This window comes from Streptococcus sp. Z556 (assembly GCF_053010225.1).
The window spans coordinates 57,672-114,509 of the sequence record NZ_JBRKNU010000001.1 but is presented as its reverse complement, the minus strand read 5'-3'; the positions used below and the strand labels follow the sequence as shown (position 1 = coordinate 114,509).

The 56,838-nt window shown below is 42.8% G+C and carries 61 protein-coding genes and 1 riboswitch (2 of these 62 running past the window's edge); of the genes, 16 read left to right on the top strand and 45 right to left on the bottom strand.

Annotated features, from left to right (window positions below; all coding sequences use genetic code 11):
• The 12 genes from ACVC7S_RS00495 to ACVC7S_RS00440 form a co-directional block, all read right to left on the bottom strand.
• A protein-coding gene (locus ACVC7S_RS00495) for a ribonuclease Y (protein ID WP_033606008.1) crosses the window boundary here: on the bottom strand, positions 1-500 show its beginning. It extends 1,114 nt beyond the left edge of the window; the window shows 500 of its 1,614 coding nt (coding positions 1-500); its start codon is at positions 498-500; the stop codon falls past the left edge of the window.
• Between the two features lie 203 nt (positions 501-703).
• Positions 704-1,801: a nucleotidyltransferase gene (locus ACVC7S_RS00490; RefSeq protein ID WP_447265793.1), complete on the bottom strand. Its 1,098-nt coding sequence runs from the start codon at positions 1,799-1,801 to the stop codon at positions 704-706.
• A 14-nt stretch (positions 1,802-1,815) separates the two neighbouring features.
• On the bottom strand, positions 1,816-2,208 hold the full coding sequence (locus ACVC7S_RS00485; RefSeq protein ID WP_447265792.1) for a hypothetical protein: 393 nt from the start codon (positions 2,206-2,208) through the stop codon (positions 1,816-1,818).
• A gap of 9 nt (positions 2,209-2,217) precedes the next feature.
• Positions 2,218-2,958: a class I SAM-dependent DNA methyltransferase gene (locus tag ACVC7S_RS00480; RefSeq protein ID WP_447265791.1), complete on the bottom strand. Its 741-nt coding sequence runs from the start codon at positions 2,956-2,958 to the stop codon at positions 2,218-2,220.
• A gap of 205 nt (positions 2,959-3,163) precedes the next feature.
• On the bottom strand, positions 3,164-3,517 hold the full coding sequence (gene rsfS, locus ACVC7S_RS00475; RefSeq protein ID WP_001003009.1) for a ribosome silencing factor: 354 nt from the start codon (positions 3,515-3,517) through the stop codon (positions 3,164-3,166).
• Positions 3,518-4,111, bottom strand: a complete 594-nt coding sequence (yqeK, locus tag ACVC7S_RS00470; protein WP_447265790.1) for a bis(5'-nucleosyl)-tetraphosphatase (symmetrical) YqeK — start codon at positions 4,109-4,111, stop codon at positions 3,518-3,520.
• Entirely contained in the window at positions 4,111-4,740 is a 630-nt protein-coding gene (locus ACVC7S_RS00465; RefSeq protein ID WP_000963696.1) for a nicotinate-nucleotide adenylyltransferase, read from the bottom strand. Before ACVC7S_RS00465 ends, yqeK begins: the two co-directional genes overlap by 1 nt.
• A 51-nt stretch (positions 4,741-4,791) precedes the next feature.
• Positions 4,792-5,103, bottom strand: a complete 312-nt coding sequence (gene yhbY / locus ACVC7S_RS00460; protein ID WP_447265789.1) for a ribosome assembly RNA-binding protein YhbY — start codon at positions 5,101-5,103, stop codon at positions 4,792-4,794.
• A 214-nt stretch (positions 5,104-5,317) separates the two neighbouring features.
• A complete protein-coding gene (yqeH, locus tag ACVC7S_RS00455) occupies positions 5,318-6,424 on the bottom strand; it encodes a ribosome biogenesis GTPase YqeH (RefSeq protein WP_447265788.1) in 1,107 nt (368 codons plus the stop codon).
• Positions 6,425-6,426: 2 nt separating this feature from the next.
• Positions 6,427-6,954 (bottom strand): YqeG family HAD IIIA-type phosphatase, encoded by a 528-nt coding sequence (locus ACVC7S_RS00450; protein WP_006153778.1) that lies wholly within the window; start codon positions 6,952-6,954, stop codon positions 6,427-6,429.
• Positions 6,955-6,968: 14 nt separating this feature from the next.
• Entirely contained in the window at positions 6,969-7,877 is a 909-nt protein-coding gene (locus ACVC7S_RS00445; RefSeq protein ID WP_447265787.1) for a magnesium transporter CorA family protein, read from the bottom strand.
• 57 nt (positions 7,878-7,934) lie between these two features.
• On the bottom strand, positions 7,935-8,495 hold the full coding sequence (locus tag ACVC7S_RS00440; RefSeq protein WP_049536686.1) for a mechanosensitive ion channel family protein: 561 nt from the start codon (positions 8,493-8,495) through the stop codon (positions 7,935-7,937).
• Positions 8,496-8,674: 179 nt separating this feature from the next.
• On the opposite strand from ACVC7S_RS00440, the gene ACVC7S_RS00435 reads away from it, so the two are divergent.
• The gene (locus tag ACVC7S_RS00435; RefSeq protein WP_447265786.1) at positions 8,675-9,628 is read left to right on the top strand and encodes an aromatic acid exporter family protein; all 954 of its coding nucleotides are present in this window, start codon (positions 8,675-8,677) and stop codon (positions 9,626-9,628) included.
• Between the two features lie 299 nt (positions 9,629-9,927).
• Here the strand turns inward: ACVC7S_RS00435 and ACVC7S_RS00430 are convergent, their stop codons facing one another.
• Both ACVC7S_RS00430 and ACVC7S_RS00425 read right to left on the bottom strand, forming a co-directional pair.
• Positions 9,928-11,472 carry a peptide chain release factor 3 gene (locus ACVC7S_RS00430; protein ID WP_447265785.1) on the bottom strand — a complete coding sequence of 515 codons (1,545 nt, stop codon included), beginning with the start codon at positions 11,470-11,472 and terminating at the stop codon, positions 9,928-9,930.
• Between the two features lie 145 nt (positions 11,473-11,617).
• A complete protein-coding gene (locus ACVC7S_RS00425; RefSeq protein ID WP_447265784.1) occupies positions 11,618-12,310 on the bottom strand; it encodes a YwaF family protein in 693 nt (230 codons plus the stop codon).
• Positions 12,311-12,475: 165 nt separating this feature from the next.
• Here ACVC7S_RS00425 and gatC point away from each other — a divergent pair, with 165 nt between their 5' ends.
• From gatC to nusB, 9 genes are all read left to right on the top strand, one after another.
• Positions 12,476-12,778, top strand: coding sequence for an Asp-tRNA(Asn)/Glu-tRNA(Gln) amidotransferase subunit GatC (gene gatC / locus ACVC7S_RS00420; protein WP_447265783.1), 303 nt, complete (start codon positions 12,476-12,478; stop codon positions 12,776-12,778).
• Positions 12,778-14,244, top strand: a complete 1,467-nt coding sequence (gatA, locus tag ACVC7S_RS00415; RefSeq protein WP_447265782.1) for an Asp-tRNA(Asn)/Glu-tRNA(Gln) amidotransferase subunit GatA — start codon at positions 12,778-12,780, stop codon at positions 14,242-14,244. The genes gatC and gatA overlap by 1 nt, the downstream gene beginning before the upstream one ends.
• Positions 14,244-15,689, top strand: coding sequence for an Asp-tRNA(Asn)/Glu-tRNA(Gln) amidotransferase subunit GatB (gene gatB / locus ACVC7S_RS00410; RefSeq protein WP_001008649.1), 1,446 nt, complete (start codon positions 14,244-14,246; stop codon positions 15,687-15,689). The genes gatA and gatB overlap by 1 nt, the downstream gene beginning before the upstream one ends.
• Positions 15,690-15,745: 56 nt before the next feature.
• Positions 15,746-16,141 (top strand): hypothetical protein, encoded by a 396-nt coding sequence (locus ACVC7S_RS00405; RefSeq protein WP_001031998.1) that lies wholly within the window; start codon positions 15,746-15,748, stop codon positions 16,139-16,141.
• A gap of 99 nt (positions 16,142-16,240) precedes the next feature.
• Complete coding sequence (locus ACVC7S_RS00400; protein WP_447265781.1) at positions 16,241-17,197, top strand: zinc-ribbon domain-containing transport protein; 957 nt, start codon at positions 16,241-16,243, stop codon at positions 17,195-17,197.
• A gap of 8 nt (positions 17,198-17,205) precedes the next feature.
• Positions 17,206-18,333 carry an SPFH domain-containing protein gene (locus tag ACVC7S_RS00395; RefSeq protein ID WP_447265780.1) on the top strand — a complete coding sequence of 376 codons (1,128 nt, stop codon included), beginning with the start codon at positions 17,206-17,208 and terminating at the stop codon, positions 18,331-18,333.
• Between the two features lie 81 nt (positions 18,334-18,414).
• The gene (gene efp / locus ACVC7S_RS00390; protein WP_000568640.1) at positions 18,415-18,975 is read left to right on the top strand and encodes an elongation factor P; all 561 of its coding nucleotides are present in this window, start codon (positions 18,415-18,417) and stop codon (positions 18,973-18,975) included.
• Positions 18,976-18,996: 21 nt separating this feature from the next.
• Positions 18,997-19,386, top strand: coding sequence for an Asp23/Gls24 family envelope stress response protein (locus ACVC7S_RS00385; protein ID WP_000510587.1), 390 nt, complete (start codon positions 18,997-18,999; stop codon positions 19,384-19,386).
• A complete protein-coding gene (gene nusB, locus ACVC7S_RS00380; RefSeq protein ID WP_000203659.1) occupies positions 19,379-19,801 on the top strand; it encodes a transcription antitermination factor NusB in 423 nt (140 codons plus the stop codon). The genes ACVC7S_RS00385 and nusB overlap by 8 nt, the downstream gene beginning before the upstream one ends.
• A 49-nt stretch (positions 19,802-19,850) precedes the next feature.
• On the opposite strand, the gene ACVC7S_RS00375 is transcribed toward nusB, so the two are convergent.
• The 15 genes from ACVC7S_RS00375 to ACVC7S_RS00305 all read right to left on the bottom strand — a co-directional run bounded on the left by ACVC7S_RS00375 (position 19,851) and on the right by ACVC7S_RS00305 (position 32,289).
• Positions 19,851-20,576 (bottom strand): CPBP family intramembrane glutamic endopeptidase, encoded by a 726-nt coding sequence (locus ACVC7S_RS00375; protein WP_447266038.1) that lies wholly within the window; start codon positions 20,574-20,576, stop codon positions 19,851-19,853.
• Positions 20,577-20,774: 198 nt separating this feature from the next.
• Positions 20,775-21,500, bottom strand: a complete 726-nt coding sequence (locus ACVC7S_RS00370) for a CPBP family intramembrane glutamic endopeptidase (protein WP_447265779.1) — start codon at positions 21,498-21,500, stop codon at positions 20,775-20,777.
• A gap of 226 nt (positions 21,501-21,726) precedes the next feature.
• Entirely contained in the window at positions 21,727-22,494 is a 768-nt protein-coding gene (locus tag ACVC7S_RS00365; protein ID WP_084946969.1) for an acetyl-CoA carboxylase carboxyl transferase subunit alpha, read from the bottom strand.
• The gene (gene accD, locus ACVC7S_RS00360) at positions 22,491-23,357 is read right to left on the bottom strand and encodes an acetyl-CoA carboxylase, carboxyltransferase subunit beta (RefSeq protein ID WP_096408198.1); all 867 of its coding nucleotides are present in this window, start codon (positions 23,355-23,357) and stop codon (positions 22,491-22,493) included. The genes ACVC7S_RS00365 and accD overlap by 4 nt, the downstream gene beginning before the upstream one ends.
• A 35-nt stretch (positions 23,358-23,392) precedes the next feature.
• Positions 23,393-24,760 (bottom strand): acetyl-CoA carboxylase biotin carboxylase subunit, encoded by a 1,368-nt coding sequence (gene accC / locus ACVC7S_RS00355; RefSeq protein ID WP_268704498.1) that lies wholly within the window; start codon positions 24,758-24,760, stop codon positions 23,393-23,395.
• 11 nt (positions 24,761-24,771) lie between these two features.
• A complete protein-coding gene (gene fabZ / locus ACVC7S_RS00350) occupies positions 24,772-25,194 on the bottom strand; it encodes a 3-hydroxyacyl-ACP dehydratase FabZ (protein WP_000565515.1) in 423 nt (140 codons plus the stop codon).
• Positions 25,191-25,679: an acetyl-CoA carboxylase biotin carboxyl carrier protein gene (gene accB / locus ACVC7S_RS00345; protein ID WP_447265778.1), complete on the bottom strand. Its 489-nt coding sequence runs from the start codon at positions 25,677-25,679 to the stop codon at positions 25,191-25,193. Before accB ends, fabZ begins: the two co-directional genes overlap by 4 nt.
• Before the next feature lie 2 nt (positions 25,680-25,681).
• On the bottom strand, positions 25,682-26,917 hold the full coding sequence (gene fabF, locus ACVC7S_RS00340) for a beta-ketoacyl-ACP synthase II (RefSeq protein ID WP_447265777.1): 1,236 nt from the start codon (positions 26,915-26,917) through the stop codon (positions 25,682-25,684).
• 25 nt (positions 26,918-26,942) lie between these two features.
• On the bottom strand, positions 26,943-27,674 hold the full coding sequence (gene fabG, locus ACVC7S_RS00335; protein WP_096408208.1) for a 3-oxoacyl-[acyl-carrier-protein] reductase: 732 nt from the start codon (positions 27,672-27,674) through the stop codon (positions 26,943-26,945).
• Between the two features lie 43 nt (positions 27,675-27,717).
• The gene (fabD, locus tag ACVC7S_RS00330; protein WP_447265776.1) at positions 27,718-28,638 is read right to left on the bottom strand and encodes an ACP S-malonyltransferase; all 921 of its coding nucleotides are present in this window, start codon (positions 28,636-28,638) and stop codon (positions 27,718-27,720) included.
• On the bottom strand, positions 28,631-29,605 hold the full coding sequence (gene fabK, locus ACVC7S_RS00325; protein ID WP_061408195.1) for an enoyl-[acyl-carrier-protein] reductase FabK: 975 nt from the start codon (positions 29,603-29,605) through the stop codon (positions 28,631-28,633). The genes fabD and fabK overlap by 8 nt, the downstream gene beginning before the upstream one ends.
• Positions 29,606-29,724: 119 nt before the next feature.
• Positions 29,725-29,949, bottom strand: a complete 225-nt coding sequence (locus tag ACVC7S_RS00320) for an acyl carrier protein (RefSeq protein WP_000257839.1) — start codon at positions 29,947-29,949, stop codon at positions 29,725-29,727.
• A gap of 56 nt (positions 29,950-30,005) precedes the next feature.
• Entirely contained in the window at positions 30,006-30,980 is a 975-nt protein-coding gene (locus tag ACVC7S_RS00315) for a beta-ketoacyl-ACP synthase III (RefSeq protein WP_447265775.1), read from the bottom strand.
• Positions 30,980-31,414, bottom strand: coding sequence for a fatty acid biosynthesis transcriptional regulator FabT (gene fabT, locus ACVC7S_RS00310; protein WP_096408218.1), 435 nt, complete (start codon positions 31,412-31,414; stop codon positions 30,980-30,982). The genes ACVC7S_RS00315 and fabT overlap by 1 nt, the downstream gene beginning before the upstream one ends.
• An 89-nt stretch (positions 31,415-31,503) precedes the next feature.
• Positions 31,504-32,289 carry an enoyl-CoA hydratase gene (locus ACVC7S_RS00305; RefSeq protein WP_447265774.1) on the bottom strand — a complete coding sequence of 262 codons (786 nt, stop codon included), beginning with the start codon at positions 32,287-32,289 and terminating at the stop codon, positions 31,504-31,506.
• A gap of 277 nt (positions 32,290-32,566) precedes the next feature.
• On the opposite strand from ACVC7S_RS00305, the gene ACVC7S_RS00300 reads away from it, so the two are divergent.
• The 3 genes from ACVC7S_RS00300 (at position 32,567) to serS (ending at position 35,795) form a co-directional block, all read left to right on the top strand.
• Positions 32,567-33,931, top strand: coding sequence for an aspartate kinase (locus ACVC7S_RS00300; RefSeq protein WP_447265773.1), 1,365 nt, complete (start codon positions 32,567-32,569; stop codon positions 33,929-33,931).
• Between the two features lie 2 nt (positions 33,932-33,933).
• Positions 33,934-34,305 (top strand): DUF956 family protein, encoded by a 372-nt coding sequence (locus ACVC7S_RS00295; RefSeq protein WP_000079374.1) that lies wholly within the window; start codon positions 33,934-33,936, stop codon positions 34,303-34,305.
• Between the two features lie 215 nt (positions 34,306-34,520).
• A complete protein-coding gene (gene serS / locus ACVC7S_RS00290) occupies positions 34,521-35,795 on the top strand; it encodes a serine--tRNA ligase (RefSeq protein WP_447265772.1) in 1,275 nt (424 codons plus the stop codon).
• A 25-nt stretch (positions 35,796-35,820) separates the two neighbouring features.
• On the opposite strand, the gene ACVC7S_RS00285 is transcribed toward serS, so the two are convergent.
• The 6 genes from ACVC7S_RS00285 to zapA form a co-directional block, all read right to left on the bottom strand.
• Complete coding sequence (locus ACVC7S_RS00285; RefSeq protein WP_447265771.1) at positions 35,821-36,720, bottom strand: TDT family transporter; 900 nt, start codon at positions 36,718-36,720, stop codon at positions 35,821-35,823.
• A 109-nt stretch (positions 36,721-36,829) separates the two neighbouring features.
• Positions 36,830-37,378 (bottom strand): carboxymuconolactone decarboxylase family protein, encoded by a 549-nt coding sequence (locus ACVC7S_RS00280; protein WP_000196657.1) that lies wholly within the window; start codon positions 37,376-37,378, stop codon positions 36,830-36,832.
• Between the two features lie 130 nt (positions 37,379-37,508).
• Positions 37,509-38,831 carry an alanine/glycine:cation symporter family protein gene (locus ACVC7S_RS00275; RefSeq protein ID WP_447265770.1) on the bottom strand — a complete coding sequence of 441 codons (1,323 nt, stop codon included), beginning with the start codon at positions 38,829-38,831 and terminating at the stop codon, positions 37,509-37,511.
• A gap of 90 nt (positions 38,832-38,921) precedes the next feature.
• A riboswitch (glycine riboswitch) is annotated at positions 38,922-39,010 on the bottom strand.
• 166 nt (positions 39,011-39,176) lie between these two features.
• Positions 39,177-41,513, bottom strand: a complete 2,337-nt coding sequence (locus ACVC7S_RS00270) for an endonuclease MutS2 (RefSeq protein ID WP_447265769.1) — start codon at positions 41,511-41,513, stop codon at positions 39,177-39,179.
• Between the two features lie 100 nt (positions 41,514-41,613).
• The gene (locus ACVC7S_RS00265) at positions 41,614-42,162 is read right to left on the bottom strand and encodes a CvpA family protein (protein ID WP_447265768.1); all 549 of its coding nucleotides are present in this window, start codon (positions 42,160-42,162) and stop codon (positions 41,614-41,616) included.
• The gene (gene zapA, locus ACVC7S_RS00260) at positions 42,159-42,461 is read right to left on the bottom strand and encodes a cell division protein ZapA (RefSeq protein ID WP_000002028.1); all 303 of its coding nucleotides are present in this window, start codon (positions 42,459-42,461) and stop codon (positions 42,159-42,161) included. The genes ACVC7S_RS00265 and zapA overlap by 4 nt, the downstream gene beginning before the upstream one ends.
• Before the next feature lie 86 nt (positions 42,462-42,547).
• Here zapA and rnhC point away from each other — a divergent pair, with 86 nt between their 5' ends.
• The 3 genes from rnhC to recD2 all read left to right on the top strand — a co-directional run bounded on the left by rnhC (position 42,548) and on the right by recD2 (position 46,543).
• The gene (gene rnhC / locus ACVC7S_RS00255) at positions 42,548-43,429 is read left to right on the top strand and encodes a ribonuclease HIII (protein WP_447265767.1); all 882 of its coding nucleotides are present in this window, start codon (positions 42,548-42,550) and stop codon (positions 43,427-43,429) included.
• A 3-nt stretch (positions 43,430-43,432) separates the two neighbouring features.
• A complete protein-coding gene (gene lepB, locus ACVC7S_RS00250; RefSeq protein WP_447265766.1) occupies positions 43,433-44,047 on the top strand; it encodes a signal peptidase I in 615 nt (204 codons plus the stop codon).
• A 126-nt stretch (positions 44,048-44,173) separates the two neighbouring features.
• Positions 44,174-46,543: an SF1B family DNA helicase RecD2 gene (gene recD2, locus ACVC7S_RS00245; RefSeq protein ID WP_447265765.1), complete on the top strand. Its 2,370-nt coding sequence runs from the start codon at positions 44,174-44,176 to the stop codon at positions 46,541-46,543.
• Positions 46,544-46,590: 47 nt separating this feature from the next.
• On the opposite strand, the gene tig is transcribed toward recD2, so the two are convergent.
• From tig to mvaD, 10 genes are all read right to left on the bottom strand, one after another.
• Complete coding sequence (gene tig, locus ACVC7S_RS00240) at positions 46,591-47,874, bottom strand: trigger factor (protein WP_447265764.1); 1,284 nt, start codon at positions 47,872-47,874, stop codon at positions 46,591-46,593.
• Positions 47,875-47,966: 92 nt separating this feature from the next.
• Positions 47,967-48,623, bottom strand: a complete 657-nt coding sequence (locus ACVC7S_RS00235) for a DNA alkylation repair protein (RefSeq protein ID WP_096408243.1) — start codon at positions 48,621-48,623, stop codon at positions 47,967-47,969.
• Entirely contained in the window at positions 48,624-49,256 is a 633-nt protein-coding gene (locus tag ACVC7S_RS00230; protein ID WP_447265763.1) for a response regulator, read from the bottom strand. It lies immediately after the preceding gene.
• A 13-nt stretch (positions 49,257-49,269) separates the two neighbouring features.
• On the bottom strand, positions 49,270-50,265 hold the full coding sequence (locus tag ACVC7S_RS00225; RefSeq protein WP_447265762.1) for a sensor histidine kinase: 996 nt from the start codon (positions 50,263-50,265) through the stop codon (positions 49,270-49,272).
• Positions 50,262-50,960: a cell wall-active antibiotics response protein LiaF gene (gene liaF / locus ACVC7S_RS00220; RefSeq protein ID WP_447265761.1), complete on the bottom strand. Its 699-nt coding sequence runs from the start codon at positions 50,958-50,960 to the stop codon at positions 50,262-50,264. Before liaF ends, ACVC7S_RS00225 begins: the two co-directional genes overlap by 4 nt.
• A 362-nt stretch (positions 50,961-51,322) precedes the next feature.
• Positions 51,323-53,323, bottom strand: coding sequence for an SEC10/PgrA surface exclusion domain-containing protein (locus ACVC7S_RS00215; RefSeq protein WP_447265760.1), 2,001 nt, complete (start codon positions 53,321-53,323; stop codon positions 51,323-51,325).
• A 134-nt stretch (positions 53,324-53,457) separates the two neighbouring features.
• Positions 53,458-53,982: a hypothetical protein gene (locus ACVC7S_RS00210; protein ID WP_447265759.1), complete on the bottom strand. Its 525-nt coding sequence runs from the start codon at positions 53,980-53,982 to the stop codon at positions 53,458-53,460.
• A 38-nt stretch (positions 53,983-54,020) separates the two neighbouring features.
• Complete coding sequence (gene fni / locus ACVC7S_RS00205) at positions 54,021-55,022, bottom strand: type 2 isopentenyl-diphosphate Delta-isomerase (protein WP_447265758.1); 1,002 nt, start codon at positions 55,020-55,022, stop codon at positions 54,021-54,023.
• Positions 55,006-56,013 (bottom strand): phosphomevalonate kinase, encoded by a 1,008-nt coding sequence (locus ACVC7S_RS00200; protein ID WP_447265757.1) that lies wholly within the window; start codon positions 56,011-56,013, stop codon positions 55,006-55,008. The genes fni and ACVC7S_RS00200 overlap by 17 nt, the downstream gene beginning before the upstream one ends.
• Positions 56,000-56,838, bottom strand: the 3' portion of a protein-coding gene (gene mvaD, locus ACVC7S_RS00195; protein WP_447265756.1) for a diphosphomevalonate decarboxylase. The gene runs 115 nt beyond the window's last position; only the last 839 of its 954 coding nucleotides appear in the window; its start codon lies beyond the right edge, outside the window; its stop codon occupies positions 56,000-56,002. Before mvaD ends, ACVC7S_RS00200 begins: the two co-directional genes overlap by 14 nt.

Sequence of the window (56,838 nt, the reverse complement as noted above, 5' to 3'; positions counted from 1 at the left end):
AGGGAACCGATACGTTCAAGTTCAGCTTCTTTTTGTCTTTCGACTTCCTCTAATTGCTCTTCACGTGCATCAAGGTTTTTTGCTCTATCAGAAATACTTTGTTCTTTTTGTTCAAGTGTTTTTTCTTTGTTCGTCAAATTGTCGTCTTTGCGGTCAAGGCTCGTAGCTCTCTCCGTCAAACGACTTTCAATTTGCTTGAGCTCCTGACGTTCTGACTTAAATTCAGCGTCCACTTCTTCACGGTATTTTCTGGCTTCCTCTTTGGCCTCCAATAGTGCTTCTTTTTTAAGAGACTTGCTTTCGCTCTTGGCTTCATTTAGTAATAAATCCGCTTCGCGCTCAGCTTGTCCTCGTAAATTAGTTGCTTCTTGTTCAGCATTTAGAAGCATCAACTCTGCAGCCTCTTGAGATGATTTCATCTTAGCTGAGATGCTGACATATCCAATGACTAAACCAATGATGACGGCAAAAACAGCAATCGCAAGTGTCATGATTTCCATGTTTTTACCTCATTAAATTTGTTTATCGAATGACATACATTCCTTAATATTCTATCATAAAAAACCGATTTTCACAAACCGAAATTGAAGAGTTTTGTATGAATTTTTGAAGAAATCCCTTAGATTTTCAAGTAAAATTAAGAATCTTTAAAAATTTAAATTTCCACGAAAAACGAAGCAAAAAAGCCTACCTTTCAGTAGACTTAGTTTGTTTCTATTCTAATCGGAACCCTGCCAAAATTCTGTTCTGCGATGCTTGGGTGTCCTAGTTGGTAAATCTGGTCTGCCTTTTGGGTCATAGCATCCCAAGGTTCTTTGCCAATTCGACTGACTAGATGGACCTGCTCTTTCAGTGACTTGAGATGTTGTCTGCCTTTTTCGGTAAAGCCAAGGACATGGATAGCTTCTGGCAAGTCGCTTTCTCTGGCCTGCACCAGAATATAGGTCAAGAGGCGTCTGACACGCGCCTTGGTGTAGCGTTTGGTCGCAACTGCCTCGACCAATTCGTCAACAGACTGAGCCTTCTTGATAGCTTCCTTGATGCGCACAGCCATTTCTTGATTGACCTGATAGATGGTCGTTAGGTCTGGATTTGACAAGATTTGATAGCGGAGCAAGGGAAAATAGTCATCCCAGCTCACCTTACTGGCCTGCTCAAAGAGGGCAAGAGAAGGCATAAAGCGTTCTAAGAAATCTTGGTCTGACTGGTGCTGACGCAGAGCTGTTGCCGAGGCAAAGTCCACATCCTTGTCCACAGAATGGTAACCCGCCCCCTGACGCTGAATCGGATGAAGTTTGATGTTGCGTCCCGCAACCGCCTTGGCATAGGCCAGAGCAAGGACATGATTAGGCGTATTGCCTGAAAAATCTAGATCTGCAAATTCTTGCCACATAGCTTGGGTTTTCTGAGGGTAGGAGAGGGAATCAGGTAGATTGTCCACAAATTTCTCCATTTCTCTACCTTGCTCTGTGTATAAGTCAGCAATTTTCTGATAATCCAGAATTTCTTCTGTCCCAAAAGCAAGACTATCAATGCCCAATCGAGCCAAGATATCCACAGCCCCTTGCCCAAAGAAATCCGCCGCCTGAATACTGACTAAAAAAGGCAATTCCACTACCAGATCAGCTCCATTTTCCAATGCCATCTGGGCCCTTGTCCACTTATCCACAATAGCAGGCTCTCCACGCTGCATGAAATTCCCAGACATGGCAACGATTTTCAGTCCCTCCGCCTGATCCAGCAGGTATTTATGTCCATTATGAAAAGGATTAAACTCCGCGATAATACCTGTGATGGTCATGATGTTCTCCCTTTCTAATGACGAAATCTACGATACCGCTCAGGCAATCTTCCTCTCCAGTTAAGCCATTGTTTTTCTCCTACTGGAAGGATTTCTGCCAGTTGTTCATTACTATAATTTTTTTGTAACTCAGGATAAGCTATCAACATAGTTGGTCTATGGCATCCAGCAACTGTCATTGGCCATGTTCCATACATCAGCATATGTCGGATATCATCCTCCGATTTTATTTCATTTACTAACATATCAAAAAGTTTCTTAGACATATCGTAAACGACTAACTCTGAATATACGGTTCCTTCTTCCTGAACATAGAAGTATTGCCCATCTTTCTCCCAAAGCGTTCCATTTTGACGAATACGATTAAACTGCGAAACTTCTTCCCAAGAATATTTTGATCGAACCATATCCATCTCCTACTTCTGCGCGACAAAAAACCAACGGGTAGTGGTTTCTGTTGGTTCCTTGTCCTCAAAGTCCGCATAGAGTTTGAAGGACTTGAATCCAGCCTGTTCCAGCAAAACATCATAGGTCAGGACCTCATAGGTCCGTTCCTCATGCACTTCATCATGGCGACTAAAAGAGCCGTCTGCTTCCTTGACGAAAAAGGTCAACTCATGCACGATAGAGTGAGGTGCTGCGTCCTCGTAGGTATCCCAGAGCATGGCAAAATCTTCTGCATTTTCATGGTAAGAATAGCCTGGAAAAATTTCATCTGTCTGGTAGATCGAATGGACATCAAATATAAAGACACCATCTTCGTTGAGGGCATTATATACTTCCTTAAAGACATCCCCTACTTCCACCTCATCCTGCATGTAGCAGATAGAGTCCGAATAACACGTGACAAAATCATATTTCCCTGCCTTGGACAAATCCAGCATGTTGCCTTCAATAAAATCAATCTTTTGCTTGGCTGAAGTCGCTCTCTTCTCCGCAATCTTCAACATATCAGCACTCAAATCAAGTCCAGTTACATCAAAACCAGCCTGAGAAAAGCGCACTGACTGGATGCCTGTCCCACAAGCCAATTCCAAAAGCTTCTTTCTCTCCTTGGTCTTAGGCAAATGACGGAGGGAAAAATCCGTCCATTTATCGTATAAACTATCATCCATCACAGCATCGTAAACAGCCGCAAAGGTTTCATAAGTCGCCATAATTAAGATACAAAGAGCGTTAAAAGCAAAGAGAAAATAGGAATCTTACCGACGTAGCGTCAGATACAAGGGAAGTTAATCTTTTTCTCACTGCTTTTAGCTCGTGTTCAGTTTCGAGATGAACAAAACACGACGCCCTCACCTTTCCATCAATTTCTTTTAAAATAAGCAAAGAAACCCAGTTGACTACAACTGAGTTCATCTCCTATGCCAAGGCTTCTGAAATGTCTACTGAATCCGCCTCATGCCATAGTTTTTCCAAGTTATAGTGGGCACGCATTTCCTCTGAGAAGATATGAACAACGACACCGCCGAGGTCTAGCAAGACCCAGCCTCCAGCTGCATCACCTTCGACATGACTGCCTTTAACACCAGCTTCTGCAACTTTTTCACGAATGTTATCAGCGATTGCGTCCAACTGACGGCTATTCATCGAGCTAGTGATGACAAAGTAGTCTGTCACACTGGTCAAATCTTGTACATCAAGTGCGAGGATATCCTCCGCACGTTTCTCATCAGCCGCTTTCACGACTAGTTCTAGTAATTCTTTTTCGTTCATTTAGTCCTCTTTCAAATAGTGCACAAAGGCGTTATAGGTTTCAAGGGTTTGGGGATAGATGGGAAATCCCTTATGAGCTAGATGCTCCACAGTGCGAGCTGTCTCATAGGCCACTGCCTTATTGAGCGATGAACTTGCAATCTCACGCGCCTGGTTCACTCCAGGGAAGGCACGATTGTGCTCGATATAGTCTGCTACATAGATGACCTTGTCTAAGTCCGTCATCTGACCAGCACCAACTGTATGAATTTCAATGGCTCGCAGGATTTCAGAATCTTGTAAATCCAAATCTTCTTTGATTTTATAAATTCCGACCATGCCATGCCAAACATTATTGCCCCAGTTTTTGAGGTCAGGGTCTAGCTGATAACGGTCAATCAAGTCTAGAAAATCCTGATCTGACAGCTTCTTGGCATAGTCATGGAGAAGACCTGCTAATCCTGCTTTCTCGGCATCGACTCCAAATCTCTCCGCTAGTTCTATGGCTGCACGCTCCACACCCAAGCAATGGGTCAAACGTTTTTCAGGCAGAAGCTCTGCCATTTTTTCCAACAAAGCCTCACGGGAGCAGTTGATATAGTCTTGATAGGCCATCAGTAAAGCCCCTCCTTCTCGATGTAGTCTAGCACTGGCTGAGGTAGGAGAAAGTTAGGTTTCCGACCTTGGGCAAGGAAGTCACGCACCATGCTGGATGAGATATCCATGAGCGGTACATCCACCCAGATGACTGGATAAGAAGTCCCTGCCTTGTAGCGTGGGCGCTGGACTCCCACAAACTGAACCATGTCAACCAGCTCATCAATTCGGTACCACTTAGGCAGATAATCCACCATATCAGCTCCGATAATGAAGTAATAGTCCGTGTCTGGATGTTGCTCTGTCAAAATCTTCATGGTGTCGTAGGTGTAGGAAATCCCCTTGCGCTCCAGCTCAATAGTTTCAATGGCTAGTCCTTCGATCCCCTCAATCGCCAATTCAAGCATCTTGAGACGGTGGTGTTCAGGGATGGTTTCTTTTTTGTCTACATGAGGTGGCTGATATTCAGGCATGAGCAGGACCTGGTCCAGCCCTAACTGTTGTCGTACTTGATCCGCCACAACAAGATGGGCATGGTGAACAGGGTTAAAATTCCCCCCTAAAATCCCAACTTGTTTGCGCTTTTTCTCCTTGATTTCTGGCTCCAACTCTACCTTGGTAAAGGGAGTCAATAATTCAATTGCCATAGGCTCGTCTTCCTTTAATTCTCTGTAAAAACAGTTGTTTGGAGTAGGGTTTTAGATTTCTTTGACTTTTTTAGAAATCTTGCGATTTTCTTTCTTGCTGGATTGTTTATACAAAATCAAGATGCGTCCGATTTTTTGGACAGTATCCACACCAATTTCTTCCTCCAAGATTTCAGCTACTTCGTGGATGTTTTCATCTGTGTTTTGTAAGAGCGTGACTTTAATCAATTCGCGGGCGTCAAGAGCCTGACGGACGCTGGTTTTGATTTGGTCGTTGAGACCATTTTTCCCGATTTGGATGATGGGTTTGAGGGGGTGCGCCTGACTGTTGAGGTAGGCACGTTGTTTCGATGTTAATGACATAATTTCTTTAAAAGAGTTTCTTTTTATACTTTTCTAAAGTGGTGACGGACGTCAGCAAAGTCCTTCGGACTTTCATGACTAAAATTTGAGTCTAAAGTCTCAAATTTTCCGCAGTTGGTACAATCACTTGTACCAACTGACACCACAGCGAAAAGTATTCTCCATGGGGCTCGCAATGCTCGCCTTAATAAAGACAACCCTTTCCTTTCTGTGTTTAAATAATTGCTTTTCGTGTGATGACTGCGACGCCTTCTGGTGCCCAGACGGCGACTTTGGCGGTGCCTGTTACGCGGATCCAGCCTAGTCCTGAGATGACTAGGTCTGTTTTGTCCTTGATAGTAAATACATGCTGGACTAGTTTTGGAAAGTCTTCTTTTTCCTTGCTATTTGGTGGCGTTAAAAGGGTACCTAGGTGCTTGTCGTAAAAGGCACTCGCGGCTTCAAGCTTGGTACGGTGGAGTTTGAGTTCATTGTCAAAAAAGGCTGTAAAACCTTGCTTTTCTCCTGCAATGAAGTCAAATCGGCCCAAACCTCCTAAAAATAGAGTTTGCTCTGGATTAAGCTGGTAGGTTTTAGGTTTGATTTCCTTTTTAGGGCTGACATACTTGAGGTTTTTAGCTGTCAAGTAGTGGGCCATCTGGTGACGGTGGATAATCCCCGGTGTATCGTAGATATAAGATCCGTCATCAAGTGGGATTTCAATCTTGTCCAAGGTTGTCCCTGGAAAGCGTGAAGTCGTGATGACATTTTGGTCACCCGTGATTTCTTGGATAATGGCATTGATGAGGGTTGATTTTCCTACGTTGGTCACACCGACTACATAGACATCACGGCCCTTTCTATAGTGCTCGATTTTGTCAATGACTTCCTTAATGGCATGCTTGTTTTGGGCTGATGTCAGAACGACATCTACTGGACGAAGTCCTTCCTCGTGGGCACGTTCCATGAGCCACTGGCTAATCTTGCCCGGTTTAACAGACTTGGGCAGGATATCTTTTTTATTTCCGACCAAGAGGACATCATTACCCGATACAAAGCGTGGCAAGCCTGGGATGACAGAACCATTAAAGTCAAAGATATCAATGACATTGACCACCAAGGCATCACTGTCTCCTACCTCGTGCAAGAGCTTGAGGAAATCATCGTCTGTCAACTGGACATCTGTGATTTCATTGTAATGACGGAGACGGAAACAGCGTTGGCAATAGACTTCTCCTGTCTCCAACCCTTTTTCGAGTGCCGACTGGGGCGTAAATCCAAGACCAGCCTCGTCTGTCGTCTGAATGGTTGCTCCACAACCAATACAGAGAATTTCTTCCATAGTTAGATTCCTTTTTTATATGTAATAGGTCCGTACTTTTCAGTAATTTGCTTCATGACACGGCGCTCGCGAGCTCGGTTGATCTGCGTCTTGATAGAGTCATGTTGGACCAATGGTTTGACCAAAATTGAGCGAATTCCTGCACGATGGGCTGCCCGAATATCGGTCATGAGCTGGTCACCGACCATGACCACTTCATTTTTCTCATAGTGAAATTCCTTCATGGCACGGTCAATCCCAAATGTGAAGGGTTTCAATGCCCAATAAACGTAATCAATCCCAAATTTCTCAACTGCGCGTTGAACTCGTTTTTTGGTATTATTTGATACCACGATGATGCGAATACCTGCATCCCGAAGGTCATGTAGCCACTGTTTCATCTCTGGCGTCCCATCAGGGTTGTTCCAAGCAATGAGGGTATTGTCCAAATCGACCAAAACAGCCTTGATACCCTGCGCCTGCAGGCTTGGGACTGTCAGATCATAGACTGCTTCCACAGCAAAATCTGGCATATAGTTTTCAATCGCCATTCTGGCTCCTTTTCTTAACTTTTTTTCGCAATTTTTCTCAAAATCAATGACAAGACCAACCATAAGACCGCACTAGCCAAGCTGATGTAGACCCAAGCATAGGGCTCGTCTGTGAAGGGGAGGGGAACATTCATCCCGAAGAAGCCCGTCACTACTGCCAAGACTGCTAGTAAAACTGAAATAATGGTCAAGGTTGTCAAGTTATCATTCAGGTTATTATTCAAAATGTTGTTGTAAGAGGCTGATAGTTGTTGCAGAACTTGAGAGATCAAATCGGTCATCGAAACCAGCTGGTGAGCCTCAATCATGGCATCATCAAACTGTTCTCTCTCAACTTCGTTAAAACCGCGATAAAGGGCATGGCCTTGGATATGTTCTAGCAACATGCGATTCTGCTTGGCAGCCGCTGTCAGATAGACCATACCAGTCTCCAAGTCGGAAAGAGCAAAGAGGTTTTTCTTAGTCGTTCGCTGACGCAAGAGGCCGTTGACCTCATCCTTACTCTTATCCATCTGTTCGATGACAGGATAGTAGGCATTGCTGATGATTTCCAGACTAGCAAAGAGAAACTTGTAAATAGAAAGCATATCATGACTCTCTAAATAACGTGTCATCTGTTCAATCACATAGGCATTTTTCTTATTACTAATCGTAATCAAGCGATGATGTTCCACGATAAAGGTCATGGGAAAGGCTTCATAGTATTCCTTGTCCTTTTTCAAATCCAATACATTGTAGATAAAGGTGACGGTTCCACTTTCGCGGTGGTAGTCCATGTGGGCACGCTCGTTTCTATCCAGTGCGTATTCAATGGTTTCCTTGTCCAATCCATAGATTTCAGAGAGATCTTCTAGTTTTTTCAATTTTCCCAAATCTAGGTTAATCCAAGTGCATCCATTGCCCAACTGCTTTTCTACAAACATATTTTCTCCTTTACCAAACTCTTTCTATTGTACCACAAATCTGCCAAAATAGCAGACCTACTCTGTGCGGGAAAAGTTGCTGACAACAGTGATATTTCGGTTTGGAACAAAGTGAAGGGCTTGATCCTCACTTCGAAGTTGGGTCGTGCGGATTCCTACACTGACAACCTTGCCAGAGACGGTAATCGGTCCATTTGTGAGAACCACCTCGTCGCCCACATCGAGCTGGCGTTCAAAGAGGATGAAAAAGCCATTGATGACATCGGATAGAAAACCTTGCGCCCCCATCCCAATGGCAACCCCAGCAATTCCTGCCCCAGCAAGGAGACTAGAAACCGGCAAGCCTAAAATGGACAGGATACAGTAGATTAAAAAGAAATAAAGGGTATAGTTAAAGATATTCTCAAGCAAACGAGAAATGGTCTTTTGTCTGCCAGCATCTCGATTTGAGAATTTAAGGGAGGGCTTGACAATCTTTCGGACAGTCGCATGGAGGATCTTTTTGGCTATATAAAATAGAAGGATGAGAATCAAAAGAGAGATCAACTTGGTCAAAAGATTCTCTAATAGGCCTGTGAGATCCAATTTGTCAAGATAACGTTGAAAAAATTCTTGCATACAAAACTCCTTTTTCCTATTATACCATAACTTATCTGAAGACTATTCCCTATAAATATTCAAATTTCATTTGATTATTTAGTCAAATCTTGATTTTATGGCATATTTATACTATAATCAACAAAAGCGTGGGATTTGCTCCTTTCCGCTCTCTATTATCAACTTTTTAGGAAATTCTCATGTCTATCACCCAACGTACAACAAAACTGATCTTGGCGACCTGCCTCGCTTGTTTTCTCGCTTATTTTTTAGATTTATCATCAGCGGTTTCAGCTGGCATTATCGCCCTCTTAAGCCTTTCTGACACGCGCAGAAGTACGCTAAAATTGGCCCGTAACCGCCTCTTTTCCATGCTCCTAGCGCTCGCTATCGGCGTTCTAGCCTTTCAGCTGACCGGCTTTCACATCTGGAGTCTAGGCCTCTATCTGGCTCTCTACGTGCCTCTTGCTTACAAAATGGGCTGGGAAATCGGCATCACACCTAGCAGTGTCTTGGTCGGTCATCTCTTGGTACAGGAGTCTACTTCTCCAGCTCTCTTGCTCAATGAAGTGCTCCTCTTTCTCATCGGGACAAGCTTTGCTCTGTTGGTCAACCTTTACATGCCCTCTCGGGAAAAGGCCATTCACAGCTATCATCTTCAGGTCGAAGAAAAGTTAAAAGACATCCTGCTTCGCTTTAAATACTATCTGTCAAGAGGAGACGGGCGCAATCAAGCCCAACTCGTTGACGAGTTAGATAGCCTTCTTGATGAAGCCATCAAGCTTGTCTATTTGGACCACTCGGACCACCTCTTTCACCAGACGGACTACCACATCCACTACTTTGAGATGAGACAGCGACAAAGTCGTATCCTGCGAAATATGGCCCAGCAGATCAATACCTGTCATCTGGCTGCAAGTGAGAGTTTGATTTTGGCCCAGCTCTTTTCTAAGATCGCTGCCCAGCTAAGTCAGACCAATCCTGCTCATGACCTACTTGATGACATCGAACGCTATCTGAAAGTCTTCCGTAATCGGAGTCTCCCTAAAACACGCGAGGAGTTTGAGACCCGAGCCACCCTCCTGCAACTACTACGCGAAGCTGAAACCTTTATCCAGGTCAAGGTCGATTTTTACCGAAAATATAAAATCTAACAAAAAGCAACGGAGAGATTATTCCGTTGCTTTTTCTATTAAAATCTATAATTAAATTATCTTATCTTATGATTCAAACTATATTGTGTACTCTATCTATTATGTATTCAATTTGGTTGATTGTAATACTAGAGGATTTATGCAATCCGCTATAGCGATTTCTGTCACTTTACACTACGACACGGAGTTTGGCAAATCGATTCTATTTGCCAAACGTAGGTAGTGAGGCAGTTAGGCAAGTCTAATAGGACTTGCCGTAGTCTACTTAGATTGTTACACAATCAAGTAACTTTGGCGATTTACATTTTTTCTTCCAACTCAACATCCGGATACTTATCCGCAAACCAGCGGAGGGCAAAGTCATTTTCGAAGAGGAAGACAGGTTGGTCGAAGCGGTCTTTGGCCAAGATATTGCGGCTAGAAGACATGCGTTCGTCTAGGTCCTCTGGCTTGATCCAACGCACTGTCTTTTTACCCATTGGAGTCATGACAACTTCAGCGTTGTACTCCCCTTCCATGCGGTGCTTAAAGACTTCAAACTGGAGTTGTCCGACAGCTCCTAGCATGTACTCACCAGTTTGGTAATTCTTGTAAAGCTGAATGGCTCCCTCTTGCACCAGTTGCTCAATCCCCTTGTGGAAGGATTTTTGTTTCATGACGTTCTTAGGCGAGACCTTCATAAAAATCTCAGGAGTAAAGGTTGGCAGTGGTTCAAACTCAAACTTGTTTTTGCCAACGGTCAAGGTATCTCCAACCTGATAGGTACCCGTATCGTAAACCCCGATGATATCTCCAGCCACAGCATTAGTCACATTCTCACGACTTTCCGCCATAAACTGGGTCACATTCGACAGTTTAGCACCCTTACCAGTACGAGGCAGGTTAACGCTCATCCCACGCTCAAATTCACCTGATACGATACGGACAAAGGCGATACGGTCACGGTGACGAGGGTCCATGTTGGCTTGGATTTTAAAGACAAATCCTGAGAAATCCTTGTCATAAGGATCCACAATTTCTCCATCTGTTTTCTTGTGACCATGTGGTTCTGGAGCAAACTTAAGGAAGGTCTCAAGGAAGGTCTGCACCCCAAAGTTTGTCAAGGCTGAACCAAAGAAGACTGGAGTCAGTTCTCCTGCAAGAATAGCTTCTTCTGAAAACTCATTTCCAGCTTCATTCAAAAGTTCAATATCCTCTTTGACTTGCTCGTAGAATGGGTTGTTGCCAAAGAGCTGGTCCCCATCTTCTAGACTGGCAAAACGCTCATCCCCTTTATAGAGTTCCAAGCGTTGGTTATAGAGATCATACAAGCCTTCAAAGGCTTTCCCCATCCCAATTGGCCAGTTCATCGGATAGCTAGCAATACCTAAGACTTCTTCCAATTCTTGCAAGAGATCTAGTGGCTCACGACCATCACGGTCCAGCTTGTTCATAAAGGTAAAGACTGGGATGCCACGGTGCTTCACAACCTCAAACAATTTCTTGGTTTGGGTCTCGATACCCTTGGCAGAGTCCACGACCATGACAGCAGCATCCACCGCCATCAAGGTACGATAAGTATCTTCTGAGAAGTCCTCGTGCCCTGGGGTGTCAAGGATGTTGACTCGTTTGCCGTCGTAGTCAAATTGCATCACAGATGAAGTGACCGAAATCCCACGTTGTTTCTCGATATCCATCCAGTCAGACTTAGCAAAAGTCCCTGTTTTCTTCCCTTTTACCGTACCAGCCTCACGAATCTCGCCCCCAAAGTAGAGCAACTGCTCAGTAATGGTCGTTTTCCCCGCGTCCGGGTGGGAGATGATGGCAAAGGTACGGCGTTTCTTAATTTCTTCTTGAATAGTCATATCTTCTCTTTCTTTTCTTTTAGGATAATAGTGAATGCTATATTTAATTTTATATTTTTACATCGGAATATTCCAATCCTTTCAACTTACCTATTATAGCGAATTTCAGGGAGTTTTTCAATTGCTCATCTGATGAAAAGGTAAGCTAGAGTACTGATTTTACCTGATTTCTCTTTTGCCACCGTTTCTTGAACAAGATATCAAAGAGAACCAGAGCCAGCGAAAGGATGACGGACACAAGAAGATATTTTAACCACAAGGGAGCATCTGGAATAAAAGGTGTCTTGTTTAACAAACCATAATTTCCACCCGTCACCTGATTAACCCCAACTAGAAAGAGATTGAGGATAAAGGTATAGGCTACAATCCTATATTTCTTAAGCAAGGTCTTATCATAGTGATTCATCAAATAGACCAAGGAGTTGACCAAGAGAGCATAGTGCCCAATCAAAAATGAAAAACTGGTAATATGGGGGAAATCATAGGGGTCAAAAACCGGGTAAACCAAGGCAAAGACCGCTCCACTTGCTCCTAAGAGGGCAAAATACTGCTTGCTCCGCCATTTATCTGGCAAAAAAACCACCGCAAACATAGCCAAACGGCAATGATAAAAAGGAAGGCTATTAGAAAATGGAATCCCAAAGCCAACATACCAGCTATATAGGGCTAGTAACTGGAGGATCTGAATCCCCTTAAACAAGCGAACAAATTTTGGATTTTTGTGATAAGCAAGTGCTCCATAAATACAAAGCACTAATAGGAGCATCATAACCCCATACCAAAAAAGTGAAATGGGAGGAGGAACTGTCTGAGTTCTGGTGATAAATTGATGGAACATGTTTCTATCCTAACTCTTATTTTTTCTATTCTCTAGTTTAACCATTATAGCGAATTAAAAGCGATTTTTCAATTTCTATTTCTTTTCAGTTTGGCTCCCTTATTTATAGGAAATTATGGTAAAATAGAACAGACTAAAAATCATCATTTCACGAAAGGATGCAAGATGAAAATTACGCAAGAAGAGGTAACACACGTTGCCAATCTTTCAAAATTAAGATTCTCTGAAGATGAAACTGCTGCCTTTGCGACTACCTTGTCTAAAATTGTTGACATGGTTGAGTTGCTGGGCGAAGTCGACACCACTGGTGTCGCACCTACTACGACCATGGCTGACCGCAAGACCGTACTCCGCCCTGATGTGGCCGAAGAAGGAACAGACCGTGACCGCTTGTTTAAAAATGTACCTGAAAAAGATAACTACTATATCAAGGTGCCAGCTATCCTAGATGATGGAGGAGATGCCTAATGACTTTTAACAATAAAACCATTGAAGAGTTGCATAATCTCCTTGTTTCTAAGGAAATTTCAGCAACTGAATTGACCCAAGCCACGCTTGAAGATATCCAGTCTCGTGAGGAAGCCCTCAATTCATTTGTCACCATCGCTGAGGAGCAAGCTCTTGCTCAAGCCAAAGCCATTGACCAAGCTGGAATTGACGTGGATAATGTCCTTTCAGGAATTCCGCTAGCTGTTAAGGATAATATCTCTACAGACGACATCCTCACAACTGCAGCCTCAAAAATGCTCTACAACTACGAGCCTATCTTTGATGCAACAGCCGTTGCTAATGCCAAAGCTAAAGGTATGATTGTTGTCGGGAAAACCAACATGGACGAGTTTGCCATGGGTGGATCAGGTGAGACTTCTTACTACGGTGCCACTAAAAACGCTTGGGACCAGACCAAGGTTCCTGGTGGTTCATCAAGTGGTTCTGCTACAGCTGTAGCGTCAGGGCAAGTCCGCTTGTCACTTGGTTCTGATACTGGTGGTTCCATCCGCCAACCTGCTGCCTTCAACGGGATTGTTGGTCTCAAGCCTACCTACGGAACAGTTTCTCGTTTCGGTCTCATTGCTTTCGGTAGCTCACTAGATCAAATCGGACCTTTCGCACCAACTGTTAAAGAAAATGCCCTCTTGCTCAACGCTATTGCTAGCGAAGATGCCAAAGATTCTACTTCTGCTCCTGTCCGTATTGCCGACTTTACTTCAAAAATTGGGCAAGACATCAAGGGCATGAAAATTGCTTTGCCTAAGGAATACCTCGGTGAAGGAATTGATCCAGAAGTTAAAGAAACCATCATCAAGGCAGCCAAACACTTTGAGAAACTTGGCGCTATCGTCGAAGAAGTGAGCCTTCCTCACTCAAAATACGGTGTTGCCGTTTACTACATCATTGCTTCATCAGAAGCATCCTCAAACTTGCAACGCTTTGACGGTATCCGTTACGGCTATCGTGCAGAGGATGCGACCAACCTTGATGAAATCTATGTAAACAGCCGCAGCCAAGGTTTCGGTGAAGAAGTGAAACGCCGTATCATGCTGGGTACTTTCAGTCTATCATCAGGTTACTACGATGCCTACTACAAGAAGGCTGGACAAGTCCGTACCCTCATCATCCAAGATTTCGAAAAAGTCTTTGCGGATTACGACTTGATTTTGGGACCAACTGCTCCAAGTGTTGCATATGACTTGGACTCACTCAACCACGACCCAGTTGCCATGTACTTGGCTGACCTTTTGACCATCCCTGTCAACTTGGCAGGCCTCCCAGGAATTTCGATTCCTGCTGGTTTCTCTCAAGGACTACCTGTTGGTCTGCAATTGATTGGTCCTAAATACTCAGAAGAGACCATTTACCAAGCTGCTGCTGCTTTTGAAGCAACAACAGACTACCACAAACAACAACCTGTGATTTTTGGAGGTGATAACTAATGAACTTTGAAACAGTCATTGGACTTGAAGTCCACGTAGAGCTCAACACCAATTCAAAAATCTTCTCACCTACATCTGCCCACTTTGGAAATGACCAAAACGCCAACACTAACGTGATTGACTGGTCTTTCCCAGGAGTTCTGCCAGTTCTCAATAAAGGTGTTGTCGATGCTGGTATCAAGGCTGCTCTTGCCCTCAACATGGACATCCACAAAAAGATGCACTTTGATCGCAAGAACTACTTCTATCCCGACAATCCCAAAGCCTACCAAATTTCTCAGTTTGATGAGCCAATCGGTTATAACGGCTGGATTGAAGTCGAACTAGAAGATGGTACAACTAAAAAAATTGGTATCGAACGTGCTCACCTAGAAGAAGACGCTGGTAAAAACACCCACGGTACAGATGGCTACTCCTATGTAGACCTCAACCGTCAAGGGGTGCCATTGATTGAAATCGTATCTGAAGCTGACATGCGTTCTCCAGAGGAAGCCTACGCTTATCTGACAGCCCTCAAGGAAGTTATCCAGTACGCTGGCATTTCTGACGTTAAGATGGAAGAAGGTTCTATGCGTGTGGATGCCAATATCTCGCTTCGTCCTTATGGTCAAGAGAAATTCGGTACCAAGACAGAGTTGAAGAACTTGAATTCCTTCTCAAATGTTCGCAAGGGTCTCGAATACGAAGTCCAACGTCAAGCTGAAATCCTTCGCTCAGGTGGTCAAATCCGCCAAGAAACACGCCGTTACGATGAAGCTAACAAGGCAACCATCCTCATGCGTGTCAAGGAAGGGGCTGCAGACTACCGCTACTTCCCAGAACCAGACCTACCACTCTTTGAAATCTCAGATGAGTGGATTGAGGAAATGCGTACAGAATTGCCAGAGTTTCCAAAAGAACGCCGTGCGCGCTACGTATCTGACCTTGGCTTGTCAGACTACGATGCCAGCCAGTTGACGGCAAACAAAGTCACTTCTGACTTCTTTGAAAAAGCTGTTGCCCTCGGTGGCGATGCCAAACAAGTCTCTAACTGGCTCCAAGGTGAAGTCGCTCAGTTCTTGAACGCCGAAGGTAAAACACTGGAACAAATCGAATTAACACCAGAAAACTTGGTAGAAATGATTGCCATCATCGAAGACGGCACGATCTCTTCTAAGATTGCCAAGAAAGTCTTTGTCCACCTGGCTAAAAATGGCGGTGGCGCGCGTGAATACGTGGAAAAAGCAGGCTTGGTGCAAATCTCTGATCCAGATGTCTTGATCCCAATCATCCACCAAGTCTTTGCTGATAACGAAGCTGCTGTTGCCGACTTCAAATCAGGTAAACGCAACGCAGACAAAGCCTTCACAGGATTCCTTATGAAGGCAACTAAAGGCCAAGCCAATCCACAAGTTGCCCTTAAACTACTAGCCCAGGAATTGGCTAAGTTGAAAGAAAGTGAGTAATTTACTCTTTAAACACTTTTTCTACTTTTAAAACGAGAATGAGACAAGGGGAATAAATGAACAAATTTTTACGATTGCTATTTGTCTTAGTCATCATCGCTATGTTAGGCGCTTCTATACTACAAATTTTCTTTCCATCATACATGGGAAGTCACTCCGGGTACGGAATATCTGCTGGTTGGCAACGAGAAATTGGAATATGGAATTTAGCTGTATTGATTATTATTCTCGCTATCAATATTAAATACGATTGGTTCTATCTACGAATCGCACTTCTTGCTCTCATTATTGGCGGAATTGGAATAGGAACAAATCACTTACTCAATTATATGGAGTATCACTCTCCTGTAAATGCTATCGGTGCTTTTGAAAATTACTTGCTAGCAATAGGATGGATTGTGGGATGGCTCATCGAGCGCCATTCCATAAAGAAGCTAAATGCTAGTAAATAACGCCTAGTCTATCTTAGATGATTTTTAAAGGTTATTAAATAGTTTAATAATCATTCAAATTCAGAATTCTACCCTTTCAATCATATAGTTAGGAGACTCATGAAAAAGTTTTACACTCTTTTAATGACCTGTTTATTACTTGTTTTTCTTGTCATGCCTCAAATCGTTGATGCGGGTGTCGGACATTCTAGAAGTGGTAGCAGCAGTCGCAGTAGCTCCAGAAGTAGTAGTCGTTCAAGTGGAGGTGGAAGTCGTTCTGGCGGCTCATCCTACCACTACTACCGCTCTGGATACGGGTCATCCTCTAGTAGTTCTGATAGCTCACCCTATCTAGGATTTATGGTAATATTTGTGGGTGCCATTGTTTTAGTTGTTATCGTTGAATCCTTAAAAAATAAAGCAAATAATTCAAGCACAAGCCACAGTAATACCAACTATCAACCAATCCACCGACGAATTGAACATAACACTTTGGCCATTAGTCGTGTAAAATATGGGGATCCAAACTTTGACGCTGATGCCTTCATTTCTTGGGTTAAGGAAGTCTACCTTAAATTGCAGGTTGCCTGGACTGAGAAAAATTGGAACTCTGTCCGAGCTTTAGAAAGTACTAGTCTCTATTCACAGCACAGCACGCAATTAGAAGATCACATCCGAGCTAAGACAACCAATGTTTTAGAGAAAGTTTGTATCGAAAATGTTCGCATCAAGGAGTTCATTGAAAATCCTGACGGAAACGATACCTTAGTCGTAATCCTATCGTCTACCTTGCGGGACTATGTCATTGACGATGAGACTCGCCGTGTCATTGAAGGAGATCCTAAAAAAGATCTCTTCACCGTGTATCAATTGAACTTTATCCGTCAACACGGTAGCCAAACGCAAGCAGTCAATCCAGACCAAGTTGTGAGTGACCACTGTCCAAACTGTGGCGCCCCATTGAAAATCTCTGCAGTTAGCGAGTGCGACTACTGTGGTGCCAATCTCTCTCGCAGTCCAAACCAATGGGTACTCGATACCTATGATGTTGTGGATGAAGACGAGCTTTATAATTAGGAGGAATTATGGGATTTATACGTGCAGCCTTATCAGCAGGCTTAAATAGTTTTAATGATAGTAAATTCAAGGAAGCCATTGTCCTTCCAGACAATGTCTCTGGCGACGCCTTGGCCATCAAGGGACAATTACTCACAAAAGACCCAGATGGACGTTCTCGTCACAGCAATCAAAATACTGGACTCTTGTCGGATGGCAGTGTGGTTATCGTTCCCCAAGGCTATAGCGCTGTTTTGGTAAACAACGGTACCTTCCTTGGTGAGGTCCTTGAATCTGGTAGCCACGAATGGCAAGCTGGTGATAACGCCTGGCTCCTTGAAAAAGGTGGTATAAAAGGCACTTGGGAAAACTTTAAAAACCGTTTCTCTTTTGGTGGACAAGTCATCACCCAACAAGAAATTATCTTTATCCGCATGCAACCTATTGCAGGCAATAAGTTCGGCACACAAAATGCGGTCGAATATTTCAGTGAACGTTACCAACAACTGCTCAACATCCGTTTCTATGGCTTGTTTGATGTAAAAATAGCTGACCCAGTCCTCTTCTACGTGAGTTCTGTTAGCCGTCAAATTACTGACGGACAGCCATTCACTCTCCAGGATGTAGCTCAAGGAACGCTCCGTCAAAATATTGCACCGAAAATTGCGATTGCCATTGCCAAATATACCAACGAAAACAAGGTTGATATCTATAGCCTCAATGCTAATCAAGATACCTTTAACGAACTCGCTAAACAAGAGGTCAACAAAGTTTGGACAGGTCTCTACGGGATTGAAGCAACTAACATCTTGCTTGAAGACCTCAGCTACGACCAAGAAAGTCTTGATATCGTTCGCAAGCTTGATAGTGAGCTCGTGGCAATGAAGTACAACACGATTGAGATTGAAGAACGCCGTGCTCGTAACGAAGCCCTCATTGCCGCAGCCTCAAATGAAGGGAATGGCAATGGAATGAACATGTTTATGGGAATGAATCTTGGCCAGACTCTCGGTGGTCAACTAAGCCAACAAGCCCAAACGCAAGCACTAGCTCAAAATGCTGGGCAAACTGCCAGCAAGAATTTTTACATCGAAGTCGATGGAAAATACGTCCTCGTTACTAAAGACGAAGATGGAAATATCGTACCAGTCAACTAATTAAGCTCCTTCTGACATTTGAGTAATGTCGTCTTTTATGGTACAATAAAGAGTAAATTATTTTATTAAAGAGGTAAAAACATGATTGAAGCAAGTAAATTAAAGGCTGGTATGACCTTTGAAACAGCTGACGGAAAATTGATCCGCGTTTTGGAAGCTAGCCACCACAAACCAGGTAAAGGAAACACAATCATGCGTATGAAATTGCGTGATGTCCGTACTGGTTCTACATTTGACACAAGCTACCGTCCAGAGGAAAAATTTGAACAAGCCATCATCGAGACTGTCCCAGCTCAATACTTGTACAAAATGGATGACACAGCCTACTTCATGAACACAGAAACTTACGACCAATACGAAATTCCTGTAGTCAATGTTGAAAACGAATTGCTTTACATCCTTGAAAACTCTGATGTGAAGATCCAATTCTACGGAACTGAAGTGATTGGTGTTACCGTTCCTACTACTGTCGAATTGACAGTTGCAGAAACTCAACCATCTATCAAAGGTGCTACTGTTACAGGTTCTGGTAAACCAGCAACGATGGAAACTGGACTTGTCGTAAACGTTCCAGACTTCATCGAAGCAGGACAAAAACTCGTTATCAACACTGCTGAAGGAACTTACGTTTCTCGTGCCTAATCTCTAGAAAGAGGTCATTCTATGGGAATTGAAGAACAACTTGGCGAAATCGTTATCGCCCCACGTGTACTTGAAAAAATCATTGCTATTGCTACTGCAAAAGTAGAGGGTGTTCACTCTTTTTCAAACAAATCAGTATCTGACACCCTTTCAAAACTTTCTCTCGGCCGCGGCGTTTATCTTAAAAACGTGAACGAAGAACTCACAGCTGATATCTATCTCTACCTTGAGTACGGAGTAAAAGTTCCTAAGGTAGCTGTTGCTATCCAAAAAGCTGTCAAAGATGCTGTCCGCAACATGGCTGATGTAGAACTAACTGCTATCAATATCCACGTTGCAGGTATCGTTCCAGATAAAACACCAAAACCAGAATTGAAAGATTTATTTGACGAGGACTTCCTCAATGACTAGTCCACTATTAGAATCTAGACGCCAACTCCGTAAATGCGCTTTTCAAGCTCTCATGAGTCTTGAGTTCGGTACGGATGTCGAAACTGCTTGTCGTTTCGCCTATACTCATGATCGTGAAGATACTGATGTGCAACTTCCAGCCTTTTTGACAGAGCTAGTTTCTGGTGTTCAAGCTAAAAAGGAAGAACTAGACAAGCAAATCACACAGCATTTAAAAGCAGGTTGGACCATCGAGCGTTTAACGCTCGTGGAGAGAAACCTTCTTCGCTTGGGAGTCTTTGAAATCACTTCATTTGACACCCCTCAGTTGGTTGCTGTTAACGAAGCTATCGAGCTTGCAAAGGATTTCTCAGATCAAAAATCTGCCCGTTTTATCAATGGACTGCTCAGCCAGTTTGTGACAGAAGAACAGTAAACAAAAAAAGTGTTTGACAATTATCAAACACTTTTTTCTTTGCCTTCCACTATCTAAAAAAACGATAATAGATTAAATTAGAAAGAAATAACCAGATGAAGTCTGCATGGATGAGAAAGTTTATAAAACTATGGCACAGAATGGTGATTTTTAGACTTTTTGTCCAACGGTAAACTAAAGCAAAGAAAAGACCGGAAAAACTATAAACCATCAAACTGATAAGGTCACGATGGGACAATACCAAATGACTGAGCCCAAAAATAAGAGCAGATAAGATGACATCCAGATAGTACTTGGACTGGGAGAAAAAGGTATTCATAAAGTACCCTCTATGAACTAGTTCCTCCAATATAGGCCCCAAAATGACAACTGAGATAAAAGAGAAGCAAGTCGTTAAAATAGTAGATTGCTCACTGAAGGATAGGACCGAAAGAAGGTCTTCAAAGATATAGTGATTATTAATGAAGCGACTAAACTGTAAGTAAAAAGCACTTAACAACTGACGGACAAAATAAGCAGCCACTAAACTAACTACAAGGTAAAAGAATCTGGATTTCTTTGAGCCCTTTTTTTCAAAAATATAGAGCATTTTTTTCTTTTTTAGCCAATAGATAAATAGTCCTAAAAGAGCTAGTTGCTCTACTGCTACAATAATAGAATAGCCATCCATACCCCAGACAAACATCTTAGCCAGATAAAGACTACTGAGATCTAGTAGATAAATTGATAGAAATACCAGTAATGTATAGATTCCCAAATGACCTAGTTTTTTCATACTTACTCCAAAAAATCTTTGTTGACTTATTTTTATAGCATAAATATCTTTTATTATATTAACAACTATTTTTAAAAAAGTCAATTTTTCATCCTGAATGGTACGACTATCAATAACATAAAAAAGCATCTCTCAATCTTACTATCAAATTAGAAAAAGTGTTTGACAATTATCAAACACTTTTTTCTTTGCACTCCACTATCTAAAAAAATGATAATAGACATAATTAGAAACAAAAATCCAGATGGGTTTTGCATAAATGAGAAAGTTGAAAAAACTATGACACAGAATGGTGATTTTTAGATTCTTTGTCCAACGGTAGACAAGGGCATAGAAGAGACCGCCTAAACTATAAATAATCAAACTGATAGGATCTCGGTGAGTTAGGATCAAATGACTAAGTCCAAAGATAAGAGCAGATAGGATAACATCCAGATAGTACTTGGACTGGGGGAAAAAGGTATTCATAAAGTACCCTCTATGAATCAGTTCCTCTAATATAGGTCCGACGACTACTGTTAAATTAAAACTGAGAACAGTTGATAGAAAAGTTGGTTGACCATTGGAGTATAGAGTCGAAAGAAGGTCCTGAAAGATATACTTGTTATCAATTAGGTGATGAAACTGTAACTGAAAAGCATCCACCAATTGACGATCAAAATAAGTAGCCACTAGACCAACTACAAGGTAAAAGAATCTTGACTTCTTTGAACCCTTTTTCTCAAAAATATAGAGCATCTCTTTCTTTTTGAGCCAGTAGATAAATAATAGCAAAAGAGCTATTACTTCAACTGTTAAAAAGATAGAATAGCCATCTATCCCCCATCCTAAAAACTTAGTTAGATGCATAATCCCTAACTCTGGTAGATAAACCGATAAAAATACCAGTAAGATAAAGACTCCCAAATGCCCTAGTTTTTTCATTTTTACAAACTTCCTTAACTTCTTGTTCCTCTATTCAACTTTTTCCCGTAATTTAGATTTCTAATTTCCTTTCGAGTTTGAAAATCATTTAAACATTACAAACTTCTATATCTAGTATAAATCATTTTTGACCAGTGTGCCATCCATCTCCTAAACTGTCAATTTTTCGTCCTGAATTGCATTTTTCCATAAAAAATGAGACCTTGCTAGTCTCATTTAGTCATTCTTAGTATTTTCTAAAGCGTTGGTAACGTTCTTCGAGTAGCTGTTCCAAGGCTAAGCCTTGCAAGCGATCAAGCTCTGCACGCAATTCATTTTTAACACGAGCTTGCAGTTCCTTACTGGAAAGCCCTGCTTCTGAGATTACCTTGTCAACGATACCCATTTCTAGGAGTTCGTGTGAAGTGATTTTCATCAACTCTGCTGCCTCCATGGCACGGCTTCCATCCTTCCAAAGGATAGAGGCAAAACCTTCTGGGCTGAGTACGGCATAGATCGAATTTTCCAGCATCCAGACACGGTCAGCAACGGCTAGTGCTAATGCACCTCCAGACCCTCCTTCACCGATAATAATCGCGATGATTGGAACCTTGAGGTCACTCATTTCCATCAGGTTTCGAGCAATTGCTTCACCTTGTCCACGTTCCTCGGCTCCAACACCTGGGTAAGCTCCAGCAGTGTTGATGAAGGTTACAACTGGACGACCAAATTTTTCTGCCTGTTTCATCAAACGAAGAGCCTTGCGATAACCTTCTGGATGGGGTTGTCCAAAGTTCCGTTTAAGGTTGTCATGAAGACTCTTCCCCTTTTGGATACCGACGACTGTTACTGCTTGATCACCTAACCAGCCAATCCCGCCAATAACCGCACCGTCATCTCTGAAAGAACGGTCTCCATGCAATTCGATAAATTCATCGAAGATTCCATTGGCAAAATCAAGGGCTGTCAAGCGACTCTGCTCGCGTGCCTCTCTGACAATTTTTGCAATATTCATCCGCGACTTCCTCCATGCAATCTCACTAATTTAGCAATTGTATCTGGTAGTTCTCTACGTTTGACAATTGCATCCACAAATCCATGTTCAAGCAGGAACTCTGCCTTTTGGAAGTCATCCGGCAAGGTCTCACGAACTGTATTTTCGATAACACGACGCCCTGCAAAACCAACCAAACTCTGGGGTTCTGCTAGGATAATGTCACCCTCCATGGCAAAGGAAGCAGTAACTCCTCCTGTTGTCGGATCCGTCAAAATCGTCAGGTAAAAAAGTCCTGCCTTGGAATGGCGTTGAACTGCCGCAGAAATCTTAGCCATCTGCATCAAGCTCATAATCCCTTCTTGCATACGGGCACCGCCAGAAGCCGTAAAAAGTACAACTGGCAACTTTTCAACTGTCGCATATTCAAACAAGCGCGTGATTTTTTCACCCACAACGGTTCCCATCGACGCCATGATAAAGTTTGAATCCATGATCCCAAGGGCAACTTTTTGTCCCTTGATGCTAGCTGTACCAGTCAGGACAGCTTCATCCAGTCCTGTTTTTTCACGCATGCTAGCCAGTTTTTTCTGGTAACCAGGAAAGTTCAAGGGATCTTGAGTTTCAATTCCTGTAAACATCTCCACAAAGCTATCAGAATCAACTGTTAGAGCCAAGCGCTCTTGGGCTGAAATACGGAAAGTATAGCTACAATGGGGACAAATGCGCTCACTCCCAAGGTCCTTTTGATAAATGGTGTGCTTACATCCAGGACACTTGGAGAAGAGTTCATCAGGCACCTCCGGCTTGGCTTGTGGTGCCTGCCTTACGGATCGATTAGGATTGATCCGAATATACTTATCCTTTTTACTAAATAGAGCCATAAATCCCCCTTTTAGTTCTCATACTCTTTGAAAGTCTATTCTTTTTCTTGGTAATGTGGCAAGAAAGTTTCCATCAGGAAGGAAGTATCGTAGTCCCCAGCGATAACCCGACGGTCTGAAATTAGATCCAGCTGGAAATCCGCATTGGTTTGTACTCCTTCAATCTCAAGCTCATAAAGTGCCCGTTGCATCTTCATAAGAGCGTCAAAACGATTCTCCCCATGAACAATGATTTTGGCAATCATACTATCATAGTATGGAGGAATGGTATAACCTGGATAGACTGCAGAGTCTACACGCAATCCAACTCCTCCACTTGGAAGGTAGAGGTTGGTGATTTTTCCTGGACTTGGAGCAAAGTTAAAAGCAGGATTTTCTGCATTGATCCGGCACTCGATAGCATGACCTCGTAGGACGATATCTTCTTGTTTGAAAGGTAAAGGTTGCCCGGCAGCAATGCGAATCTGTTCCTTCACGATATCAACACCTGAAACAAACTCTGTGACTGGGTGTTCAACTTGCACACGAGTATTCATTTCCATGAAGTAGAAATTACCACTCGCTTCATCGAGAAGAAATTCAATCGTCCCTGCATTTTCATAGCCTACAGACTCTGCTGCACGAACGGCTGCAGCACCAATTTCATTACGAAGGGTTTTGCCAATCGCAATGGATGGGCTTTCTTCTAAGACCTTTTGGTTATTTCGTTGAAGAGAACAATCCCGTTCTCCTAGGTGGATGACGTGTCCCTCTTGGTCAGCAAGGATTTGGACCTCGATATGACGAGCTGGATAAATCACACGCTCAAGATACATAGCGCCGTTTCCAAAGTTGGCCTTGGCTTCACTGGACGCTGTCTCAAAGGCTGCGACCAAGTCTTCTGCCTTTTCAACCTTACGAATTCCTTTTCCACCACCACCTGCCGATGCCTTAAGCATGACTGGATAGCCAATTTTTTCAGCAACCGCAAGGGCCTCTTCAGCTGTGTGAACTTCACCATCAGATCCTGGGATAACTGGAACCCCAGCCTTGATCATTTGCTCACGCGCATTGATCTTATCTCCCATGGTATCCATTACAGCGCCAGAAGGGCCGATAAACTTAATCCCCACTTCATCACACATCGTGGCAAACTTGGAGTTTTCGCTAAGAAATCCAAAACCTGGATGGATGGCTTCTGCCTCTGTTAAGACTGCAGCAGACAAAATTGCATTGATATTAAGATAAGACTCTGTCGCCTTACCAGGTCCGATACAGATAGCTTCATCCGCTAGGAGTGTGTGAAGAGCTTCCTTATCAGCAGTTGAATAAACTGCTACGGTCGCAATGCCCAATTCACGCGCAGCTCGAATAATGCGAACCGCAATCTCACCACGATTGGCAATTAAAATTTTACGAAACATGGAGAACCTCCTTAGTTTCCAATTGCAAAGGTAAGAGTACCACTCGCTGCAAGCTTGCCATCCACTTCAGCCTTTGCTTCAACCACGGCAATCGTACCACGACGTTTCACAAAGGTAGCCGTCATGACTAATTGATCACCTGGTACAACTTGCTTCTTAAACTTGACCTTGTCCATGCCAGCGTAAAAGACCAGCTTTCCTTTGTTTTCAGGCTTGGACAATTCCAAGACACCCGCAGTCTGTGCCAAAGCTTCCATGATAAGAACACCTGGCATAACTGGATATTGAGGAAAATGACCATTAAAGAAAGGTTCGTTTATCGTGACATTTTTAATGGCAACAATAGTATCTTCGCTCACTTCCAAGACACGATCCACTAGGAGCATAGGGTAGCGATGGGGTAGAGCTTCTTTAATTCCTTGAATATCGATCATTTGATACGTACCAATCCTTTACCAAACTCAACCATTTCTTCATTTGAAACGAGAATTTCTGTTACCACGCCATCCTTAGGCGCAGGAATCTCATTCATGACTTTCATGGCTTCGATGATTACCAAAGTCTGACCTTTCTTGACACTTTCACCAACCGTCACAAAGGCAGGTTTATCTGGTCCAGCAGCCAAGTAAGCCACACCAACAAGTGGGCTTTCAACAACATCTCCCTCTGGGGCAACAGTCGATTCAGCTGGTGCTGGTGCTTCTGCTACTGGACTCTCTACTGGAGTCGAAGGAGCTGAAACCGCTGGACTAGCAAGCACTGCAGCTGGCGCTGAAGGAACTGGAGTTGGTGCTTCAGAAACTATTCTTGCTTCATTCTTGCTGAACTGCAATTCATCCTGTCCGTTTTTATAAGAAAATTCTCTCAAACTTGATTGGTCGAATTGAGCCATCAAGTCCTTGATCTCATTTAAATTCATAATTATTTATTCTCCCAACGTTTGAAAGCAAGAACCGCGTTGTGTCCGCCAAAACCAAATGTATTTGAAATAGCATAAGGAATTTCTTGCTCCAAGCCTTGTCCATAAACGACATTGGCTTCGATATAGTCTGACAACTCGCTTGTTCCAGCTGTCATTGGAACAAAGTTATGACGCATGGCTTCGATGGTAGCAATCGCTTCTACCGCTCCTGCAGCTCCAAGCAAGTGTCCTGTAAAGGACTTGGTTGAAGATACAGGTACTTCTTTACCAAAAACAGCTACGATAGCACCACTTTCTCCTTTTTCATTAGCAGGAGTTGACGTTCCGTGGGCATTGACATATGCTACTTGCTCAGGAGAAATTTCTGCCTCTTCCAAAGCCAGTTTCATAGCCTTAATTGCACCTTGACCTTCTGGATGAGGTGAAGTCATATGGTAAGCATCACAGGTATTTCCATAACCAACTACTTCAGCCAAGATGGTCGCCCCACGTTTTTCAGCGTGTTCAAGGCTTTCAAGAATCAACATCCCTGAACCTTCTCCCATGACAAAACCATTACGGTCTTTGTCAAACGGAATAGAAGCACGAGCTGGATCTTCTGTTGTTGATAGGGCTGTCAAAGCTTGGAACCCAGCAATGGCAAAAGGAGTGATTGATGATTCTGATCCACCAACTAACATGACATCTTGGAAATCAAACTTGATAGAACGGAAGGCATCCCCAATGGCATCGTTTGATGAGGCACAGGCTGTATTGATTGATTTACAGATACCGTTTGCTCCGAAACGCATCGCAACATTTCCTGAAGCCATATTTGGCAAGGCTTTTGGAAGTGTCATTGGTTTAACACGTTTTGGGCCTTTGTCATGAAGACGGATAACCTGATCTTCGATTTCTTTGATACCTCCGATACCGGAAGCAACGATGACACCAAAACGATCTTTATCAACCGTTTCTACATCAAGGTTGGCATGTGTCACTGCCTCTTGCGCTGCATACAAGGCATACAAAGAATAATCATCAAAACGGTTGGTATCTTTTTTGACAAAGTATTTATCAAACGGGAAATCTTGAATTTCAGCCGCATTGTGTACGGCAAATTCACTATGATCAAACTTAGTGATTTCTCCAATTCCGATTTTTCCAGTTTGCAAACTGTTCCAAAATTCTTCTGGGGTATTTCCGATAGGAGAGGTCAATCCGTAACCTGTTACTACAACTCGATTTAGTTTCATCTGTCTTACCTATATCTTTCTTTTTTTACATGCTAAGTCCGCCATCAACAGCGAGAACTTGTCCAGTCAAATAATCTTGTTGAGCTAAGAAGACCGTGGCATCCGCGATATGGTCCGCCAGGCCAAACTGTTTCATAGGGATTTGCGCTAGTGTTGCTTCCTTGACCTTATCAGATAAAACAGCAGTCATATCTGACTCAATCATTCCTGGTGCAAGAGCATTTACGCGCACATTGCGATTGGCAACTTCACGTGCTACTGACTTGGTAAACCCAATCAATCCAGCCTTGGAAGCCGCATAGTTGGCTTGTCCGATATTTCCCATCAGACCAACCACACTGGACATGTTGATAATCGCACCTTCACGCGCCTTAATCATCTGTTTCAAGACAGCTTGGGTCATGTTAAAGGCACCTGTCAGATTAATCTTAAGCACTTTTTCAAAGTCTTCTTCGGTCATCTTGAGCATAAGCATATCTTGAGTGATCCCAGCATTGTTGACCAAGACATCGACCGAACCAAGGTCTGCGATTGCTTGTTCCACCATGCGTTTTGCATCTGCAAAGTCTGAAACATCACCTGAGATTGGCACCACCTTGACACCGTAGTTTGAAAACTCAGCCAGCAATTCTTCTGAGATTTCTCCACGACTATTCAAAACCACATTGGCTCCTAGTTGAGCAAATTTGTGAGCAATAGCAAGTCCGATACCCCGACTTGAACCTGTAACAAAGATATTTTTATTTTTTAGTTGCATTCTGTTCTCCTGTTTCCTGTTGTATTTGTGGGAGAAGGGATTACTAGTTTCCTAGCAAAGCATCCAAACTTGCCAAATCTTCTACATTGGCTAGCTTAGCTGTTTTATCAATCTTTTTGACAAAGCCTGACAAGACTTTTCCTGGACCAATTTCAATGAAGTTGGTCACACCAGCATCCTGCATGACTGCGATACTTTCGTAGAAACGCACCGGTTCCTTCACCTGACGCGTCAAAAGCTCTTGGATTCGATTTTTTTCCATGATTGTAGCTTCAGTATTACCTACTAGAGGACAAATAAAGTCTGAGAAACTAATCCCCTCAAGAGCCCCAGCTAGCTGTTGGCTAGCTGGCTCTAGAAGGGCTGTGTGGAAAGGACCCGACACATTTAGGGGGATCAATCGTTTGGCTCCTGCTTCCTGCAAGAGTTGGACCGCACAGTCAACTGCAGCTACTTCACCACCAATGACGATTTGGCTTGGAGTATTGTAGTTAGCTGGAGTGACTATACCGACTTCAGAAGCAGTTTTGCAAGCTTCCTCAATCACCTCAACTGGAGTATTAAGAACGGCTACCATCTTTCCAGAGCCTGCAGGTGCCGCCTCTTCCATATAAGCCCCACGCTTGGCAACCAAGGCAACTGCCTCTTCAAAGTCCAAGGCTCCGCTAGCTACTAAAGCAGAATATTCCCCGAGGGACAGTCCTGCTACCATATCCGGCTGATAACCCTTTTCTTTCAATAGTCGGTAAATAGAAACCGAAGTCGCTAAAATAGCTGGCTGCGTATAACGAGTCTGGTTTAGCTTGGTTTCTTCCTTATCAATCAAGTCACGTAGGTCATAACCCAAAACCTGACTGGCTTGATCAATGGTTTCCTTGACGATAGGATAGTGGTCATAGAGGTCTCGGCCCATCCCTAGATATTGAGCACCTTGACCGGCAAATAGAAAGGCTGTTTTAGTCATTTCTTACAACTCCTGCCCAACGAGAGGCTTCTTCTTGAATTTTCTTGGCAGCGCCATAGTATAGATCTTTTAGGATTTCTTCGACGGTTTCTTCTTTAGAGACCAAACCCGCAATCTGACCCGCCATGACAGAACCGCCTTCTACATCTCCATGAACAACGGCTTTGGCAAGAGCACCAGCTCCCATTTGCTCAAAGATTTCTAAATCTGGGTTTTCTTGTTTAAAGGCGTCTTTTTCAGCCTGCTCAAAGTCACGTGTCAACTGGTTTTTAATGGCACGAACGGCATGACCAAAATGCTGAGCTGATATGGTTGTATCAATATCTCGCGCTTTGAGGATTTTTTCCTTGTAGTTTGGATGAGCGTTTGATTCCTTAGCTACTACAAATCGTGTACCAACCTGAATAGCATCCGCGCCTAACATAAAGGCTGCTGCCGCACCTTCACCATCAGCAATTCCTCCAGCAACAATAACTGGAATCGAAACAGCTGCAGCAACTTGACGAGCTAAGGTCATGGTTGTCAACTTACCGATGTGTCCACCAGCTTCCATTCCTTCTGCAATGACCGCATCCGCACCGATTTTTTCCATCCGTTTTGCCAAAGCAACACTTGGAACAACAGGGATGACTGTGATACCTGCCTCGTGGAAACGAGACATATATTTACTTGGATTTCCAGCTCCTGTTGTTACTACCTTGACTCCTTCTTCAATCACAAGATCGACAATGTCATCTACAAATGGAGACAGGAGCATGATGTTGACACCAAAAGGTTTATCAGTCAGCGCTTTAATCTTATCAATATTTGCCTTCACGACCTCTTTCGGTGCATTTCCACCACCGATAATCCCTAAACCGCCAGCTTTAGAAACAGCTCCGGCCAAGTCGCCATCAGCGACCCAGGCCATCCCTCCTTGGAAAATTGGATATTTAATGTTTAATAATTCTGTAATACGTGTTTTCATAGTGCCTCCATCAGTCCTTGCTTACGTAATAGTTCGATTAGTATATTATTTGAGTCTCAAACTATTACCTAAACAAGAGGGAGTGGGTTTCCCCTACTCCTTCTATATCTTATTCGCTCTTATTTTGTTTTCTCTTCAACGTAGGCAACCAAGTCACCAACTGTTTTCAAGTTATCTTCTGCTTCGATTTGGATGTCAAAAGCATCTTCAATTTCAGAGATTACTTGGAACAAGTCCAAAGAATCTGCATCCAAATCATCAAAAGTAGATTCAAGTGTTACTTCTGATGCATCTTTCCCAAGTTCTTCAACGATAATTTCTTGTACTTTTTCAAATACTGCCATGATAGGACTCCTTTAAAATATAAAAATTTATAACAATGTGTTCACCACATGATTACCTAGATTGTAAGAATGAGCGTGCCCCAGGTCAAGCCTCCACCGAAACCTGATAAAAGAATCGTCTGGCTGCCGTCTACACGGATCAACCCCTGATCCACACACTCTGATAGTAAAATCGGGATGCTAGCCGCACTGGTATTCCCATACTCCATCATATTGGCTGGAAGTTTGTCTCGGTCTACACCGATTTTTTTAGCCATCTTATCCAAAATGCGGATATTTGCCTGATGAAGTAAGAGATAGTCCAAATCAGATGCCCCTACTGGACCTTCGTCAATGGTCTGCTTGATTGACCTAGCAACATCTCGAATCGCAAAATCAAAAACTGCTCGCCCATCCATCTTCAAAAATGCAGGAACTGCTTCTTGATTAGAGAAGGGGGAAGTCAAGGTCGTTTGCCCATAAGTTAAGCACTCGCTTCGAGCACCATCACTGTGTATACTCTCTGCAAGGAAGTGGCGGTTGTCACTTGTTTCCAAGAGAACTCCACCAGCACCGTCCCCAAAGAGTACAGCAGTCGATCGATCTGACCAGTCAACCGCCTTGGACAAGGTTTCAGCACCGATAACAATCCCTTTTTTGAACTGTCCAGATGTCAGAAACTTCTCAGCAGTTGAAAGTGCAAAAATAAATCCACTGCAGGCAGCTGTGAGATCAAAAGCAAAGGCTCTGTTAGCACCAATATTGGCCTGAACTCGCGCTGCTGTAGAGGGCATCATTGAGTCAGGTGTGATCGTTGCTACAATGATAAAATCAATCTGCTCAGCTTTTATGCTCGCCTTAGCCAGTAAGCTTTTGGCAACTTCTGTCGCCAAATCACTCGTTGACTCCGTTTTTGAAATATGTCTCTGTTTAATTCCTGTACGACTTGAAATCCACTCATCGCTTGTATCCATGATTTGAGCCAAGTCTTGATTGGTGACCACTTGCTCTGGTACATAATGAGCAACCTGGCTTATTTTAGCAAAAGCCATTATTTCAAATCCTCCAAAAATTGGTAAAGGTTAGTCAATCCTTTGCCCATAACATCCATCTCCTCAGGACTCATACCGTCGATAATTTTTTCGACCATGGCCTTGTGGAAACGTTTATGAAGGCGGTGGAGCAAACGACCTTTCTTTGTCAAATGTAGATAAACCACACGACGATCCTGTTCGGAACGAATTCGCTCAATATAACCCTTTCTTTCTAGGTTATTCAAGCTCGTTGTAACCGTTCCAAGAGTTACCATCAGTTCCTTTGAAACCTTGCTTGGTGTTGCCTCCGGGAACTTCCCAATCACATCGATCGTGTGCATTTCTTTGATGGAGATGTCTTTGAATCGACTACCTCGTAAGCTAACCTCCTCGATCACAAGGACATTATTAAAAATGGATGTTAAATAATCATTTACTTGTTGGTAATCCAAATCCTTTCCCTCCCTCTAAAAAACTTTCATAATCAAAACATTTGATAGAGAAAGTATATCAAACTTCAAAAGATAGTGCAAGCATTTTTTTACTTTCCTGAAAATTTTGGTCGTCTTCTTTCTGAATGAGCGCGAACTCCTTCTTTGAAATCTTCGGTTTGAGCCAAGGATTCCTGCAACTTCAACTCTAATTCAGCATAATTTTGCCAATCCTTAAATTGGCTTTCCCAAACCAACTTTTTAATCGCTGCATAGGAATTAGCTGAACCGCGTCTGAGTTTTTTTAGAACCTGATCTCGTGTTTTTTCTAGCTTATCTGCCTCACAGACTCGATAAACCACACCCCACTCCAGAGCTTTTTCTGCTGTCAGGGCTTCTCCTGTCATGGCAAGCTGGGCTGCTCGTGTTACTCCTATACTGCGACTTAGGAGATGAATGCCTCCTGCATCAGGAGCCAAGCCAACCCCGACAAAGGCTTGAATGAACTTGGCCTTGTCTGTTGCTATACAAAAATCAACCGCTACTGCCATATTGGCTGCAGCTCCTGCAACGGCTCCATCTACTTCCATCAAAACTGGTTTGGGTATTTGCTTGATCTTATAGGAAATTGTATTGACCAATTCAGCGATTTTTGTCAGTGAAGGAATATCATCCTCATCCACCGCTCGCTTCATCTCGACCAGGTCTCCCCCCACTGAGAAAACTTTACCGTTTGCGTTAATCAAGATATACTGTACTACTTGGTCCTGCTCTGCCAAGTTCAAAGCTTCTAAGATTTCCTCACACATTGGGATGTGAAAACCATTTGCCACTTCAGGACGATTCAGAGTAATAATAGCTAGATCATCTACGATCTGGTATAGGATATGATTCATAGCTTCTCCTTTTGTATGGTGATAAAAATATTTTATTATCAAAGTATACCTTTTTTGGGATAAAGGAACAAGAAAAAATCAATTAAAAGTGTCTCAGCCGATTATTTTACCTTCATTTATGAATTTGAGGAAAATTGACTTTCTTACTTTTTATCTATTTATCGATTCCCAGAATAAATTAACATTTGCTTCTATTAAAATAGGAAGATATTTTCTTCATTGAAAAAAGCCCCTCTTTCTGCTATAATCGTATAAAATACTTACTTGAGGAGTCCCTATGAAGGTTGTTAAATTTGGTGGAAGCTCTCTTGCCTCTGCTAGTCAGTTAGAAAAAGTTTTAAATATCGTTAAGAGCGATAAAGAGCGCCGTTTTGTGGTTGTTTCTGCACCGGGTAAACGCAATGCTGAGGATACCAAGGTTACAGATGCCTTGATCAAATACTATCGTGACTATGTGGCTGGAAATGACATCAGCACTAGCCAAAATTGGATTATCGACCGCTATGCGGCTATGGTGAGCGAACTAGGCTTAAAACCAACTGTTTTAGAGAAAATTTCTAAAAGTATTCGGGCCTTGGCAACTCTTCCTATAGAGGACAATGAATTTCTCTATGATACCTTCCTAGCGGCTGGAGAAAACAACAACGCCAAATTGATCGCAGCCTACTTTAACCAAAATGGCATTGATGCGCGCTATGTCCATCCTAGAGAAGCGGGAATTATCGTAACAAGCGAACCTGGAAATGCTCGCATCATTCCATCTAGTTATGACAAGATTGAAGGCTTGGCTGATAGCAACCAAGTCCTTGTTATTCCTGGTTTCTTTGGGGTTACTAAGGAAGATCAAATCTGTACCTTCTCACGTGGTGGATCCGACATAACAGGTTCCATCATTGCTGCAGGTGTCAAAGCTGATCTCTACGAAAACTTTACGGATGTTGACGGTATCTTTGCTGCCCATCCTGGTATCATTCACCAACCGCACTCTATCCCTGAATTGACCTACCGTGAGATGCGTGAATTGGCCTATGCAGGTTTCTCAGTCCTTCACGATGAAGCTCTGCTCCCTGCCTACCGTGGGAAAATTCCTCTGGTTATCAAAAATACCAATAATCCTGACCACCCAGGAACACGCATTGTTTTAGAACACAGTAGTGATAAATTCCCAGTAGTAGGGATTGCGGGTGACTCAGGATTCGTCAGCATCAACATGTCAAAATATCTCATGAACCGTGAAGTAGGATTTGGTCGCAAGGCTCTACAAATCCTAGAAGATCTTAACATCGGATGGGAACACATGCCAACTGGTATCGATGATCTTTCAATCATTCTCCGCTCCCGTGAATTAACTCCTATCAAAGAAGAAGAAATTCTACGTCAACTCGTTCAAAAGGCTGAAGTGGATCATGTAGAGATTGAACATGACCTTTCCATCATTATGATTGTCGGAGAAAAGATGAAGAGCCATATCGGGGTAACTGCTACTGCAACACGTGCTTTGTCTGAGAATAAAATCAACATCCAGATGATGTCACAAGGTTCAAGTGAAGTTTCCATCATGTTTGTTGTCAATAAAGACCAAGAAAAGGCAGCTATCAAGGCTCTCTACCATGCCTTTTTCGATGAAAGTAAGGAAGACTAATCATGGCCCAATCTCTCAATAAAGTCATTGACCTCCAAACTACTGGGACATCTTACCTCTCTATCTCTGGAAAGGTTGGAAAATTTCTAGTCGGGGACCAAGCCTTGGAGTTTTATCCTGATGTCAATGTCGAACAATATATCCAAATCCCCTGGTCTAGTGTCAATCAAATCGGAGCAAACGTAAGTGGCCGCAAAATCAGTCGTCACTTTGAAGTCTTTACTGACCAAGGAAAATTCCTCTTTGCTTCAAAAGACTCTGGAGCTATCCTCAAAATCGCTCGGGAAAAATTAGGAAATGACAAGGTTGTGAAACTTCCGACTCTACTCCAGACCATTGGACAAAAACTTAAAAATCTATTTGCAAAAAAGTAAAAACTTTAGTATAATCATAGCAACGGATAAGTAAGTTATCTCCTTCTTTCAGAAAGTCTGCGGGTGCTGCGAGCAGATAGGAGGGGTAAGTGAAATTCTACCGTTAGTAACAATTACATACACAATCAAGTGCACACCTGTGAAGTTGGATGGAACCGTGGCCCTGCCACTCCAACACTTTGTCAGGTGTGCTTTTTTCATATAAAGGAGGACTTATGTTAGATATCAAACGTATTCGTACAGATTTTGATGCTGTCGCTGAAAAATTGGCTACACGTGGTGTAGATGCTACTGTCTTAAACGAGATGAAAGAAATCGATGCTAAACGTCGTGACATCTTGGTTAAGGTTGAAACTTTGAAAGCAGAACGTAACACTGTTTCTGCTGAGATTGCCCAAGCCAAGCGCAACAAGGAAAATGCCGGTGACAAGATTGCTGCTATGCAAACCTTATCTGCTGAAGTCAAAGCCTTGGATGCTGAATTGGCGGACATTGATGCTAAATTGACAGAATTTACCACTACTCTTCCAAACATCCCTGCCGACAGCGTTCCTGTTGGAGCTGATGAAGATGACAATGTGGAAGTTCGCCGTTGGGGAACTCCGCGCGAGTTTGACTTCGAGCCAAAAGCTCACTGGGATCTTGGTGAAGACTTGGGTATCCTTGACTGGGAACGTGGCGGTAAAGTAACAGGCGCTCGCTTCCTCTTTTATAAAGGACTTGGTGCTCGTTTGGAACGTGCTATCTACAACTTCATGTTGGATGAGCATGGCAAGGAAGGCTATACGGAAGTTATCACACCATACATAGTTAACCACGACTCTATGTTTGGTACTGGTCAATATCCAAAATTTAAGGAAGACACTTTTGAATTGAAAGACACTAATTATGTCCTCATTCCTACAGCTGAGGTGCCCCTTACAAACTACTACCGTGATGAAATCCTTGACGGTAAAGACCTACCAATCTACTTTACCGCTATGAGTCCATCATTCCGTTCTGAAGCTGGTTCTGCTGGTCGTGATACACGTGGCTTGATTCGTCTGCACCAATTCCACAAGGTTGAAATGGTCAAATTTGCCAAACCAGAAGAATCTTATGAAGAATTGGAAAAGATGACAGCCAACGCTGAGAACATTCTTCAAAAACTCAACCTTCCATACCGTGTCGTTGCCCTCTCTACTGGGGACATGGGCTTCTCAGCAGCTAAGACTTACGACTTGGAAGTTTGGATTCCAGCCCAAAATACCTACCGTGAAATCTCAAGCTGTTCAAATACAGAAGATTTCCAAGCCCGTCGTGCCCAAATCCGTTACCGTGATGAAGCCGATGGCAAGGTGAAACTCCTTCACACCTTGAACGGTTCTGGACTTGCAGTTGGACGTACAGTGGCTGCTATTCTTGAAAACTACCAAAATGCAGATGGTTCTGTAACCATTCCAGAAGCTCTTCGTCCATACATGGGTGGAGCTGAAGTTATCCAACCATAAAAAATAAGGCCTAGCTAGAATATAGCTAGACCTTTTTTCGTAACCAAATCAGATAAGCAACCAAGACAAAGAATAAAATAGCGAGGCAAATAACAGTTTCAGCCAATACCAGATAATCCAGAAATGGAAGTTTCAAAATTCCCTGAGCCATCTTGAGCGAAGTAGCTGTGATAATGGTTGGGAAGGTTAGGGCTGAGAAGGCTGGTTGAAATCCTTGTTTTAAAATATTAGGCATGCGAGTTAAAACAAAGAAAAAGAAGGACTGAGAAGCCAAAATCATGACGATCAAGAGCCAAGTCGGTAGGCCTGCTCCTCCAACTCGAACTAGGGAAGCCAGGAGTAGAGAAAAGGGAGCACAGTAGATTCCTTCTTGTCCAAGCAAGGCTAGTGGGAGCGGATGTTTCTTTAAATCGCTATAAATAAGCGGATAGAGATAGAAGGTCAAGACAAAACCAAAACTCAAGGTCGCATAGGCAATTTCAATGATACCTACCAGAGGATAGGTCAAGGCTGCTACTGCTATCCCCACATAGAGCACCGTCCAGCTAGGAGTCGCATTGACCCTCCGACCCGGACAGGCAAATTTGATGGTAAAAGTAGCAATCAAAGCTAAATCCAAGAGAAATGAGAACCACCAGATCCCTTGTGATACCAAAGGAAGAGCAGGGAATACGCGAAAGACATAGGTCGACAAAATCATCCCAGCCATAGGAAAAGTGGCCATTCCAGATAGAAGAGGGGGCTTGGTCAATTCTTGCTTGGTTTCTTCCCAATTAAAAAGATGAAGAATCAAAAAGAAAATCCACAACACTAGGCCAATCAGACTCAATAAATGCGACAGAACTGGCCAAGTATCTGCAATCAAATTTCCTGCACCTGCTAAACCTAATAAACAGCCAGAGAATACCAAGGGGAGCTTTTTCATTCGAGCCTCCAATAATCATGTTATTATTAGTATAGCATAAAAGCGCTTAAATGAGGACTTAAAAAATGAAGTTCGATTATTTCAGACTTCATTTTTTCTCAGATATGAATTAAGCATACGGTTGCAATTCGGGGTTAATTGGCGTATTGGCTAGGTTGTTGGCATAATTGCAAAGGCTGGCTAGACTGACTCCCAGAACCACGTCCAAGGCATTTTGTTGCGTGTAGCCAGCTTCCAAAAATTCAGCCAAGGCTTCATCTCCCACGCGCCCTTTGGTATTGATGACCGCCAAGGTAAACTTAGCTAGAGTATCTAGTTTTGGATCTGTCTCGATTGGAGTACGGTTGCGGAGTGCTTGGAGAAGATCATCATTCATCTGGATTTGTTTGATTGAAAAGGCAGTATGACCTGCGACGCAGAAAGCACAACCATTGGTTACGGCAGCTGTGATTTGCACTACTTCGCGTTCCACTGGTGTCAGGCTATTGCGACGGTTGATGGCTCCGACAGTTCGGTAGGCTTCTAGAGCAGTAGGAGCATTGGCCAAGAGACCAATCAGATTGGGAATATAGCCATTGTTGTCTTTTTGTACTGTTTCCAGAACTTCTTTTACTTCTGCTGGTGCTGATTCTACTGTATGGATAGTAAATCTTGTCATAAGGAACCTCTTTTCATTTTATTGTCATTTAGTCTATCATAGAATTTTTTCTTTGGATAATATATATTTTCAATTGCCATGATAGGAAATGTTTATGAAATGAAAAAATCACACTAAAAGTGTGATTGGATTAGTTCTTAAAATACTTCTTAGTCTCGGCAACAACTACTGGCGACAAGACCAAAAGGGCAATCAAGTTAGGTAAGGCCATCAAGGCGTTGACGATATCTGCAATAATCCAGACCATGTCCAACTCGATAAAACCTCCCAACAAGACCATAAGCACAAAGACCACTCGATAGAGCCAGATAAAGCGAACGCCAAAGAGAAACTCGAAACAGCGCTCTCCGTAGTAATTCCAGCCGAGAATTGTCGTAAAGGCAAAGAGTACAAGGAAGATGGTCAAAAGAGCAGGTCCAAAGTGTGAAAAAACTGTTGAAAAGGCTGACTGGGTCAAGGCAACTCCATTCAAATCACCACTCCAAACCCCAGTTACCAAGATTGTTAAACCAGTCAACGTACAGATAATGAGAGTATCAATAAAGGTTCCTGTCATGGAAATCAAGCCTTGCTCGACAGGCTCATTAGTCTTAGCCGCAGCAGCTGCGATCGGAGCTGAACCAAGACCAGATTCGTTAGAGAAGACTCCTCTCGCCACACCATTTTGAATTGCAGTACGGATAGTCGCACCTGCAAATCCTCCTACTGCAGCTACAGGGCTAAAAGCAGAGGTAAAGATGAGGGCAAGTGTGGCTGGGATTTTCTCGATATTAAAGAAAGTCACAATCAAGGTTCCTAGAATATAGACGATAGCCATAAAAGGGACGACTGCTGTTGAAACCTTGGAAATGGATTTGAGTCCACCAAAGACTGCAATCGCGACAAAAACAGATAAAACGAGAGCTGTGATATCTGGATCAATTTGAGCTGTATTTTGGATAGATTCTGTAATTGAATTGACTTGGGTAAAGGTACCAATTCCTAGAAGGGCTACCAATACACCCGCTAGGGCAAAGAAGATAGCAAGTGGACGCCACTTTTCTCCCATTCCCAAAAGGATGTAGTGCATGGGTCCTCCAGCTACAGCTTCATTTGCATCCTTGGTGCGGTACTTGATAGCCAGCAAGCCTTCAGCATACTTGGTTGCCATCCCAAAGAAGGCTGCCATCCACATCCAAAAGAGAGCACCTGGCCCACCAACCTTAATGGCTGTCGCAACTCCGATGATATTTCCCGTTCCAACAGTAGCTGCAAGGGCTGTACAGAGAGCAGCAAAGCTCGATACATCGCCATGTCCCTTGTCCTTGGTAAAAATCAACTGAAAGGCCTTGGGGAGACGAGCTAGCTGTAAAAGTCCTAGTCGGATGGTCAGATAGATACCCGTTCCGACCAATAACAGTAAGAGGGGAGGTCCCCAAACGAAAGCATCAAGCGCTTTTAGCAATTCTAACATGTTCTACTCCTATCTTTTCAACCCCAAAAGAAAGAGCACATGCAAGATACATGTACTCTGGAATGCCTAGATAAATGCCAAAAAGCGGGCTATCTTAGCTCTGTCCTTTTACCTGAGAGTTTGAGCAGTTGCCTGCCTTGCCCCTTCGGTGCCTTTACGGTCTCTCCAGAGTTCCGTCCATTTACAGTCATGGAAAACAAACCTTTCTCCACTTCTATTAAACTTCATTCGGTGTTGGTATTTAATTTTTTCTTATTTTACAAGAAAAGTTAGCTTTTGTCAATATATTATTTGAAAAAAGATGGATTTTCACTTCTTTTTCAAAAAAAGAGGAGCAATCTTTTTCTAACCTTTAAAGGTCACAATGGTTGCGCCACTGCCCCCAGCATTCTGAGGAGCATAGCCGAAAGTCTTAACATGTTTGTTTCTTTGCAGGTATTTGGTAACTCCTTCACGGATGACTCCCGTTCCGATACCGTGGATGATGTCTACCTGAGCCATATTATTAAGCAGGGCTTGGTCAATAAAGGCGTCCAGCTCATTCATGGCTTCTTCATAACGTTTGCCTCGGAGATCCAGTCTTGCTTGCGGACCACGTCCAGAAGCACGTTTCACGACATTGACTTGTTTTTTCTTGACTGGGGCTTCTTGTTGAGCCTGAACAAGATCAAATTCTTTCTCTTCCAAGGTCATCTTGATCAAACCGACTTGGGCTTCCCAACGGCCATCCTTGAGCTGATTAGTCAAGGTTCCACGTTGGCCATAACTGAGAACCACGATATCATCTCCCACCTTCGGAGCTCGTTTTTTCTTGGCTTTTTGAAGGACCTTGTTTTTAGACAAGTCGACTTTTTCAGGAGCCAATTTTTTCAGCTCAGCCTTGGCTTCAATGATTTCATGGGGTTTGAGTTGAGACTTGCTATGGAGATTTTTGAGAATCTGGTCACTCTCACTTAGAGCGAGTTCCACAATCTCAGCAGCTTGTTCACGCGCCTTGTTAAGCTCAGTTTCCTTTTCACGATTGAGCTCGTTGTAAAGTTTTTTGAGTGCTCGGTTCATCTTGAGGTTTTCTTGCTCCACCTCACGGATATTGTCCAAGCGTTTGCGACTTTCAAGCGTTTGCTCTTCCAATTGCTCAATGATACGGTTGACATCATTATCTTGATTGACCTGCTGGCTGGCATCCCCGACAATGACATCTGACAAGCCAAGGCGTTTAGCAATTTCAAAGGCATTGCTTCGGCCAGGAACTCCCTGCATAAAGCGATAGGTCGGACGCAGAGTGGCTGTATCAAACTCCATGCTGGCATTTTGCACAAAGGCTGTCTCAATACCGTAGGCCTTGAGTTCTGGATAGTGGGTCGTCGCCATGGTCTTAACCTGACGTAAACGAAGATCCTCCAAAATAGCCATGGCAAGGGCTGCACCTTCCTGCGGATCGGTCCCTGCCCCAAGCTCATCTAGCAATAAAAGCGAGTGTTGGTTGACCTTGCTAAGAATATCTACTATATTGGTCATGTGGCTGGAAAAGGTAGACAAACTTTGTTCAATAGACTGCTCATCTCCGATATCTGCGAAGATTTCTTCAAAAATACCGACACGGCTCCCCTTATCAGCTAGAATGGGCAAGCCTGACTGGGCCATAAGTTGCGTCAAACCCAAGGTTTTGAGCATGATGGTCTTCCCACCCGTATTGGGACCTGTAATGACAATAGCTGTTAATTCCTTACCAAAGTGTACATCGTTTGCCACTGCATTTTTGACCAAAGGATGGCGAACATGAAGGAGTTGAATCTCTTGGTTCTCTGAAAGTTGAGGAACGACTGCTTGTCTTTCTTGAATAAAGCGCACCTTGGCACGAATCAGATCCAGATGACCGATAATCCAAGCGTCATTAGCAATCTCTGCCGCATGAGGACGGACCCGTTCCGATAGTTCCTGCAGGATACGAATCATCTCGTAGCGCTCATCAGCTCGAAGACTCGCTATTTCTTCGCTCAGTTTCACGACCTCACGGGGTTCGATATAGACCGTATTCCCACTGGCAGAGATGTCATGAACAACACCCGCAATCTTGTTACGGTAGGTGTTTTTGACAGGTAAAACCTGACGCCCATTTCTACTAGCGATAATTCCTTCCGTCAACATCTGAGCTTTTTGCTTGACCAAGTCTTGCAAAACATCTCGGACCTGACTCTCGCTATCATGGATTTTCCGACGGATGCGTGCCAGTTCTTCGCTGGCAAAATTCTCGATAAATCCTGCATCATTTAGGGATTGAAGACTCCCTTGCAAGTGTGGGAAATCATGTAGTTTTTCAAACCATCTCGCCAACTGCTCCAAGCGTACATTTTCAAGATTGGCATAAAAACCTTGCAACTCTCTGCTAGCTAGCAAGACTCGTTTGAGGAGCAAGAACTCCTCGATATTGAGGTCCGCCCCCATCTCCAGACGCTTGCAGACAGCTGAAATCTCACGTGTAGCTAGGATGGTAAAGTGGGGTTGCTCCACAAAAAGGGCTTGCATTTCCTCCATCTCTGTAAAGGCTTGTTTGATCTTATCCGCCTTGGCAGTTGGAGCCAAGCCTTTTAGCTCCTCTAGTCCTTGTTCTGTCAAAAGATGCGGTTCAAACAAGGCTTTGATTTTATTAAATTCTAAGGTTTCTAGTATTTTTGTATTCATATTCTTTCCTTGTATGCTGGTTTACAAGATTATAGTAACTAGAGATTTTGACCTAGTCCTCCAATCTGTAAACAAAGGGCTAGGAAAAATCCCGCCCTTTTTATCCGATTAAATTTGTCACCCAAAGTTGCTTGATAAAATTTGTTGTAAAAGGGACACTTTGGATGATGTTTTTAGCTACTATACTTTTTTCGAGTGAATTTTGAATGATTGCCAGAGGCACTGTTGCAAGGATGGTCAGAGCCATTTGCAAGACAAATAGGGTTACCAATAGAGACAAAACGCCTGCTCCGATACGAAACCATTTGACATCGAGCTTTTTAGTTGGAATCAAGTGTAGGAACAAACCGATAAAACGTCCGATACTGTAACAAATTCCAAAAACTAGAAGGTAGGCGAGACCCGCATAAAAGACCTTGTCTAGGTGAAAAAGCTGGTCTGAAGGGAAGAAAAAGGTGCCCTGCCCTTCCTGAGGATTGGCATAAGGGACAAGCAAGTGGAAGTGCTCTCCCAGTGATTTATAAAACTGTCCCGCAACAAAGGCTGAAACCACTGCAACGAGTAAATAATAAACTTGCAGCACCAAACCTCTACGGTAGCCGATGTAAAAGCCCCAAGCCAGAACCAATAAGAGTAGGATTGAAATCATAGGGAGTCCTCAATCTTGCTCTGTTCTTGTTTGACAGCAATCAACTTGTGGCGGAGTTCTAACAACTCTTGCTCCTTGTCATCAAATTCAATTTCACGATTGAGCTGTGTAGACAGACAATTGACCGCCAAAAGAAGCGCAATGGTTTCATCATCCGCCCCAGGCATTTGTTCTTTAATTGCTTGGTATTTTTCAGTCGCAACCTTGGCAATTTCCTCCATAAAGAGGTTGTCATGCTCGGTTGTCAAGGTTAATGTCTTTTTCCCGAATGTAAACTTATATCGATTTAGATTTGCCATAAAATTCACCTCACGATATTATACCAAATTTCGCTAACTTTGTCAGTTTTTACCAATTCTCCTGCTTTTGTGGTACAATAGAGACTATGGCAAGTATCACACTCACACCAAGTGAACAGGAAATTCAGAGCTTTTTAAGTCAGTATCAGAAGGCTCTCAGTCCTAGTAAAAATCCCTATATCCGCTATTTTTTGCGACTGCCTCAGGCAACGGTTTCCATCTATACTTCTGGAAAAGTCCTCCTCCAGGGCGAAATGGCTGAGCAATACGCCAGTTTCTTTGGTTATCAAGTTCAACAAGAAAACAGTGGACAAGATTTTCCTATGATTGGGACTGATGAGGTGGGAAATGGTTCCTACTTTGGTGGGTTGGCTGTCGTGGCTTCCTTCGTAACACCTGACCAGCACGACTTCTTGCGAAAACTCGGCGTGGGAGATTCTAAGACTCTGACAGACCAAAAGATTCGTCAAATTGCCCCTATTCTCAAGGAAAAAATCCAGCACCAAGCACTTCTCCTTTCACCGAGCAAGTACAACGAAGTTATCGGAGAGCGTTACAATGCTGTTTCTGTAAAGGTTGCCCTTCACAATCAGGCTATTTTTCTCCTGCTTCAAAAAGGAGTCCAGCCAGAGAAAATTGTGATTGATGCTTTTACAAGCCCTAAAAACTATAACAAATACTTGGCGCAAGAAGCCAACCGTTTTCCAAATAAGATCACTTTGGAAGAAAAAGCTGAGGGCAAATACCTGGCTGTTGCGGTTAGCTCCATCATCGCGCGTGATCTCTTCCTCGAAAACTTAGAAAATCTGGGACGAGAACTGGGCTATCAACTGCCAAGTGGCGCTGGGACTGCATCTGATAAGGTTGCTAGTAAAATCCTTCAGGCCTATGGAATGAAAGGACTTCATTTCTGTGCCAAACTTCACTTTAAAAACACTGAAAAAGCCAAAGCACTTCTAGAAAGGTAAATTATGAATTCGTTTAAAACATTTCTAAAAGAATGGGGAGTTTTCTTCCTGATTATCGCACTGGTAGGTCTTAGTCGTATCTTTCTTTGGAGCAATGTCCGTGTAGAAGGACACTCGATGGACCCTACCCTAGCAAACGGAGAAGTTCTCTTCGTTGTTAAACACCTCCCAATTGACCGCTTCGACATTGTGGTTGCGCATGAGGAAGAAGGAAATAAAGACATTGTCAAAAGGGTCATCGGTATGCCCGGAGATACCATCCGCTACGAAAATGACAAACTCTTTATCAACGATAAAGAAACGGATGAACCCTACCTAGCTGAATACCTCAACTTGTTCAAAACAGAAAAGTTGCAGAACACCTATACTGGAAAAGGATTTGAAGGCAATAAGGGAGTCTACTTTAGAGAACTTGCTCAAAAAGCACAAGCCTTTACGGTCGATATCAATTCCAACACCAGCTTCAGCTTTACTGTCCCTCAAGGCGAATACCTTCTCCTTGGTGACGATCGTCTAGTCTCTAGCGACAGCCGCCATGTCGGTACCTTCAAGGCCAGCGATATAAAAGGTGAAGCAAAATTCCGTTTCTGGCCACTTAACCGTATCGGAACTTTTTAAGATAAGGAAGAGGCCGAGAACGCTAAGTCTCTGTCTCTTTTTCTATTGCGAGAAAAACCTTTTCGTCATCTAGCTTTTCAAAGTGGCCAAGAGATCAATTCTCACGAACTCATGTAAAGGAAACCTATGGAAGTTTATTTTTCAGGCACCATTGAACGCATTATTTTTGAAAATGTTAGTAATTTTTATCGCATCCTCCTCCTAGATATCGAAGATACCAATGCGGAGGACTTTGACGATTTTGAAATCATCGTTACAGGAACCATGGCGGACGTGATTGAGGGTGAAGACTACACTTTTTGGGGACAAATCGTTCAGCACTCCAAGTATGGGGAACAGCTACAGATCAGTCGTTATGAGAGAGCAAAACCCACTAGTAAGGGTCTAGTCAAGTACTTTTCTAGCAGCCATTTCAAGGGAATTGGCCTCAAAACTGCCCAGAAAATCGTTGATAGCTATGGTGAAAACACTATCGACGAAATTCTGGAGCATCCTGAAAAGCTGGAAAGTATTGCTGGACTCTCTGCCAAAAACCGTGAGGCTTTTGTCTCCACCCTCCGTCTCAACTATGGGACAGAAATGGTTTTGGCAAAACTGGCCAACTACGGCATTCCCAATAAACTAGCCTTTCAGATTCAAGACTTTTACAAGGAAGAAACGCTGGATATTGTCGAAAATTATCCCTACCAGTTGGTTGAGGATATCAAGGGCTTGGGCTTTACCATTGCTGACCAACTAGCCGCCGAACTAGGCATCGAAAGTCAAGCCCCTGAACGCTTCCGTGCTGGCCTTGTCCACAGTCTCTTTCAAGGTTGTATGGATACGGGCGATACCTATATGGAGGCCCGTGATTTGCTGGAACAGACACTTACCCTCCTCGAGTCTTCCCGTCCCGTGGAACTCGATCCCAGCCAAGTAGCTCAGGAATTATCTCATTTGATCGAAGAAGATAAAATTCAACAGGTGGATACCAAAATCTTTGATAACAGCCTCTTTTTCGCAGAAGAAGGTATTCGCAGTCACTTGGTTCGTATCCTTGAAAAAGGAAAACAGAAAAATCAGGATTTGGAAACCATTCACAAGCATATCGCTACTGTCGAGCAAGAACTGGGTATTGAGTATGATAGCATCCAAAAACAGGCAATCTGTGATGCTATCCATAACAAGGTCTTTATCCTAACAGGTGGACCCGGTACTGGTAAGACGACTGTTATCAATGGGATTATCGCTGTTTATGCCCTTTTAGAAGGGCTTGATCTCAAGAAAAAAAGCAATCTGCCTATCCTTCTTGCTGCTCCAACTGGTCGAGCCGCTCGGCGTATGAATGAACTGACAGGTTTACCTAGCGCTACCATCCACCGCCATTTGGGAATGACGGGTGATGATGATACCAGCCATCTGGAAGATTATCTAGATGCCGACTTTATCATTGTAGATGAGTTTTCCATGGTGGATACTTGGTTAGCCAACCAGCTCTTCTCCAACATTTCTTCTAACAGTAAAATTCTCATCGTAGGTGATAGCGACCAGCTACCGTCTGTTAGTCCCGGACAAGTCCTGGCTGACCTGCTCCAGATACCCCTGATTCCTCAGACTCGCTTAGAACGGATTTACCGTCAGAGCGAGGAATCAACCATCGTTACCTTGGCTAGTCAAATTCGACAAGGCATCTTGCCAGCTGACTTTAGCCAGAAAAAGGCAGACCGTTCCTACTTTGAAATCGCTAGTGGCCATATCCCAGCTACCATTGAGAAAATCCTCGGTGCTGCCCTCAGAAGTGGCATTCCGGCTCGCGATATTCAGGTGCTGGCGCCTATGTATCGAGGAACTGCTGGTATTGACGCCATCAACCAACTCATGCAAGACCTGCTCAATCCTCACCAAAAAGGACAAGTGAGTTTTGAAGCCACTCAGTGTCACTATCGAACAGGGGACAAGGTCATTCACCTAGTCAACGATGCCGAAGTCAATGTCTTTAATGGAGACCTAGGCTACATCACAGATCTGATTCCTGGAAAATACACCGAGTCCAAACAAGATGAGATTGTCATTGATTTTGATGGCAATGAGGTCATCTACCCACGTAACGAATGGTACAAGATTCGACTAGCCTATGCCATGAGTATCCATAAGTCTCAAGGAAGTGAGTTTCCTGTTGTCATCCTGCCCATCACCCGTGCTAGCAAGCGCATGCTGGAGCGAAATCTCATCTACACAGCCACTACACGGGCCAAGAGCAAGCTCATCCTTCTTGGTGAATTACAGGCCTTTGACTATGCAGTCAAGCATATCGGAACTGCCCGCAAGACCTATCTGATTGAGCGTTTCAGTGATTTAATTGAAACTAATATTGAAGAAAGTAAACAAGCCTTCTCTGAAACTGCCACAGCAAGTGACTCTGAACAATCCTACATCCTCACCGAGGAAAACTGGTCTAGTATTCCAGCCATGATCGGGATTACAGACGCAGACCTCAAATTGATTTTTGGAAAATAGACCAGCAGAAAACCCACCTATTCAGGTGGGCTTTTTATCTTTTAAGATTATTTTACAGTTGCTGTGCTTGTGATCAATTCAACAGCTTTTTTGATTGCGATATCGTGTTTCAACATGTCAGCTGAAAGCAAGTTTTGTACTTGTGCAACTTCCATGTTGTAGTCTGCTGCCAATTGCTCGATTTCTTTTTGGATTTCTTCTTCTGAAGCGTCAAATCCTTCAGCTTTGGCAACTGCTTCGATAACAAGGTTAGTCTTCGTACGTGACTCAGCTTCTCCCTCGTATTGTTTGTGAAGGTCTTCTTGAGTAGTTCCTGTGATTTGGAAGTACATGTCAGGGTTGATCCCTTGACGTTGCAAGTTTCCAAGGAACTCATTTACTGAACGGTGAACTTCTTCGTGGATCATTTCTTCTGGAAGTTCTACGATTTCAGCGTTTTCTACAGCTTTATCGATTGCTGCACCTTCTACTGCATCTTTGTATGCTTCTTCTTTTGCAGCAGTCAATTCTTTGCGGTATTTTTCTTTCAATTCGTCAAGAGTTTCCACTTCTTCGTCGATGTCTTTTGCAAGTTCATCGTCAAGAGCTGGAACTTCTTTAGCTTTAACTTCGTGGATAGTTGTTACGAATTTAGCTTCTTTACCTGCAAGATCTTCTGCTTGGTAGTCTTCTGGGAATGTTACGATAACATCAACAGTTTCACCAGCTGAATGACCTACCAATTGGTCTTCAAATCCAGGAATGAATTGACCTGAACCAAGTCCAAGTGAGAAGTTTTCACCTTTTCCGCCGTCGAACTCAACACCGTCGATAGAACCAACAAAGTCAATGACAACAGTGTCACCATTTTCAGCAGCAGCTTCCTTGATAACCAATTCAGCCAAGTTGTTGCGTTCGCGTTCGATACGCTCTTCAACGTCAGCGTCTGTTACTTCTTTTTCTACATCTACTGATACTTCAAGGTTTTTGTAGTCACCCAATTTTACTTCAGGTTTTGTCACGACTTCAGCTGTAATAACCCAGTCTTGACCTTTTTCCATTGAAGTTACGTCAATTTTTGGTTGTGCAACGACTTCAAGACCAGCTTCTTTTACTGCAGCTTCATAAGCGTTTGGCAAAAGAGCGTTCATAACGTCTTGGTAAAGTGACTCTTCACCAAATTTTTGATCGAAGATAGGACGTGGAAGGTGACCTTTACGGAAACCTGGAACGTTAAGAGATTTCTTTACTGAGTTGAAGACACGGTCCAATTCTGGTTTGATTTGGTCTTGAGAGATAGTAAAAGTCAAGACACCACGGTTTGTTTCTTTGTTTTCAAATGATACAGACATTCTGTCATTTCTCCTTAAAATTTTTTAAATACAGTCTATTATAGCATAAACCACGGTTAATTTTCAAGTAATGAATGCGCTTTTCAATGATGCTAAAGGTACTTGCTTGCTTCCCTGATACTGAGTTCAGCCATTCTTTCCCTGTTTTTTTCGATGAAGCTTGCTACCCATTCCGGATTGGTTTTAGAGTAGTCTCTTAGAGCCCAGCCGATGGCTTTGTTGATAAAAAATTCTGTCTGGTCCAGATTGTTGAGCAGGATTTTTTCCATCAGTTGGACATTTGTTTTCTCTTTCCTTAACAACTGGTGGTTAATAGCGACTCGTCTCAGCCAGATATTATCTGATAAACTCCATTGGAGGATGATTTCTCCCAGTTCTGGCTTGTCATATACCAAACTTCCTACTACTCGGTCTAGAATATCTACCGTATCCCACCATGACTTGGTCACAACCAGGCGCTCAAGCTTAGGCAAATCGTCCTTCGTTAGATAAGACTGCATGGCTTTCAAATAGTTGGCAGCCACATATTGGTATTCTCTAGGCTCCTTTTCCCAGCAAGTGTCTACAAAATCCCAATCGATAATCTTTGTTTTTTTCGCTTCTGGAAAATACTTTTTATAGAGTGAATTTCTTTCAGGACCTGCAATGCCTAGAAAGGGAAATTGATGGCGCATATAGGCTTCCATTGGGCCTGCTTTCTCAGGGTCTTTTCCCGCTTCTAGCTCCACAAGTAAATCTGTAAGATTCATCTAAAAATCCTCCTGCCCTACCAAGTGGTGCTGAAAGGCATAGACTGCAGCCTGAGTGCGATCGCTGACCTCAAGCTTGGCTAGGATGTTGGATACATGGGTCTTGACCGTCTTTAGGGAGATAAAGAGTTCATCTGCAATGCGCTGATTTTCGTAGCCCTTGGCGATGAGTTGGAGCACATCTCGCTCACGCGCAGTCAGATCCTCATGAAGCTCTATATGATTGCGGTGGTATTCGACCTTTTTGCTGACCTCTTGTTCAATAGCAAGCTCTCCAGAAGCAACCTTACGAACAGCGTGGAGCAGTTCGTCCGCACTTGAAGTCTTGAGCATATAACCTTTCGCACCCGCGTTCAAGACATGCATGATTTTTTCATTGTCTAGATAAGAAGTCACAATCAAAATCTTGGCTTCAGGCCATTCTTTGAGGATAGCCAAGGTAGCATCAATCCCATTCATCTCAGGCATGACGATATCCATGACAATGACATCTGGACGCAATTCCAAGGCCAAGTCAATCCCTTGAGACCCATTAGCCGCCTCGCCCACAACTTCTACATCGTCTTGGAGGTCAAAGTAGCTTTTCAAGCCCAATCGGACCATTTCATGGTCATCTACTAGTAAAATTTTCATCTTTACTCCTTTATCATTCCTTTTCTAGCAGGGGAATACGGATATCAACCGCCAGTCCTTGCTTAGGTGCTGTCAAGAGTTGAACTGTTCCTGCCATATCTTCAACCCGCTCCTTAATATTTCTCAGTCCGTAACTCAAGTCGTCTAAGCTCCCCAACTGGAAACCAATCCCATTGTCCACCACCTTCAGCTGCAATTCAACATCTGTCTGATAGAGATAGACATCCAAACAAGATGCTTGGGCATGGCGAAGGGTATTGCTGATCAACTCCTGCAAAATACGGAAGATATGTTCTTCAATCTTCTTGGGCAATTTAGACACGTTTTGCTTGAGACTAACCTTGAGATCACTCTTGTCCTCTAGCTCTTTTAAGAGGATTTGAATCCCCTCAACCAAACTCTTCTCTTCCAACTCAACAGGTCGCAAATGTAGGAGCAAGACCCGCAAATCTTTCTGGGCTGTTTCAAGGATAGCTGCAACACTTTGCAACTGGGTCTGCATCTTTTCTCTATCCAGCTTCAAAGCCTGCTGGCTTATCCCTGATAAAATCATATGGGCTGCAAACAACTCCTGACTAACTGTATCGTGCAAGTCACGTGCTATCCGCTTCCTTTCTTTCTCGATGATTGCTTCTTCCCTGACCAGGCCTTGATTTTCAGCCTTTTGAACAGCTTCTGTCAAGAGATTGAGCTTGCCAGATAAGGACTTGAAACTGGCATCAAAGTCTGGATCTGCAAAAGAAACCACCTCTTTTCCTGCTAACAGTCGCTTGAGATTGACCTGCATTTTTCTGCGAGAAATTTCTTCCATCACCCTCCAAAAGAGGACAAAAAAGAAGGACATGGAAAGACTAAAGACAAAAATCAAGAAGATTAACTTTTCTGTTCTCTCAATATCTTGTAGCAAATAGGACCAATCAAGATTGAGAATATCAAGTAGACTATTGGTCAAAAAGAGGATAAAAAGGAGAGCAGTCAGCCCGATTAATAGATAGGATTGCTTTTTCATCCTCTGACCACCTCCACATCTCCAATCATACTGGTTAGGAAAATTTTGACGCTCTTGTTACTCTTGAGATAGTCCTTGGTTTCCTGATGATAGTGTTCATTACGAAGGGCTCGCTTGGGTTGATGGAGGAAAGTTAAATCTCCATAGAGACAGTTGACACTGAGACTGATTTCCACATCTACGGGTACGATAATCCTAGTCGTTCCGACCATTTTTCTAAGAATAATGACATTGTCATGATTGGTTAGGATGACTCTTTCTAAATGAATGGTGTCCTTGCCCATGAGGCGAAAGAGGTTGATATCGTCAAACTGGCAGGTCTGGTGACTAGAGAAATGATGAAGATTGCCAAACCAGGGATTGCGTTCATTTTTTACTGTCACCACCTCTTCAAAAACCAGGTCAGTCTCCTCTTTTTCTTGGTTCATCATTGGGTAAAGAAGAAAGAGACTGTAGATCACCGCTACAAAGATGGCTAAAATCACAAAGGGATTAAGCATGACGATGAAAAAGAAAAGAATAGTCGCCACAAGGAGGAATACGTTGTTGCCTTCTTTACCTGTATAATAACGGAGCAATAGTAAAAAGAGGAATAGAATCAGCAGAAAACGCGAAAAATGCTCTGATACCATCAAAATCAGAGCTCCCGTCAACAGACAGGCTTCAATAAATAAAAAGATTTGAAATTTTTTCATAGATGCATCCTCTCCCTTCTATTTTATCACAATTCAAAAAAGTCACCTCGGTCTGAGGATGGAAAAAGGAGATAGGACAGAAATCGCTCGTACAAACTAGGTTCTTTCAGACCACTACAGTTTTATCTTAGTTGAAATAAGTTATAATATATAAGTGAGTATCAGATATACCAAGACATCGTCAACATCTAAGGTATATTCAAAATACAAAAGTTGACCAAAGGTTGACCAACTAGATTTCTGGATATCCTTTATATTCATTCTCAAAAATGGTTTAAATAGCGTATCTTTTAAACTAGTTTTGAGAAGCCAAAAAATCTTCCTACATATGTAAGAAGATTTTTTAGCATGGTAAAAAGTGCTTATTTTACCCATTCACCATTATAATTTACCTTATAACCTTCTGGTGTAGTTGTATTGACTGCTAAAGCGCCTGAACGGTATGCATAATACCATTTTCCTGAGACTGTGAACCATCCAGTTTGCATTGCTCCTGAACCATTCAAATAGTACCATGAATTGCCTGATTTTGCCCATCCAGTTTGCATAGCGCCTGAACCACTGAGATAATACCATGAACTACCTGATTTCATCCATCCAGTCTGCATAGATCCTGAACCACTGAGATAATACCATGAATTACCTGATTTCATCCATCCAGTCTGCATTTCTCCTGAATTATTAAGATAGTACCATGAACCACTTGATTTCAACCAACCTGTCTGCATCCAACCTGAGCGATCAAAATGATACCATTTTCCGTTAATTTGTTCCCATCCATTAGTTGTATATGAACCATTGTTATGTTTGTACCACCAACGACCAGAAGATTGAATCCAACTACCTTTAGAGACTTCTTTATTGTTTGATTCAGTTTGTAAAAGTTTCTTGTACTGTTCTTTCAGTTTTGAAAGCTTTTCTTTTTCTGTAGCTAATTTCGAAACACTTTTTTTACGTTTTTCATTAGCTGAAGTTACATCATTTTTTGCTTTAGTTTCACGTTTCTTAGCGTTTTCTAAAGCAATTTCTGCCAAATGTAGGTTGTTTTCAGCAACTTGAGCTTGAAGTGGTGTAGCCATTGCGTCAGCAAGGACTTTTTCAGCTTCAGTTTTCAAGCTAAGTGCGCTTGCGTAATCAGTTGAAGCTTTTGTCAAAGCATTTTTAGCATTTTCTGATGCAATTTTAGCTTGTGCAAGGTTTGCTTCAGCTGTTGCGACAGCTTTTTCAAGATATGCTGTGTCGTTGTTTGTTTTGACAACGTTTCCTTCGTTTGAAAATGCAATTACAAGCCAGTATTCACCATTGATGTTAGCGATGTCAAGACCAATATATTTAGCAAAACGAAGGTTAGCTGATAAGTGTCCCCATTTAGATGGTGCGTCTGCAAAAGATGATCCCATTAATGCATTGTATACGATTTCTTTTAATTCATAAAGATTTGATACACGTTCTTTAGAACCAATTTTTACAAGGTTTTCAACACCAGCTCCAATGTGTCCATGAGAAAGTGGATCAAGTCCACGTTCTTTATATTGTTCAGCACGTTTAGTTGCTAGTTCAATAGCTTTATCTGTAACTTCTGTTTCAGATAGACCATCTAATTCTTTACGAATTTGTTTGAGTCCCTTAACGTATAGTTCAGATACAGCTAATTTTTCTTCATCAGTCAATTTATCAATGTCAACTATACGTTTTTTATCAGCTTCACTGATTTTTGTTGAAGACTGTTCAATAACTGTAGCACCAGAGTCAGTCATGAAGTCTGAGTCGCCTTCGGCTTTATCTTGTTTGAACTGAGTCAAGTCTGCGATTGTTACTGTATCAGTACCAGTATTCGCCAATTTGTCTTGAGCAGATTTCAATTCAGCTTGGGCTGACTGCAATTTGCTTTCAACTGTTTCAGCATGTTGGTTAGCGCTTGCCAATTTTTCTTTAGCCAATTTGACAGCATCGTTTTTAGTATTAACCTCTGTTTCAGCTGATTTAATAGCTTGAGCACGGTTCGCATCTGCTTTGGATGCGTTTTTCAAAATTTGTTTATTTTTTTCTTTTGTATCTTTAACTGCTTGAGTGGCTTTCACTACAGATACTTGAGCATCTTTAACAGCTTTTTCTTTTAAAGCAAGTTCAGACTGATTGTTTTTAACTTCAGTCTCTGCTTTTTTAGTAACAACTTCTTGAGCATCAAGCTGTGGTTTTAGGTCAGATGATTTCCTTGCTTCATTTTGTAAAACCCGATACGCAGGTTCATTTACTGCAGTAGTTTTTACTCTTGTTTCTTGTGCCAAAGCTGTTGTCCCGATAGATGCAATCGCTAACGCAACACCAGTTGTTAAAACTTGAAGATTCTTTTTCTTTGACATCCTATCCTCCAATTATACACCTTTAAAAAGGCTTCTTCCTTTAACTATATCAAAATACCTGAATGATGTAAAGGTTTACATATTATATGCATAAATTAAATTTTAACTAGATAACAATCGCTAAGAAAAAAATCTTAGCGGTTTGTTTTTATACCAAAATTATCCTCTAAATTGCTTAGAAAATCATTTCTCCAAAAAGAGTCACTTATATTCTTGTAACATTTGACTAAATACCGTTTAAACGAAATTTCAATTATAACTCTATTTTTATTTTGTTCTTCAATCTTTTCTTTATACTTCTTAATCTGATACTTTTCAAATTCATATATTTTATTGGCAAGAGACGAAATCACGTTCTTATTTGCTTGCTCCATATAAAATTCCTTAAACTTATTGAAGGATTTTTCAAGATTAAAAGGTGGTATAAATTCTTGATTCTTTAACTTATTATAAAATTCTTCTACTTCTTCTAATCTACTATTGTAACCATCCAATGACAATTCTGGTGCTACAGACTGTAATATTTCTGTCCGTCCCCTAACATCCTCTAATAATTCACCTACTTTTTCAGCTTGTTCAATGTATAATTTCTGATTTTCAAACCAATCTTCTTTTAATCTTTGTTCAAATTCTTCTAATAAAGTATTTATAGTTGGCAAAAGGCTACAAAAAGGGCGGGATTCTTGTCCCGACCTCTCTACATCTGATCTCTAGCTTCTTTTAGTTTACCATAAAGAATATAGTCTACGTTTTGCAGATCCGCTATGGTGGCACAGTTAAGGGAACACATGATCAAGCGTAAATCTGCTTTCCAACCTTGGATGATGCTAATCACTTCCTCGACCGAGTAGGTTTCAACCAATTCCAGAACGGTTCGTGATAATCCCACAGCCTTGGCACCAAAGACCAGGCACTTAATCATATCAAGTGGGTTCCGAACGCCTCCGCTGACCAAGAGTTCGACCTTGTCTTTCCAGCCTTGGGCATTGAGAAGGGCTTGCATGGTGGATTGTCCCCATTGATTGAGGTAATCACGCTGACCACTGCGACGGTTTTCGATATAGGCAAAACTGGTGCCACCACGACCTGACAGGTCAACGGTTCGAACACCCAGTTCATAGGCTCTCTCGATGGTCTTGGCATCCATGCCAAAACCGACTTCCTTTAAAATGATGGGGACGGGGATGCGCTTACTGTAATCTGCTAGATGCGACTGCCAGCTTCTGAACTTCCTTTCTCCCTCCGGCATGAGTAATTCCTGCATAACATTGACGTGCACTTGTAAAAGTAGCGGATTCATCTCCGTCACAGTCTGCAAACCAAGTCCAACAGGCTTGTCCAATCCAATATTGGTTCCAAGGAGGAGATTTGGATGGCTAGTCTTGACAGAAAAAGAGTCATCTGTTGGATCTTTGAGGGCTGCGCTATAAGAGCCCGTCACAAACAAAATCCCACATGATTCTGCCACCTGAGCCAGCTTTTGATTGATTTCTCTCCCCTTATCGCTCCCACCTGTCATGGCATTGATATAAAAAGGAAAGTCCCATTTTCGACCAGCAAATTCTGTAGACAAATCAATCTCATCCAGATCGTAAAGAGGCAGGGAAGAATGAATCAACTCCACCTCATCAAAGCTATTATAGGAACTTTTCTGCTCAAGGGCATAGCGGATGTGCTCGTCCTTACGATTTGTCGTCATATCCTATCCTTTCTTGGTATAAAAGCTCAATCCCCAGATCGACCCAGCGATTTTTTATGGTTTCAGTTGATTGCACATCAAAACTCAAGGCAATCCCACAGTCACCACCACCAGCACCACTACTCTTGGTAACAGCCCGTAAATCTTGACTGGCTTCTTTCAACTGTCTGAGCGAAGGCGTGTAAATATCTGGACTCAAACCTTCTAAAATCTGGCTGGCTGTTTCCACCTGCTCGATGATATTTTCTATTTTCCCCTGCTCCAAGGCTTCTACCAAAGCAGTCACCGTTGCTTTTGAGGAAGTTAAAAAATTCGGATTGATATTTTGTTTGATTTGTTGGACCATGTCACTAGACACAGCTACTTCCTTGGTCCATCCAACTAGGAAATCACATTCTATGGCTGGTTTTACTTGTGAAATAGAAAAGGCCCAGTCACGCTCCAAAACAGCAACAAAGTTTTCTTCTTCCAACCAAGAAGCTATCTTCTGGCGATCAAACGACTGGTAGAGAACCAAATCTTCTGCCACAATACAGGCAAGGTCTCCCATGGAACCATTGTCACCTCGCTTGAGCAAGACCGCGCTAGCCAGCTTGAACAAGAAATCCTGATCAACTGTAGTATCATATAGAGCCAGCAGGGCCTTGATCACCAAGACAACGACGCTACCACTAGAACCCAGACCAAACTTTTTGCCTTCCCGTTCCATTTTGCCACGGATTTCCAAGGAAAAAGGTCTTAGCTCCTGACCTCGATAAGTCAGGAAATCTTCCACTAGAGCAATCGTTTCCTGAATCAAGCCGTAGTCAGGATTTGGCGTCAAGTCCACTGCGAAATCAAACAGATCTGAGTAGATACGATAGTTCTCAGAAAAAGCAATCTCAGCCTTCATATAGATGGGGATGGCCTTTATCAAGGCTAACTGCCCTGGCTCTAAAATAGCATACTCACCTGCCCAATAGAGTTTCCCGCAAGTTTTAACAGCAATCATCTTGGCTCAAATCCTTTGTTTTTGACACAATCAGGCGGTAACGTTGACCGAAGATTTCTGATAGATGATCCAAATCTTTCTCTTGACAGAGGACCTTGACATTGGGACCGGCATCCATGGTAAAGTAACAGGCTTCACCTTGCTCACGAAGCTGGCGAACAAAGTCCATGGCTTCATAGGAAGCATCCGTTAGATAAGAAAAGGCTGGACTAGCAGTCTTGGTCGTAGCGTGCATGGCTAGGGCATTTTTCTCCGTTAATTCCCCAACCTTAGCAAAATCATTCTCTTTGAGATAGACCAGCATCTCCTGATAGTCCTTTTCAGACTGGCGCACCCAGTCATCAAAGGTCGTCGAAGTTTCCACACAAAGTTTCATCCCATCACGGCTAGAGATTGGTTTTTTCTTGTCTTCTAGCACCAACATAATCATAGCTAGTTTCAAGTCTGTCTCTACAGGGTAAATCTCCCCACTATCCTTGTCCCAGGCACCGAGCGGCCCATAAAAACTACGAGAGGACGAACCTGAAGCGAACTTAGCCTCCTGTGCCAACTGACTCCGATCCAAACCAAGCTGGAAATAAGCATTGCAAGCCTTGACCAAGGCAGACAAACCACTAGAACTAGAGGACAGGCCCGCTGCGGTAGGCATGTTGTTGTGGGTATCGATACGGACAAAACCTTCCCCAGCCGGACGGTAACGGTCAATGATTTTGCTCATTTTGGCATGCTCAGCCTCATTTTGGAGCTGACCATTGATATAAAAGGCATCAGCAATCGCATCTGTCGGTAGAGGCGATAAGGTCGTCTCTGTGTACATATTTTCCA

Bases quoted from the DNA above. Each gene is read 5' to 3' on its own strand.
- nusB (WP_000203659.1), top strand. From the start codon at position 19,379: ATGACTAGTCCACTATTAGAATCTAGACGCCAACTCCGTAAATGCGCT.
- ACVC7S_RS00400 (WP_447265781.1), top strand. From the start codon at position 16,241: ATGAAAAAGTTTTACACTCTTTTAATGACCTGTTTATTACTTGTTTTT.
- ACVC7S_RS00490 (WP_447265793.1), bottom strand. From the start codon at position 1,801: ATGACCATCACAGGTATTATCGCGGAGTTTAATCCTTTTCATAATGGA.
- ACVC7S_RS00395 (WP_447265780.1), top strand. From the start codon at position 17,206: ATGGGATTTATACGTGCAGCCTTATCAGCAGGCTTAAATAGTTTTAAT.
- fabD (WP_447265776.1), bottom strand. From the start codon at position 28,638: ATGACTAAAACAGCCTTTCTATTTGCCGGTCAAGGTGCTCAATATCTA.
- ACVC7S_RS00425 (WP_447265784.1), bottom strand. From the start codon at position 12,310: ATGTTCCATCAATTTATCACCAGAACTCAGACAGTTCCTCCTCCCATT.
- gatC (WP_447265783.1), top strand. From the start codon at position 12,476: ATGAAAATTACGCAAGAAGAGGTAACACACGTTGCCAATCTTTCAAAA.
- ACVC7S_RS00230 (WP_447265763.1), bottom strand. From the start codon at position 49,256: ATGAAAATTTTACTAGTAGATGACCATGAAATGGTCCGATTGGGCTTG.
- yqeK (WP_447265790.1), bottom strand. From the start codon at position 4,111: ATGGCCTATCAAGACTATATCAACTGCTCCCGTGAGGCTTTGTTGGAA.
- ACVC7S_RS00300 (WP_447265773.1), top strand. From the start codon at position 32,567: ATGAAGGTTGTTAAATTTGGTGGAAGCTCTCTTGCCTCTGCTAGTCAG.
- recD2 (WP_447265765.1), top strand. From the start codon at position 44,174: ATGGAAGTTTATTTTTCAGGCACCATTGAACGCATTATTTTTGAAAAT.
- ACVC7S_RS00265 (WP_447265768.1), bottom strand. From the start codon at position 42,162: ATGATTTCAATCCTACTCTTATTGGTTCTGGCTTGGGGCTTTTACATC.
- ACVC7S_RS00430 (WP_447265785.1), bottom strand. From the start codon at position 11,472: ATGACTATTCAAGAAGAAATTAAGAAACGCCGTACCTTTGCCATCATC.
- efp (WP_000568640.1), top strand. From the start codon at position 18,415: ATGATTGAAGCAAGTAAATTAAAGGCTGGTATGACCTTTGAAACAGCT.
- ACVC7S_RS00375 (WP_447266038.1), bottom strand. From the start codon at position 20,576: ATGAAAAAACTAGGTCATTTGGGAATCTATACATTACTGGTATTTCTA.
- ACVC7S_RS00450 (WP_006153778.1), bottom strand. From the start codon at position 6,954: ATGGCGATTGAAAACTATATGCCAGATTTTGCTGTGGAAGCAGTCTAT.
- liaF (WP_447265761.1), bottom strand. From the start codon at position 50,960: ATGAAAAAATTTCAAATCTTTTTATTTATTGAAGCCTGTCTGTTGACG.
- ACVC7S_RS00315 (WP_447265775.1), bottom strand. From the start codon at position 30,980: ATGGCTTTTGCTAAAATAAGCCAGGTTGCTCATTATGTACCAGAGCAA.
- tig (WP_447265764.1), bottom strand. From the start codon at position 47,874: ATGTCTGTATCATTTGAAAACAAAGAAACAAACCGTGGTGTCTTGACT.
- fni (WP_447265758.1), bottom strand. From the start codon at position 55,022: ATGACGACAAATCGTAAGGACGAGCACATCCGCTATGCCCTTGAGCAG.
- ACVC7S_RS00320 (WP_000257839.1), bottom strand. From the start codon at position 29,949: ATGGCAGTATTTGAAAAAGTACAAGAAATTATCGTTGAAGAACTTGGG.
- yhbY (WP_447265789.1), bottom strand. From the start codon at position 5,103: ATGTCATTAACATCGAAACAACGTGCCTACCTCAACAGTCAGGCGCAC.
- fabG (WP_096408208.1), bottom strand. From the start codon at position 27,674: ATGCAACTAAAAAATAAAAATATCTTTGTTACAGGTTCAAGTCGGGGT.
- rsfS (WP_001003009.1), bottom strand. From the start codon at position 3,517: ATGAACGAAAAAGAATTACTAGAACTAGTCGTGAAAGCGGCTGATGAG.
- ACVC7S_RS00440 (WP_049536686.1), bottom strand. From the start codon at position 8,495: ATGCAAGAATTTTTTCAACGTTATCTTGACAAATTGGATCTCACAGGC.
- ACVC7S_RS00485 (WP_447265792.1), bottom strand. From the start codon at position 2,208: ATGGTTCGATCAAAATATTCTTGGGAAGAAGTTTCGCAGTTTAATCGT.
- ACVC7S_RS00270 (WP_447265769.1), bottom strand. From the start codon at position 41,513: ATGAATACAAAAATACTAGAAACCTTAGAATTTAATAAAATCAAAGCC.
- ACVC7S_RS00435 (WP_447265786.1), top strand. From the start codon at position 8,675: ATGTCTATCACCCAACGTACAACAAAACTGATCTTGGCGACCTGCCTC.
- ACVC7S_RS00405 (WP_001031998.1), top strand. From the start codon at position 15,746: ATGAACAAATTTTTACGATTGCTATTTGTCTTAGTCATCATCGCTATG.
- ACVC7S_RS00295 (WP_000079374.1), top strand. From the start codon at position 33,934: ATGGCCCAATCTCTCAATAAAGTCATTGACCTCCAAACTACTGGGACA.
- fabZ (WP_000565515.1), bottom strand. From the start codon at position 25,194: ATGATCGATATTCAAGGAATTAAAGAAGCTCTACCCCATCGCTACCCT.
- fabF (WP_447265777.1), bottom strand. From the start codon at position 26,917: ATGAAACTAAATCGAGTTGTAGTAACAGGTTACGGATTGACCTCTCCT.
- ACVC7S_RS00370 (WP_447265779.1), bottom strand. From the start codon at position 21,500: ATGAAAAAACTAGGGCATTTGGGAGTCTTTATCTTACTGGTATTTTTA.
- gatA (WP_447265782.1), top strand. From the start codon at position 12,778: ATGACTTTTAACAATAAAACCATTGAAGAGTTGCATAATCTCCTTGTT.
- ACVC7S_RS00280 (WP_000196657.1), bottom strand. From the start codon at position 37,378: ATGACAAGATTTACTATCCATACAGTAGAATCAGCACCAGCAGAAGTA.
- accD (WP_096408198.1), bottom strand. From the start codon at position 23,357: ATGGCTCTATTTAGTAAAAAGGATAAGTATATTCGGATCAATCCTAAT.
- serS (WP_447265772.1), top strand. From the start codon at position 34,521: ATGTTAGATATCAAACGTATTCGTACAGATTTTGATGCTGTCGCTGAA.
- accC (WP_268704498.1), bottom strand. From the start codon at position 24,760: ATGTTTCGTAAAATTTTAATTGCCAATCGTGGTGAGATTGCGGTTCGC.
- accB (WP_447265778.1), bottom strand. From the start codon at position 25,679: ATGAATTTAAATGAGATCAAGGACTTGATGGCTCAATTCGACCAATCA.
- fabK (WP_061408195.1), bottom strand. From the start codon at position 29,605: ATGAAAACACGTATTACAGAATTATTAAACATTAAATATCCAATTTTC.
- rnhC (WP_447265767.1), top strand. From the start codon at position 42,548: ATGGCAAGTATCACACTCACACCAAGTGAACAGGAAATTCAGAGCTTT.
- ACVC7S_RS00465 (WP_000963696.1), bottom strand. From the start codon at position 4,740: ATGGCAATTGAATTATTGACTCCCTTTACCAAGGTAGAGTTGGAGCCA.
- ACVC7S_RS00385 (WP_000510587.1), top strand. From the start codon at position 18,997: ATGGGAATTGAAGAACAACTTGGCGAAATCGTTATCGCCCCACGTGTA.
- ACVC7S_RS00285 (WP_447265771.1), bottom strand. From the start codon at position 36,720: ATGAAAAAGCTCCCCTTGGTATTCTCTGGCTGTTTATTAGGTTTAGCA.
- ACVC7S_RS00305 (WP_447265774.1), bottom strand. From the start codon at position 32,289: ATGAATCATATCCTATACCAGATCGTAGATGATCTAGCTATTATTACT.
- ACVC7S_RS00200 (WP_447265757.1), bottom strand. From the start codon at position 56,013: ATGATTGCTGTTAAAACTTGCGGGAAACTCTATTGGGCAGGTGAGTAT.
- gatB (WP_001008649.1), top strand. From the start codon at position 14,244: ATGAACTTTGAAACAGTCATTGGACTTGAAGTCCACGTAGAGCTCAAC.
- ACVC7S_RS00365 (WP_084946969.1), bottom strand. From the start codon at position 22,494: ATGAATATTGCAAAAATTGTCAGAGAGGCACGCGAGCAGAGTCGCTTG.
- zapA (WP_000002028.1), bottom strand. From the start codon at position 42,461: ATGGCAAATCTAAATCGATATAAGTTTACATTCGGGAAAAAGACATTA.
- ACVC7S_RS00445 (WP_447265787.1), bottom strand. From the start codon at position 7,877: ATGTTTGTAGAAAAGCAGTTGGGCAATGGATGCACTTGGATTAACCTA.
- ACVC7S_RS00215 (WP_447265760.1), bottom strand. From the start codon at position 53,323: ATGTCAAAGAAAAAGAATCTTCAAGTTTTAACAACTGGTGTTGCGTTA.
- ACVC7S_RS00480 (WP_447265791.1), bottom strand. From the start codon at position 2,958: ATGGCGACTTATGAAACCTTTGCGGCTGTTTACGATGCTGTGATGGAT.
- lepB (WP_447265766.1), top strand. From the start codon at position 43,433: ATGAATTCGTTTAAAACATTTCTAAAAGAATGGGGAGTTTTCTTCCTG.
- ACVC7S_RS00235 (WP_096408243.1), bottom strand. From the start codon at position 48,623: ATGAATCTTACAGATTTACTTGTGGAGCTAGAAGCGGGAAAAGACCCT.
- yqeH (WP_447265788.1), bottom strand. From the start codon at position 6,424: ATGGAAGAAATTCTCTGTATTGGTTGTGGAGCAACCATTCAGACGACA.
- ACVC7S_RS00275 (WP_447265770.1), bottom strand. From the start codon at position 38,831: ATGTTAGAATTGCTAAAAGCGCTTGATGCTTTCGTTTGGGGACCTCCC.
- ACVC7S_RS00225 (WP_447265762.1), bottom strand. From the start codon at position 50,265: ATGAAAAAGCAATCCTATCTATTAATCGGGCTGACTGCTCTCCTTTTT.